Genomic DNA, 57,671 nt, shown 5'->3' on the forward strand with positions numbered 1-57,671 from the left:
GGGTGCCGACGGGGCGGCCGAGCTGGGTGCGGGCACGGGCTTCGCGTCGGGCGGCAGCGACTCGACGACCTCGATCTTGGACCGGAACGTGTCGTCGGTGATGACCTCGATGAGGTTGATCATCCAGCGATCCCCGTCGCGCTTCATGTCGAAGGTCAGCCTCGACGGGTTGATGCTGACGAGTTCTTTGTTCCCCCGGGTGACCGACTGGTTCATGAAGATCAGGACCTTGGAGGTGTCCTCGGTGTTGGTCACCACCCCGGCGTCCTGGATCGTCACCTCGGAGACGACCGACTGCTTGCGGACCTCGGCGGCGAGGTTGTTGTCGGTGATGAGCTTGGTGTACTCGGGTTTGGCCGGCCCGGTGAGCACGCTCATCGACTGGTCGATGTGTTCGCTGACGTTCTGGGCGTTGTAGCCGAACATCGTCGTCGCGTACCCGCGGGCGGCGGCCAGCGAGGATTCCCGCGCGTCCTCGACCGCACGGTCCTGCGTGTAACGGAACCCGAGGAACGCGGTCGTGACGACCGCGGCCACCACAAGCACACCGAGTGCGATCAGGCCCAACCGCCCCCTGCCGAGCGCGAAGCGCGACCGCGCCGGTGTCGACGTCGGTGTCTTGGACGTCGATGCTGCTGTCGATGCCTTGGACATCACGCGACCCACTCGAAGTCGGTCATCTTGAGCTCACCGTTGATCCGGGTCATGTCCACCCGCCAGCGGAAGACCTTCTCCTGGGACGGGACCTCACCGTCGAGCGACTTCTGATGCCAGCCGAAGACCATGATGACCGAACCCTCGTCCGGTTCGGCCTTGGTGACGGCGGAACTGAGGATGATCGACCGGGTCTCCAGCTTGCCGTCGCGGACCAGCGCGGCCACCTGCTGGATGTTGTTCTGCACTTCTTGCTTGACCTTGCCGCTCGTGTCCTCCTGGACCGACGTCAGCGTACGGTCGACGTTCTCCGGATTCATGCTGGTGAGATTGACGAGCACCTGCGACGCGAACGACGAGTACTCCGCGCGCAGGTCGTCGAGCCGGTCCTGGCGCGAGATCCCCAGCGCGAAGACGACGGAAGCAATGGCGCACACGACGATGACGACGAGCGCCACCACCACACCGACGATCGCGCGCGGCGATCGGCGGCCGGAGCCGCGGTAACGAATCCCACGACGCGACGTCGGTGAGGCATCGTCGCCGGCGGGGGAAGCCATCCTCGCCCGACGGCGCTCGCGGTAGCTGACCGTCTTCTCGACCTCGGACGGGTCGGGTGCGATCGCCGCATCAGCCGGCGAGTCGGCCTCGGGAGCGGTCGGCGCGTCCACAGACGCATCGCCGTCTGTCCCCGCCCTCGTCGCGACTGTCGTAGCCGGCTCGACCGGCTTCGGCTCGGCCGCCGTCCCGGTCTCGGACGCCGGAGCGACCTTCGACGCCTTCTTCGCTGCCGGGCGTCCGCGTCGGATCGGTGCAGATCGCACCGGTCGCTTCGCATTTCGTCGATCGCCCGACCCCGGACGATCCGTGCCGGGGAGATCCGTGGACGTGGTGCCGTGGCCGTCCGGCGTCACGGGGTGACCGTCCCGCTGATCATCGTCTGCCATGTACTGCTCTGTCCCTGCTCATCGCTGCCGGTCCCGGCGTTGTAGGTCTTGCCGTCGGGGCCGATGAAGTTGCCCGACTCCGGGTCGTACGTCGTCGCGTACACCGCGGGCTCGGCGTCGAAGTCCTTCGGTGTGCCCGGTGTCACGGTACCGGAGGACGCAGGCTGCCATTTCAGGCCGAATGGCAGTCCGCTCTGGAACGGATCGACCGATCCGGGCTTCGGAACGAACCCGGTGGCACATTCGGCCGGGGTGGGCGCGCGCCGGCCGGGGAACTCCGCGCACGGGTAGTTGCGCGCGCCGCGGACCGCGATGTTGGAGTTCTGCGGAACGCGGCACAGCATCCCCGGCGGCAGTTCACGGGCGGTCTGCACCGACGGCCAGCGCCAGTCCTCCTTCGGCAGGAAGCCGATGTTGCACGGCGGCCGGTCCTGGAAGCCTAGGGAGAAGTTGACGTTCGGGCCGTAGCGGTTGGTGCCGGTGTTCAGCGCCGTGATCAGCGAGTTGACCAGACGGGGGTACAGCACCAGGACCTGCTTCCAATTCGGCAGGTAGACCACCTGCGTCTTGGCGATCGTGCCCAGGTTGGACACCAGCAGCGGGTACGAGGCTCCCAGTGACTCGAAGAGATCCTGGCTCTTCGACGCGGTCGCCGGCCCCTTGCGGAGGATGTCGCCGATCTCCGGCCGGTTGGCCCGCAGCTGGTCGGTGAACGCGGTGACGTCCCGCGTCCAGGACCGGATGTCGTCGGCCGTCCGCGACTGGGTCGCCAGCAGCGGTGCCGCCTGCTCGACGAGCTGGATCGTCGTGTCGGCGTTCTCGTTCGCCTCGTCGACGAACAGTGCCATCGAGTCGAGCAGTCGCTGCAGTGCCTCGCCGGTGCCGTTGAAGGCCACGAACGCCTCGTCCATCAGCGAACGCAGGCGGGTGTCGCCGATCTCCTGGAGCAGTCGATCGGCCTGGTCGAGCATCGACGAGATCTCGACCGGGACCTGATCGGTCTCGATGGTCGCGCCGTTCTGCAAGTATTCGTCGGACTCCCCCGCCCCGGGGTCGGGTGTGAACTCGACGAACTGCTCGCCGATCGCCGAGACGCTGCGCACGGAGGCGGTCGACGACGCGGGGATGTCGGCGTCGTTCTCGATCGTGAGGGTCGCCTCGACGCCGGTGTCGGTCAGTCGAACCGAGTCGACCTTGCCGACGTACACACCGCGGTAGCTGACGTTGGCGTTCTGGTACAGGCCACCGCTGGTGGGCAGGAGCAACTGCACCTGATAGCTGCCGACCCCGAACATCGACGGGATCCGGATGTAGAACAGGGCCATCACCGCCATCGCGACGACGGTCACGATCGCGAAGATCATCAGCTGCATACGGACGAAACGTGTGATCTTCATCAGCGACCACCTCCCGCGGCCGGGACCACTGCCGGGGTGGACGGCGACACCTGCGGGACCATGTTCGCCGGGATCGGCTCGGCCGAATCGGGCAACCGTTCCCCGCCGGGCTGCAGCGGCGCGATGAACGGATTGAGTCCGCGTGCCGCCGCGCCGGCCGGTCGGCCGAAGACACCCTCGGGCCCGGTCACGCCGAGACTGGCGAACATCGTCTTGTTCAACCGTTCGAGGGTCAGGTCGAGCACGAGGTCGGAATTGACGTAGTCGCCCTTGACGATTCGCCGGATCGTGGGCTCGTAGAACGGGAACGTCAACAGGATGTTGAGCGACTGCGTCATCGCCGGCCCCGCCGCCTGGAGTTGGTCGAGTGCCGGTTCGATGCCCTCGACGATCGTCACGATGTCCTCGGAGTTGGCGTCGAGGATGTCGTTGGCGGTCTTGGACAGCTTCGAGACCGAGCCCAGCGTGTCGAGGAACTGCTGGCGCTGGTCGACGAGGAGTTGCAGGATCTGCGGACCGTCGGCGAGTGCCCGCTCGATGGTGCCGGCCTGCTCGTTCATCGTGCGCGAGAGCCGGTCGAGTCCCTCGGTGGCGCGGATGATGTTGCCCCGCTGCGAGTTCAGGTCGGCCACCAGGACGTTGAGACGAGGGATCAGCTTCTTGATCTGCTCCTCGCGGCCGCCGAACACGTCACTCATCTCGTGCACGATGTCGCCCAGTTGGGACAGACCGCCGCCGTTGAGGACCACCGACAGCGAGCTGAGCACCTGCTCGGTGCTGGGATAGGTGCAGGCCGCGACCTGTTGTGCGGCATTGATGTCCGGTACCGCGGGCACCGACGGATCGGTCACGATGTTGGACTGCTCCGGGCATTTGGTGAGCGGTATCTCGTCGCCGGCCCGGAGGCGCCCGCCCTCGGGTTCGGCGGGCTGCACGATCTCCAGGTGTGTGGAGCCCAGCACACTGGTCAGACCGACCATCACGTGCGATCCGCGCGGAACGATCACCCCGTTGTTGAGCCGGATCGTCACCAGCGCATTCCAGTCCTGGACCTCGATGTCGCCGACGCTGCCGACCGTGGCGTCGTCGATGAGGACGGGTGCGTTGTTGACCAGTCCGGCCGCCGACGGTATCAGCGCGGTGATCTCATACGATCCCCCGCCGGTGCCCTCGGCACCGGGGACGGGCAGGGAGTTGGGCCCGTCGAACGAGCAGCCGGCCAACAGCAGCGCCATCGCTGCCGCCCCGGCGACGAGCCCGCCGCGGGCGCGTGCCGGCCTCACCGGTCACCTCCGAACGGCACCAGCAGATCTCGCAGCGGACTGCCGCGGTTGTCCCGGCGCGTCTCGTTGTCCAGGCGTGTGACACCGGCATTCGCCCGTGCGCGAACACTGGCGTTCTGGTACTGGAGCTGGTTCGGCGTCGCATTGCGGCCCTGCACCGGGTTGGTCAAGAAGGGTGGGTAGTTCATCGAGATCGACGACAAGACGGGAGCCAGGATCTCCACGCACTTGTCGACGTCGGCCATCGTCGTACCCGGGCGGGCGGTCGAGTCCATGGCGCCGCACAGCAGGGTGATCAGGTTGGTGCCGTTGCCGAGACCGAACACACCGGAGAGCGACCCCGACAGGGGGTTGTAGATGTTGTAGAAGTTGGCGAGCTGGTTGGGTGCGGAATGCAGCACCCCGCGAACCTGCGCGTCCTTGTCTGCCACGATCTTGGTGGCCGCGGCGAGGCGCTCGACCGATGACGACAGTGCGGTCTTGTTGGTGTCGATGAAGGTCTGCACGTCTGTCATCGCCGCATCGAGACCCTTGAGAGCGGCGTCGAGTTCGGTGGTGTTGTCTGCGAGAACCGAACTCACCGAGGCGATCCGGCCGTTGAACTGCACCAGTTGCTCGTGACTGCCGGAGAGCGCATCGGTGAGCTTCTGCAGGCTCTGGATCGTCGAGAACAGGTCACCGCGACCGGCCGCGAGAGTGCCGATCACATCGGACACCTCCCGGATCGACTGGTTGATGGCCGCGCCGTTGCCGTCGAGGTTCTGGTCGAAGACGTCGACGGCCTTGGCCGCCGAGCCCGGATCCGCTCCGTCCGGGCCGATGGCCTCGGTGAGCCTCGTGAGCTGGGCCTTGATGTCGTCCCATTCCATCGGGACGGCGGTGCGGTCCATCGGGATGTCGGCCCCGTCGGCCATCGTGGCGCCGCCGGAATAGACCGGCGTGAGCTGAACGAAACGGCCCGACACCAGACTCTGCGCGACGATGACCGCTTTCGCGTCCTGCGGGACCTCCACGTTCTTGTCCACCCGCAGTTCGACTTTCACGTCGTTCGCGCGCGGGGTGATCGCCGAGACACTGCCGACGTTGACGCCGAGCACCCGGACCGGGTCGCCCTTGTAGAGACTGGCGACACCGGCGAAGTACGCCGTGTAGGTGTTGGTCGTCGTCTTGGTGAAGACCTTCCAGCCCACCAGGATCAGGGCGATCGCGAGCACCACGGCGAGCACCCCGAACAACACCTTGCGTCCGATGGTCATACTCCCGACGGTCATGTCACCTCCCCCTCGTGGTCGGTGCGGGCGTGGGATAGGTCGGCGTGGGCAGCGGGCCCCGGGGGATGTCGCTGCCGGCCGGCGGGCCCTGGCTCCACGCCTGCGGGAGCAACGGGAAGCCCGAGTACTGGAGCGACTGCCACAGCTGCGGGTACCGGCCGCGCAACGCGTTCAGGAAGATGGCGGTGTAGTCACCGAAGGTGTTGAGCCCGACCAGCGAGTCGAAGTTCGGTCCCGAGGCCACCGCCTCGCCCAGGGTGTTGGCGAAGGGTCCGAGACGGTCGATCGTCTCCTTGAGCTCTTTCTCGTTGTCGGTGAGGATCGTCGCGACCCGGTCGAACTTCTCCAGGACCGGTGTCAGCTGGGCGTTGTTCTCGGCGATGAAGCCGCGCAGCTGCGTGGTGACGTCGCCGATGCCCTTGATGAGCTGGTTCAGCGCGTACCGCCGCATCTCGATCTCGCCGACGAGGGCGTTCGCGTCGATGAGCAGACGGTTGATCTGCTCGTTCCGGTCCCCCACGATCTTGCTGACCTGATTGGCCTTGGCGAGCAGGGCACGCAGTTCGTTGTCGCGGTCGGCGACGGCCTTCGACAGGCGTGCGACTCCGTTGACGGCGCCCTGCACCTGGTCCGGGGTCTCGGAGAAGGTGATGGTGAGCGTGTTCAGCGCCTCGTTGAGCTGGTCGGTGTCGGTGCCCGAGATCGTGTCGGTGGCACCTTCCAGTGCGTCCTGCAGCGAGTACGGAGAGATGGTGTTGCCCAACGGGATCGACCCGCCGGGCTTGATGCGCTCGCCGCCGTGCGGGATGACGGTGAGGTTCCGGCGTCCCAGAACCGTCTCCGTCCGGATCGCGGCCTGCGACTCCGACCCCATCTCGACGGTGTCGTCCATCCGGAACCCGACCTTGACCTTGGTGCCGGCGTCGGTTCCGGCGAGCTCGATCGACTCGACCGTCCCCACCTGCACCCCGGAGACGGCGACGATGTCGCCCTTGGTGAGTCCGCCGGCGTCGTCGAAGTAGGCACTGTAGGTGCTGATCGGCGCGAGGTAGGGCAGCTTGTCCATCTGCATCGCGGTGATGACCACGAGGGCGATGATCACGATGCCGATGACGCCGACCTGGGCGCGGCTCCGTTGGCCCCGCTTCTCCTCGCGTGCGACGTCGGCCTCGTCGGATTCGGCTCTGCGACTGGAGAACAGTCCGCCGAAGGGAACACTCATGAGCCGTCACACCTTCCACCGGCGCGCGTGGTGTCGCCCATCACGTTGTTCGACGTGTACAAGATCGTCTGTCCACCCGGAGCGGGGAGCAGGAGGCGGATACGGCAGAAGTAGATCTGCAGCCAGGCGCCGTACGAACCCAGGTTCGACAGCGTCTTGTAGTCCTCGGGCAGCCGCGAGATCAGGTTGCGGATGAACGGTTCGGCAGCCAGCAGCTCCTCCGAGACGCGGCCGGTGTTGGTGACCATCGACTGCAGTGTCGGGCGGGTCGTCGCGAGCAGGTCGGCCAGGCCGTTGGTCACCCGCGAGGTCTGGGTGAGCGCGTTGCCGATGGTCCCCTTCTGCTCGGCGAGACCCGTCACCAGTTGCTGGAGCAGATCGACGCTCGTGTCGAGCCCCTCGCGATCGCCGTCGAGTGTTGCCAGCGTCGTGTTGAGGTTGTCGATGACATCCCCGATCAGCTGATCGCGATCGGCCAGCGAGTCGGTGAACGACGCGGTGTTCCCGAGCAGTGTGTTGAGCGCACCGCCCTGGCCTTGGAACACGGCGATCAGCGAACTGGTGAGCGCGTTGGCGTCGTCGGCGTTGAGTGTGCGGAACAGCGGCTTGAAACCGCCGACCAGTTTGTCGAGGTCGAGTGCGGGTTCGGTCTGCGTGACCGGGATCTCGGCGCCGTCGGCGAGGAAGGTCGAGGTGTTGCCGGTCCCCTGCTGCAACTCGAGATACCGGTCGCCGGTGAGGTTCTCGTACCGGATCATGGCGCGGACCGATTCCGGCAGCGGGTACTGCTGATCGACGCTGAAGGTGACGACGGCCTCGTTGGCACGGTTCAGCTCGACACCGCCGACCGAGCCGACCTCCACACCCGCGATCTTCACCTTGCTGCCCGACTTCATCGCCGAGGCACTGGTGAAGACGGCACTGTATTCGTTCGACGCGCCGGACCGGTAGCGGCTGAAGACCACCACCAGCGCCACGAAGACCAGGACCATCACGACGGTGAAGGCACCCAGTTTGATCAGGGTCGCGCGGAACGCGCGTGCGCGGTTATCCACGGGGCGGTTCTCCGAACAAGATCTGGAACAGCTTCTGCGAGTTCGCCTTCGGCTTGGTCCGGGGCTGGTAGGGCTGCGGCGCGTTGTTGCCGACGTAGAAGGGGGCGGGCACCTTGGTGGCGGGATCGCTCAGACCACCCTCACACGTGGGCGGCCCTTCGACGCCGACGACGGGCAGGTCGTAGGGGTAGGCGTACGGGTCCTTGCCGGGCAGCAGGCCCGCGTCGAGCATCAGCATGCCGTTGCGCTCACCCAGGTACGGGGCCGCCACCTCGGAGGCCACCGCGCCCGCGGTCAGGAAGCACTTGATCCCGGGTGCGTTGTAACCGAGCAGCGCGGCAATGGGATTGAGATCCGACAGCGCACCGATCAGTGTCTGCTTCGACGGCGCGATCACCCCGTCGATGGTGTTCGCCATCCCGGTGGCATTGATCAGGAGCGCGTCGAGGTTCGAGGTGTTGTCCACCAGCGTGTTTCCCACGACGGTGAAGTTGTCGACGGTACGCAGCAGGTTCGGCATCGAGTCGGCGTAGACGTTGGTGACGGTCGCGCCCTCTCGGAACAGGCGGTTCAGCGCAGGCAGGTGCGGATTGGTCTTGCCCAGCAGCGACGTCAGCTGCTCGAGGGCATCGCCGATCTCCTCACCCTGCCCGGCGAGCGCGGTGTTGATCGCGCCGAGGGTCGCGTTGAGCTTCTCGGGCTGCAGCTGGGCGAGGACCGAGACGAGTTGCTGGAACACGGTGTTGAGTTCGACGACGACTCGGTCGGCGGGGATCTCGGCGCCGGCCGACAGCGTCCCCTCCGGCTTTCCCGGCACGACGAAGTTCACCGCCTTGGCACCGAAGATGGTGTTGGACTTGATGTCGGCGATGACGTTGCCGGGGATCTTGGCCATATCGGCGTCGGCGATGTCGAGCGTGAGGATCGCGTTGCCGTTCTGTTCGGCGATCTGCGCGACGCGACCGACCTCGACCCCGCGCAGCTTCACCTTGGCGTCGGGGTTCATCACCAGGCCCGCGCGCGGCGCGACCAGGGTGACCTGCTGGGTGCCCTTGAACGCGCCCAGGAACGAGGCGCTGGCACCGATGATCAGCGCCAGCAGCGCCGCGACCATGATGACCGCCGCCGCTCGGCGGGTACCCCGTGAACGTTCTTGTCTCTTGCTCATCTCTCAGCCCGCCAGGTTGAACTTGCCATCGGCGCCGTAGATGGCGAGCGAGGTCAGCAGCGTGATCACGACGACGACGACGAGGGACGCGCGGACGGCGTTGCCGACGGCGACGCCCACCCCTACCGGACCACCCGAGGCGTTGTAGCCGTAGTAGGTGTGGATCAGCATGACCGCGACCGCCATACAGATGGCCTGCACGAACGACCACAATATGTCCGACGGTATGAGGAACGTGTCGAAGTAGTGGTCGTACACACCGGGTGACTGTCCGTACAGGAACACCGTCGCCGAACGGCTCGCGAGGAACGAAGCGAGCGACGCGAGCGCGTACAGCGGGATGATCGCGATCAACCCGGCGATGATCCGCGTGCTGACGAGATACGGGATCGACGAGATCGCCATGGTCTCGAGCGCGTCGATCTCCTCCGACACCCGCATGGCGCCGAGCTGCGCGGTGGCACCGGCACCGATGGTCGCGGCCAGGGCGATACCCGAGATGACGGGTACCGCGATGCGCACGTTGATGAATGCCGAGAAGAAGCCGGTGAGGGCCTCCACACCGATGTTCGCCAGTGAACTGTAGCCCTGGACCGCGATCGTGCCACCGGTGAACAGCGTCAGGAACCCGACGACCACGACCGTGCCGCCGATCATCGCGAGCGCGCCGGTGCCCATGGAGATCTCGGCGATCAGCCGGAGGGTCTCCTTCTTGTAGTGCTTGATGGCGCGGGGGATCGACACGACGCTGTCCCAGTAGAACAGCGCCTGGTCGCCGATCTGGTCCCAGTCCTCGCCGGCCCGCTTCGCCGCGACACGTGCGGTGCGGAATCGAGTCGTGAACGGAAGTACCATCGCTCAGCCCGCCGTTGCCTTGAGACCGACGGCGGTGACGACGACGTTGACGACGAACAGCGCCATGAACGAGTAGACGACGGTCTCGTTGACGGCGTCGCCGACGCCCTTCGCGCCACCCTTGACGTTGAGGCCCTGGTAGCAGCCGACCATGCCGGCGAACAAGCCGAACAGGGCGGCCTTGACCATGGAGATCATCAACTCCCCGAAGCCGGTCAGCAGTGTCAGGTTGGCCACGAAGGCACCGGGATTCACGTCCTGGAGGTACACGGAGAAGATGAAGCCGCCACCGATGCCGATGGTGCACACGAGACTGTTCAGCAGTAGCGCCACCCCGGTCGAGGCCACGATGCGCGGCACCACCAGACGGTGGATCGGATTGATGCCGAGCACCTTCATCGCGTCGATCTCTTCACGGATGGTCCGCGCACCGAGATCGGCACAGATGGCGGTGGCGCCGGCACCGGCGACGATCAACACGGTGACGATCGGGCCGATCTGGGTGATGGTGCCGAGTGCGGCACCCGCCCCGGAGAGGTCCTGCGCACCGATCTCACGCAGCAGGATGTTGAGCGTGAAGCTCACGAGAACCGTGAACGGAATGGCGACCAACAGCGTGGGCACCATCGACACCCGGGCGATCGCCCAGGACTGCTCGACTGTCTCCCGCCACTGGAACGGACGATGGAACAGCTCGCGCGCCGACTCCACGCCGAGCGCGACGAAATCCCCGATCCCACTCAGGGGTGTTGCCAACCTGCTCAGCACCAGCGGCCCCCCTTCACCCTCGCACCATCGCGAAACCTACCACGCAGAATCCAGCCGAATCGGTCAGTTGACCAGAGCGCTTGCCGAGAAGGTCCGACCCGGATCCCGGTCGGCGAAATGACCGGTGAGGGTCTTCGAGAGGTCCTCGGCGGCCCACGCGTCACCGTCGGCGACGAAGACCTCGTCGACCGTCGGCGCGGCCATCAGGGTGACCTTCGGCCCGTAGACGACGAACACCTGACCGGTGACGGCGTCGGATTCGGGACCGGCGAGATAGTTGACCAGACGCACGACGTGCTCGGGGTCGAGCGGGTCGACGCCGTCGGCGGGCGCGTCACCGAAGACCGCAGCGGTCATCGCCGTCCGAGCCCGCGGGCAGATCGCGTTGGCACGCACGCCGTATCGCTGCAGCGCGCGCGAGGCCGACAGCGTCAGCGCTGTGATACCGGCCTTCGCGGCGCCGTAGTTGGCCTGCCCCTCGGGACCGAGCAGGCCGGCCTCCGACGAGGTGTTGATGATCCGGCCGTACACCGGCCCCCCGGCCGCCTTCGACGCCGCGCGCCAGTGTGAGGCGGCGTTGCGGTTGAGCAGGAAGTGCCCGCGCAGATGCACCCGGATCACCACGTCCCACTCGTCGTCGGTCATGTTGAACAGCATCTTGTCGCGGACCACGCCCGCGTTGTTGACGACGATGTCCAGTGAGCCGAGTTGTTCGGTCGCCGTGGACATGATGGCGCTCGCGGTGTCGGCGTCGCCGATGTCACCGGGTACCGCGACGGCGCGGCCGCCCGCGGCGGTGATCGCGTCCACGACGTCGCTCTGCTCGAGCGCCGCGGGGAGGTCGTTCACGACGACCGCGGCGCCCTCGGACGCCAGACCGAGGGCCTCCGCACGACCGAGACCTGCACCTGCACCGGTGACGACCGCGACGCGACCGTCCAACGAGTAACCCACCCGACATCCTCCTGAGCTAAAACTAGAACCTGTTCTAGCATGATTCACGAACGGATGGAACCGCGCCGGGTTTTCGGTGAAGTCAGTCCTCCACCACCGCGAGCGCCGACTTGGGGCAGTTCGCCGCCACCTGGCGCAGCTCCTCGACCCGGTCGGCCGGAATCTCCTCCTGGAGAATGACCAGGTAGTCGTTGTCATCCAGGTCGAAAAACTCCGGCGCCATCCCCACACAGATGGCGTTGGACTCGCAGAGGTCGAAATCTGCCTTGATACGCATCGGAACCGTCTCCTTGTCGTTGGGTCACCTGTTGACTGGGCTGTGAGAACAGGTTAGAACGTGTTTCAGAAGTGAACGAGCCCTTTCCCTGTCAACTTGACCATAAGCGGGGACCGGACGCTAGCTGATCCAGCCCTTGGAGTGTCGATGCGCATCGCCTATACCGATCAACAAACCGAGCTCCGACGGGAGCTCCGCGACTACTTCTCGCACCTGATGAACGAGGAACGTCGAGCTGCTCTGTCGGGCGGTGACGGCGAACTCGGCGAGGGCGACGCCTACCGTGACGTCGTCGCCCAGATGGGCGCCGACGGTTGGCTCGCCCTGGGCTGGCCCACCGAGTTCGGCGGGCAGAACCGATCGATGATGGATCAGTTGATCTTCACCGACGAGGCGGCCATCGCGGGCGCGCCGGTTCCCTTCCTCACCATCAACTCGGTGGCGCCGACCATCATGAACTACGGCTCCGACGAGCAGAAGGCCTACTTCCTGCCCCGCATCGCCGCCGGCAAGCTGCACTTCTCCATCGGGTACTCCGAGCCGGGCGCGGGAACCGACCTGGCCGCGCTGCGGACCACGGCGGTACGCGACGGTGACGACTACGTCATCAACGGCCAGAAGATGTGGACGAGCCTGGTCGCCTATGCCGACTACATCTGGCTGGCCTGCCGCACGGATCCGTCGACCCTCCAAGAGGGCGGGAAGAAGCACAAGGGCATCTCGATGCTCATCGTGCCGACCACCGCCGAGGGGTTCAGTTACACACCGGTGCACACCATGTCGGGTGTCGACACCAGCGCGACCTACTACCAGGACGTTCGCGTCCCGACCTCGTCGATCGTCGGCGAGGAGGGCGGCGGGTGGCCGCTGGTCACCAACCAGCTCAACCACGAGCGCGTCGCGCTGTGCAGCGCCGCCCCCATCCAGACCGCTCTGCGCGAGACGATCGCGTGGGCTCAGGCAACCAAGACCGGCGACGGACACCGGGTGATCGACGCGCCGTGGGTCCAGCAGAACCTCGCCCGCGTCCATGCCAAGGTCGAGTTCCTCAAGCTGATCAACTGGAAGATCGCCTCCGTCGCCAGCTCCGGCGGATCGCCGAGTCCGGCCGACGCGTCGGCGACCAAGGTCTACGGAACCGAGTTCGCCACCGAGGCCTACCGACTGCTGATGGAGGTCGTCGGCCCGGCCGCGACCCTGCGTACCGGCAGTGCGGGGGCCCACCTCAACGGCCGGCTCGAGCGCTACCAGCGCACGTCGCTGATCCTCACCTTCGGCGGCGGCACCAACGAGATCCAGCGCGACATCATCGCGATGCTCGCCCTCGGCCTTCCGCATCAGCGCCGCTGACCTCCTCGTTCTCGAAAGGGACTGTCTCCATGGATTTCTCGCTACCCGAATCCGGTGCCGACGTCCGCGGCCTCGCGCGCGACATCGCCACCTCGGTCAGCACCCCCGAACGGGTCGCCGAGCTGGAGGCCGGCCGCGCCCCGATCGACGCCGATCTCTGGCGTGAACTGGGCGGAGCCGGATTGCTCGGGCTCGAGCTGTCCACCGAGGACGCCGGCGATGCCGGCGGCGACCTGGGTGTCATCGAGAACACCCTGATCGCAATCGAACTCGGTCGGGTTCTCGCCCGTGTGCCGTTCGGGCCGCATGCCGTCGCCGCCCTGCCCGTGATCGCCGCCCATGGCTCGGCCGGAGTGCGCGAGCGGGTGCTGCGCCCGGGCGCCGCGGGCGAGCTCGTGCTCACCGTCGCCGTCGAAGAGGATTTGTCCGGCGGACCCGGGTCGCCCACCGCGACACTGTCCGACGACGGGTCCACCCTCACCGGTGTGAAGGTCAACGTCCCCTACGCCGAGGCGGCGGACCTCTTCGTCGTCGACGCACTCGGCGCCGAGGGAGCCGTGGCGGTGCTCGTGGCCGCCGACGCTCCGGGCGTCACCGTCACCCCCACCCCGTCCACCGGACTGGTCCCGTGCGCGCAGGTCGAGTTCGACGGGGCCCTGGTCGAATCCGATGCGGTCCTCACCGGTGGCGCCGAGACCGTGGCCGTCCTGACCGCGCGCGCCACGCTCGCATGTTGCGCGGAGCAGTCGGGCGTCGTCGATCGCGCCCTGGAACTCACCGCCGAATACGCCCGTGAGCGTGAGCAGTTCGGCCGCGCCATCGGGTCGTTCCAGGCCGTCGCCCAGCGACTCGCCGACGGGTACATCGACGCGCAGGGACTCGCCCTGACGACGACGCAGGCGTCGTGGCTGCTGGCGAACTCCGGCGCCTGGACCCCCGAACTCCAGAACGCGGTCGCGACCGCGAAGTTCTGGGCGGCCGAGGCAGGACACCGCGTCGCCCACACGACCGTCCATGTGCACGGTGGCGTCGGCCTCGACACCAGCCATCCGGTGCACCGATACTTCCTGCGCGCCAAGCACAACGAGTTCGCCTTCGGATCGGCCACCGCATCGGTGCGGGTCATCGGGGCCGAGCTGGCGGCGACCCCGGCGTGAGCCCGACGGGTACGGCGACGCAGGCAACGACCGTCGCCGACCTGCTGTCTCCGCTGGCCGGCGTCGACGACCGCGGGGTGTACTTCGAAGACGACTTCGTCCCATGGTCGCGTCACCTGGCCGATGCGGCCGTCCGGGCGACCGTGCTCGGGTCCTGGTTCTCCGCCGAGCTACCGCCCCACGTCGGTGTCCTGCTCACCAACACGACGGAGTTCAGCGCGTTGTTCGCGGCGGCCGCACGCCACGGCTTCGTCCTGGTGGGTTTGAACACGACCCGTCGCGGCGCCGCGCTTGCCGCCGACATCGAACGCGCAGAGTGTCAGATCGTACTGTGCGGCAACGACACCCGACATCTCCTCGACGGCCTCGAGCTGAGCGGAGTCCGCATCGTCGATGTCGATTCGCCGGCATGGCACGACGCCATCTCCCGTGCCACACCCGCACCCGTCGTCGACGCCGCGGCCGACGATCTGCTCATGCTGATCTTCACGTCGGGGACGACGGGTGACCCCAAGGCGGTGCGGTGCACTCATCGCACCTTCGCGGTGAGCGGCCCGATGCTGGCCGAACGGTTCGACATCGGACCCCGGGACGTCGTCTACCTGTCGATGCCGATGTTCCACTCCAACGCCATGATCGCCGGCTGGAGTGTCGCCGTGTCCGGTGGGGCGTCGATTGTCCTGCGGCGCAGCTTCTCCGCCCGTGGGTTCGTCGCCGACCTCCACCGATACGGCGTCACCTACGCGAACTACGTGGGCAAACCGCTCCACTACGTCCTCGCGACCGACCCCGACCCACGCGACGCCACCAGTTCACTGCGGATCATGTACGGCAACGAGGCGTCGGCGCGCGACCGTCAGCGGTTCGCCGAGCGCTTCGGGTGCCGGGTGGTCGACGGTTTCGGATCCACCGAGGGCGGTGTGGCCATCACCCGGACGCCGGACACCCCGCACGACGCACTGGGCCCGCTGCGTGCACCCACCGCGGTCGTCGACGTGGAGACCGGCGAGCCCGTGCCGGCCGGGGTCGTCGGCGAGATCGTGAACTCCTCCGGCCCCGGGCTTTTCAGCGGATATCACAACGACCCGGAGTCGACCGCCGAGCGCATGCGCGGCGGTATCTACCACACCGGCGACCTGGCATGGGTCGACGACGAGGGCTACCTGCACTTCGCCGGCCGGCTGGGCGACTGGCTGCGCGTCGACGGTGAGAACATCGGCACCGGACCCATCGAGCGAATACTGCTGCGGCATCCGGACATCCGGCAGGTCGCCGTTCACGGGATCCCGGTCGAGATCGGTGACGAGATCGAAGCGGTCCTCGTCGTCGATTCGCTGAATCCCGACGACTTCGCGGCGTTCCTCGCCACGCAGGACGACCTCGGCCCCAAACAGTGGCCGCATCGCATCCGGATCGTCGACGCGCTCCCCGAGACGGCGACGTTCAAGACCGTCAAACGACTGCTGGCCGCCGATGCGACCCCGCCCACCTGGCGGCGCGAAGGTCGGGACTACCGGCCCGCGACATAGTTCGTCCGCGATCCGTATGACCCACGATCCGTATGACGTTGTGTTCGGAACCCGGGCTCACTGTCATACGGGTGTGAGTTGTGTCCGCGTCCCCGACCATCCGGTGTGTAAACCCACCACGGTTCGACACATCCACCCGCCGAACGGTGGCGGATGTGTCCATTGGTGGTGGGTTCGCGCTCCGGGTGGGTGACACTGGCTCCATGACCGGTCGACACCTGTTTCGCACTCTCGGAGCCACATTCGGTTGCGCAGCCACGTTGGCGTTGCTCCCGGCGACTGCAGACGCCGCTCCCGACGACGTGACGATCGCGCCGTCGGTGTCGGGCAACTCGGTCACCGTGACCATCACGAACCGGTCGGCGGCGGTGATCGGGTGCAAACTGTTCGCACTACCCGCCGGGTCGGTGGCGGACAGCGACTCACGACCGCCGTTCGGATACGTCAACCCGGTGGACCCGCGGGCACTGATCACGCCCGGCGGTACGAGGACTGTTGCGCTGGAGGTGTTCACCGACGAGGGGCCGAGTGGCGCCACCGCCCTTCCCGACGGCGCCTTCGACCTGTACTGGGGCTGCACGACGGTGCCGGGAGCCGACGGCGCCGAACAGTGGGGCACGCTCGGCCCGACCGGCAAGCCATCGACCGCGGCGACCACGCGCCTGGTGCTTCCCGCGGAGGCCGGCACCTTGATCGCACCGACCCCCATGCCACCGGGCCCGTGTCCCGACGCGAGTTGCCTCCCGCCCGACGCCGCAGACATCGTCGACGACCTGTGGGGCGAGTACACCGCGCCGTAGTCCGATAGGCGTTTCCGGAAGTGAGCCCGCTCGCGGCCAGGGGACACGATCGATCCGATGACCTGGTTTCGCCAACACCTCGATAAGTGACGCATTGCCCGGCCGGGCCGGCATGTGGTCGGACTCACGTGGCACAGACGACGGACTTCGGGTGCTCTGGAAGTAGGGAACTGCCCCACCGGGCTTCCCCGACGGGACAGACCGCCGACGTCGCCGGGACGCATCCCCGTTCGAATGCCGATCACGACCACAGCCCTACCGACAGGACTGAGAGCCGACCCGATGACCGTTGTCGAACGCACCGCATCCACTCCCGACTCTCGCAGGGAGTCAACCCGCAAGGAGTTGCTGGGTCCCTTCTACGACGAGCGAGAGATGGTTCTCGCGGCCGTCCTCGCCGCGCTGGCCGGTGCCACCGGCGCCGCGGCGTGGCTGTACTCCTCCGGCTGGTACGTCACCTTCATGACAGGCAACAGCGAACGGCTGGTGCTCGAACACGTCAAAGGCGCGCACCGGCTCGGCTTCACGGCTCTGCTCACTGTCGTGGTGTTCGTTCTCGGCGTGTTCGTGGCCACCTTGGCGCGAATGTATGTGTGGCGCAAGGCCCGACACGGCGCGACGATGCTGACCGCGGGTTCGACGATCGCGGCGTGGCTCATCGACATCGGACTGGAGAACGGCAATCGCGAGTTCGGCGCCGGCCCGGTCCTCTGCCTGGCCTTCGGTCTCGGCGCGCTCAACACCTCGATCAGCCGCAAGGGCGAGGTCGTCATGCCCCTGTCTTATGTGACCGGCACGCTGGTGAAGATCGGCCAGGGTGCCGGGTTGCACGTGGCCGGCGCCAAGCGATGGGGGTGGGTCGCTCACCTGAGCACCTATGCCGGATTCCTGGCCGGTGCAGGATTCGGCGGCCTGTTGTTCAACGCCTTCGACGAACGGAACTCGCTGCTGACCTTGGCCGTGGTCGCAGTGGTCGCAGCGATGATCACCTGGCGCCTGGATCATCCGAAGTTCTTGCGTGCCGATGTCCGCTGACGTGACGGTGCGCCCCAGCCCTCAGCCGCCCAGCGTCTTGTTCATCCGGCCGACTGCCTCGTCGTACTCGCTGACGAGATCGGCGATCAGATCGGCGACCGGTGTGATGGCGTTGCAGCGTCCGACGATCTGGCCGGCGGGCATGGCGACGACGTCGGGGTTGTCGGCCTGCGAAATCCTCGCGTGCGCCTCGGCGACGAGAAGGTTCTGCAGCGGCATCGGCAGCGGGTCGGGCGCCGATTCGGCGTCCCACGCATCCGTCCAGGCCGTCTTCAGCAGCCGCGCAGGCTTTCCCGAGTAGATTCGGCGCCGCACCGTGTCGCGCGAGGTCGCCTTCAGCAACGCCTGCTGCACGGTCGACGGCTTGCCCGAGCCCTCCGGCACACCGAGCTTGTACTCCGCGGCGGTCAACCAGTAGGTGCCCATCCACACACCCTGGGCACCCAGCGCGATCGCGGCGGCGATCTGACGACCGCTACCGACGCCACCGGCTGCGAGAACGGGGGCGGTGTCGCCGACCGCGTCGACGAGTTCGGGCCACAGGATCATCGAGGTGACCTCACCGGTGTGCCCGCCACCCTCGTAACCCTGCGCGATGACGATGTCCACGCCGGCCTCGACGTGATGCAGCGCATGGTCTTTCGCGCCTGCCAGTGCGGCCACCAGCACGCCGTTGTCGTGCGCGGTCTGGATGACGTCGGGCGGCGGCGAGCCCAGGGCGTTGGCGATCAGCTTGATCTGCCCGTACTTCCGACGATGCTCCATCGAGATGTCGACGTGGGACCGCGCGACCGAGTGCAGCCAGCCGAGCACACCGGCGTCGACGCGATCACCACCGGGAAGAGGCGGCACACCCAGATCGTCGAGCGTGCGCTCGACGAACGCCCGGTGTTCCGGCGGGATCATCGAGTCGAGGTCGACCTTGGAACCCTCGGTGGGGATCTTGGCGGGCATCACCACATCGACGCCGAAGGGCTTGCCGTCGGTGTTCTCGTGCATCCACTCGAGCACCTCGTCGAGTTCGTCGGCCTCGTTGAAACGGACGCACCCCAGCACCCCGAGTCCGCCGGCGCGACTGATCGCCGCCGCCACGTCCTGGCTGGGCGTGAACCCGAAGATCGGGTATTCGATGCCGAACTTCTCGGCCAGTTCAGTACGCATTGTTGTCAGCTCGCTTCCGGCGCTTACAGCGCCTCGTCGGCGGGACGCTCGGTGGTCACCGAAGCACCCCATCGATAGTCGGGTTTTCCTGCGGGAGAACGTTTGATCTCGTCGACGAACCACACGCTGCGCGGGCACTTGTAGCCGGCGAGCTCTTTCCGGACGACGTCGTTGAGACTCGTGAGCGACGGGCGCGCCCCGTCGCGGGTGGCGATGACCGCGGCGACGCGCTGGCCCCAGCGATCGTCGGCGACACCCACGACAACGGTGTCAAAGACGTCCGGGTGGGCCTTGAGCGCGCCCTCGACCTCCTCGGGGAACACCTTCTCACCGCCGGTGTTGATCGACACCGACCCGCGACCGAGCATGGTGATCGTCCCGTCGGCTTCGAGCACGGCATTGTCGCCGGGCAGCGAGTACCGCACGCCGTCGAAGACCTTGAATGTCTTGGCCGACTTCTCCGGATCGTTGTGGTAGCGCAGCGGCACGTGTCCGGAGCGCGCGAGCACCCCCACCTCGCCACTCCCCGCCTCGACGGGTGTGCCGTCCTCGCGCAGAACGTGGGTCTCACTGTCGGCCTTCACCCGCGGACCACCGGTGTGCGGGGTGCCCTTCTCGACGACTCCCATTCCACCGAAGCCGGTCTCCGACGACCCGATAGCATCGATGACGACGGCGTTCGGAAAGCGGTCGAGGAACTGCTCTTTCACGCTCGGCGAGAAGAGGCAGGCCGAAGACGCGACCGACAGCACACTCGACAGATCACGCTCGTCGCCGTTCTCCAACGCCTCGATCATGGGGCGGCCCATCGCATCTCCGGTGATGAACACGACGTTGACCTTGTGGCGTTCGACGATGTCCCACGCGGCGGAACCGCTGAACTCGGGGTACACCACCGCTTTTCCGCCGGCGAACAGCGACTGGAAGACCGCCCACTGCGATCCGCCGTGGATGAACGGCGGGATCGGGTACCGGACGAGTTGTCCACCCTTGGCGCCGGTCTTGGCCAGATGCCATTCGTCGGGAACGGGTTCGCTGGTGTACCAGTCGATTCCGCCGCCGAGCACACGCCAGACATCCACCTGCCGCCACACGACGCCCTTGGGTTTCCCGGTGGTGCCGCCGGTGTAGAGCATGTACAGGTCGTCGTCGCTGCGGTCCTCGAAGTCGCGTTCGGTCGACGATCTCGCGATCGCGTCTTCGTACCGGATGGCGTCGCCGTGTCCGTCGCAGCAGAGATCCTCGTCGGACCCGTCCTCGATGGCGATGCGGTGCTCGAGTTCGGGCGAGCGCGGCAACGTGTTGCAGACGCGGGTGGCGAAGCTGCGCTCGTGGATGAGCACCTTCATCCCGGAGTCGGTGAAGATGTGCTCGAGTTCGGCCTCGACGTACCGGTAGTTGACATTGACCATCACCGCGCGCGCCTTGAAGATGGCGACCATCGCCTCGACCGACTCGATGGTGTTCCGGCTGTACAACCCCACTCGGTCGCCCGGCTTCACGCCCAGTTCGCGCAGTGTGTGGGCGAGGGCGTTCGACCGCGCCTCCAGCTCGGCGTAGGAGAGCGCGCGGTCGCCGGACTCGAGCGCGATGCGCTCGGGAACCAGGTCGACGGCATGCTCGATGAGGTCGGCGATCGTGTAGGCCATGGGATCAAAATTAGAACGTGTTATCGTTCTGGGCAAGCGGCAATCCAGTGCCGCCGCGATCACCTGAGCACAGCGAGACCGGAGCGCAGCGATGACCACAGCAACCCCCGCCGAGTCCGTCACCGAGAAGGCACCCGAGTGCCTCGTCGAGAAGCGCGGGCACATCCTCATCGTGACGATGAACCGCCCGGAGGCGCGCAACGCGCTGTCGACGGAGATGATGCGGATCATGACCGAGGCGTGGGACCAGGTCGATACCGACCCCGACATCCGCGTGGCCATCCTCACCGGAGCCGGCGGATACTTCTGCGCGGGCGCAGACCTCAAGAGCATGAACAAGAACGCACCCGGCGACACGGTGGACTCGGGCGCCTGGAATCCGGCGTCGCTACCCGCGCTGCTCAAGGGACGCCGCCTCATCAAGCCGTTGATCGCCGCAGTGGAGGGGCCGGCGATCGCCGGCGGCACCGAGATCCTGCAGGGCACCGACATCCGGATCGCCGGCGAGAGCGCGAAGTTCGGTGTCTCCGAGGCCCGCTGGGGGCTCTACCCGATGGGTGGCAGCGCAGTCCGGCTCGTCCGGCAGATCCCGTACACCGTCGCCTGCGACATCCTGCTGACCGGCCGCCACGTCACCGCGCGCGAGGCCCTCGAGTACGGCCTGATCGGCCACGTCGTCGACGACGGCACCGCGCTGGACAAGGCGCTCGAGCTCGCCGAGAAGATCGCGGCCAACGGTCCGCTGGCGGTACAGGGAATCCTGAAGACCATCCGCGACACCGAGGGCCTACACGAACTCGACGCCTTCGAGATCGACGCGAAGATCGGCATCTCGGTCTTCAAGTCCAAGGACGCTAAGGTCGGCCCGCGCGCCTTCGCCGAGAAGCGCACACCCGAGTTCACCGGCGAGTAGTCACTTCCGCGCACAGTCAACGCCAAACGACGCCCAGTCGACGAAAAGCGACGCCCAGTCAACGCGAAACGACACCCAGTCGACGAAAAGCGACGCCCAGTCGACGAAAGACGAGGCACGGTCGACGCCCGGTCCGACTCCGCGCGGTAGCGAGCGAGGCGCGCGGTGGGGCCGGACAGCACCGGTCAGGTGCCCGACGACCGCCGGGGACGCAGCACGATCTCGTCGAGGCGTCGACGCTGGTGGTCCTCCACGGAGAGTCCCGCCTGGATCTCGACGACGAGCGCTGCGGCAACATCCCGGATCTTGACGTTCTCCTGCTGTGAGCGCCAGCGGAGCACATCGAACGCCCGGTCGGCGTTGACTCCGTAGACCAGCATGAGCATGCCCTTCGCCTGCTCGATCACCCCGCTGCTGTCCCGGAAGGCCCGGACCTGATCGTCGACCCGCCGCTGCACCGCGGCCAGTTCGGCGTCGGTCAGGTCGAGATAGAAACCCTCGGTGCCGATGGGCACACCGGTTGCGTCGGTGATGGAGTGGGCGACGACCACCACCGGTCGGACCCGCCCCGACGTGTCGACGATGCGGTGTCGGCTCGAGAACGGCGCGTGATTGGTGAGCATTTCGGCCATGACCGCGTCGAAGTGAGCACGGTCCTCGGGGTGCTTGTGGCGGCGCATCAGTTCGGTGGTCGGTTCCACCTCACCCGGTGCGTAACCGTGCAGCGCGGCGACCTCATCCGACCACTCCCACTTCTCACCCTCGTAGAAGAAGCGGAAGTCGCCGATGCGGCGCATCCCCGGCGGCAACTGGTCGGACGGGTTGTTCTGCCTTCCCGCCGGGAGGGCACCCCGTTCGTGGTCGACGCCCTCGCAACTCCGATCGTGATCACCGTGTCGCACACGGTGAATTCTATGGCCGATTCACACCAGTGTCGCCAGTTCCCGGATCGTCTCGGTGTCGCGCGCGGTGACCATGAGCATGGTGACCCCCGCGGCCTCCCACTCCTTGATCTGCGCGCGCACCTCGTCGGCCGTCCCGACGAGCATCGTCTCGCGGACCATCTCGTCGGGCACCGCGGCCATCGCCTCGGCCTTCTTCCCGCCCAGGAACAGGCTCACGATCTCGTCGACGGCGTCGCCGTACCCCATCCGCTTGTACAGCTCGGCGTGAAAGTTCTTCTCCTTGGCGCCCATTCCGCCGACGTAGAGCGCCGTCGACGGCCGGTACCGGTCAATGGCGGCCGCGACGTCGTCGGTGATGACGACCTGCACGGTCGCGGCCACCTCGAAGTCGGCGCGCGACCGGCGCGCACCCGGGCGGGCGAACCCCTCGTCGAGCCAGGCGTTGTACTGATCGGCGAGGCCGAGGCTGAAGAAGATGGCGAGCCAGCCGTCGGCGATCTCGGCGGTCTGCGCGACGTTCTTCGGGCCCTCGGCGCCCAGCCAGATCGGCACATCGGCGCGCAGCGGGTGGGTGATCGGCTTCAACGGTTTCCCGAGGCCGGTCGACCCGGGTGCGTCAGCCGGATACGGCAGCGGATAGTGCGGACCGGGGTTGGTCACCTTGTCCTGGCGGGCGAGCACGTCCCGCACGACGCGCACGTATTCTCTCGTGCGCGCCAGCGGTTGTGCGAACGGTTCGCCGTACCAACCCTCCACGACCTGCGGTCCCGACACCCCGAGTCCGACGATGTGCCGGCCGCCGGAGAGGTGGTCGAGGGTCAGCGCGTGCATGGCGAGCGAGGTCGGCGGCCGCGCCGACAGCTGGGCCACCGCGGTGCCCAGTCGCACACGCGAGGTCGCGGCACCCCACCACGCCAGCGGCGTGTACGCATCCGATCCCCACGACTCCGCGGTGAACACGGCGTCGAAGCCGCATTCCTCCGCGGTGGCGATCAGTGCCGGCGCGTTCGTGATGGGGTCGGCACCCCAGTACCCCAGTTGCAGACCGAGCTTCACTCCCACTCCCCTTTCGCCCGGCCGCATCCCACGGCCTGACATGCATCTTGTGTCCAATACTAGAACGTGTTCTACTCGAGATGTGAGCATGAGCGTAACGTCTCCGGCCGCCCCGAATCCCGTTGCCGAGGTGCCCGAGCCGAAGTCCCCCATCCTGACCGCTCCCCTGACCAACTCGTTCGACTACACCAGGTCTCTGGGTCCGGTTCTCAGTCAGTTCGCACTCGCCCTGCGCGACGGTCGGATCATCGGCTCGAGAGGCAGCGACGGCAAGGTCGCGGTCCCTCCGGTCGAGTTCGACCCCGTCACCGGCGCGCAGTCCACGGAGTTCGTCGAGGTGTCGGCCGTCGGCACGGTGACCACGTGGACCTGGAACCCCGAGCCGGTACCGGGCCAGCCACTGGACAAGCCGTTCGCATGGGCACTCATCCGCCTCGACGGCGCGGACACGACTCTGCTGCATGCGATCTCGGTCGGCTCTCCCGACGAGATGTCGACCGGGATGCGGGTCCACGCGGTGTTCGGCGCGGCTCGTATCGGCCGGATCGACGACATCGCCCACTTCGCCCCCGGCGAGGAGCCGGCCACCGCCCCTGCCAACACCGCCGAGGCACCCAAGGGTGCCGACACCGGCCTCCTCGTCATCCCCACCCCGGTCAGCACCGAGATCATCCACTCGGCCAACGAGGAGGAGTCCGTCTACCTCGAAGGGCTGAAGGCGGGCAAGCTGATCGGGACCCGTATCGGTTCGGGTGTCGACGCCGGACGCGTGTACTTCCCGCCCCGTGGCGTCAGCCCGGCCGACGGTTCCCCCGCGGTGGAACGAGTCGAACTCGCCCACACCGGCATCGTCACCACGTTCTGCATCGTCAACGTGCCCTTCCAGGGCCAGCGGATCAAGCCTCCGTACGTCGCCGCCTACGTGCTCCTCGACGGCGCGGACATCCCGTTCCTGCACCTGATCCTCGACATCGAGGCCGCCGAGGTCCGAATGGGCATGCGCGTCAAGGCCGTCTGGCTCCCCGAGGACGAATGGGAGCACTCGATCGGCAACATCAGCCACTTCGCGCCCACCGGGGAACCGGACGCCGAGTACGAGACCTATAAGGACCACCTCTGATGACACTGCCCCCGATCGCGATCATCGGTTTCGCGCACAGCCCCAATGTCGCCGGCACCCACGGCACCACCAACGGTGTCGAGATGCTGATCCCGTGCTTCGAGAAGCTCTACGCCGAGCTCGGCATCGCCCGCACCGACATCGAGTTCTGGTGCAGCGGATCGTCGGATTACCTTGCCGGCCGCGCGTTCTCCTTCATCTCGGCGATCGATTCGATCGGCGCCATGCCGCCCATCAACGAGTCACACGTCGAGATGGACGGCGCATGGGCGCTCTACGAGGCGTGGGTCAAGATCGCCACCGGTGAGGTCGACCTCGCGCTCGCCTACGGTTTCGGCAAGGCCACCGCCGGCAATGCGGATCAGACCCTGACCCTGCAGACCGATCCCTACACGGTCGCTCCCCTGCACCCCGACGCCCGGTCGCTCGGCGCGCTGCAGGCGCGAGCCGGGATCGATGCCGGAGTGTGGACCGAAGAAGACATGGCGACGATCGGCGCCCGCACCTTCGGCGGTTCGGTCGACGAGCTGCTCGGCCGCGACTACGTCGCGAATCCGCTACGGGAGCACGACATCGCGCCCTACACCGACGCTGCCGCCGCGGTCGTCATCGCCAGCGAGCGCAAGGCGCGTGAGCTCGTCGCCAATCCGGCGTTCGTCACCGGATGGGACCATCGGATCGACACCCCCAACTTCGGGGCGCGCGACCTCACCCTCTCGCCGTCGACGAAACTGGCCGGCGACACCGCGTTCGGCGATCGCAGCCGTGCGGTCGACGTCGCCGAGATCAACGCGTCGTACACGCATCAGGAGATCATCGTGCGCAACGCGCTCGGCCTCCCGGACTCGGTGCGGATCAACCCGTCCGGCGGTTCCCTCGCGGGCAATTCGCTGTTCTCGGCCGGCTTGCAGCGCATCGGTTACGCCGCTCACGAGATCCTCAGCGGCAATGCGGGCACCGCACTGGCCCATGCGTCGAGCGGCCCGCTTCTGCAGCAGAACATGGTGGTCACGCTGAGTGCCCAGAACAACGAGGGGGCCGAGAACTGATGGGACACAACAATCGTGCCGCGGTGCTGGGCACCGGGCAGACACGTTACGTCGCCAAACGGTCCGATGTCACGATGGCCGGCATGGTTCGCGAGGCCATCGACGCCGCGCTGATCGACTCGAAGGTCTCGCTCGACGACATCGACGCGATCGTCATCGGCAAGGCGCCCGACCTGTTCGAGGGGTCGATGATGCCCGAGCTCGCGATGGCCGAGGCCATCGGCGCGGTCGGCAAACGCCTCATCCGCGTGCACACGGCCGGTTCGGTCGGCGGGTCGACGGCCAACGTGGCCGCGTCGCTGGTGTTCGCGGGCGTGCACAAGAGAGTCCTCGCGGTCGCGTGGGAGAAGCAGTCGGAGTCCAACGCGATGTGGGCCCTGTCGATCCCGGTGCCCTTCACCAAACCGGTCGGAGCGGGCGCGGGCGGATTCTTCGCACCGCACGTGCGCGCCTACATCCGGCAGTCCGGGGCTCCCGAGCACATCGGCGCGATGGTCGCCGCCAAGGACCGTCGTAACGGCGCGTTGAATCCCCTTGCGCACCTGCATCAGCCGGATCAGACCGTCGAGAAGGTCATGAGCTCGCAGATGCTGTGGGACCCGATCCGCTACGACGAGACCTGCCCGTCGTCGGACGGCGCCTGCGCGGTGGTGATCGGCAGCGAGGACGTCGCCGATGCGGCCGTGGCCGCGGGTGATCCGGTGGCGTGGATTCACGCCACCGCGATGCGCACCGAACCGCTGTCCTACGCGCACCGCAACGTCGTGAGCCCCCAAGCCGGGCGCGACGCCGCCGCCGCGCTGTGGAAGGCCGGTGGCATCAGCAATCCGCTCGACGAGATCGACGCCGCCGAGATCTACGTCCCCTTCTCGTGGTTCGAGCCGATGTGGCTGGAGAACCTCGGCTTCGTCGCCGAGGGCGAGGGTTGGAAACTGACCGAATCGGGTGACACCGAGATCGGCGGCCGCCTCCCGCTCAACGCGTCGGGTGGTGTGTTGTCGTCGAACCCGATCGGCGCATCGGGCATGATCCGATTCGCCGAGGCCGCCATCCAGGTGATGGGCAAGGCGGGCGACCACCAGGTCGCCGACGCGCGCAAGGCGCTGGGCCACGCCTATGGTGGTGGCTCGCAGTACTTCTCTATGTGGCTCGTCGGGGCCGACAAGCCACTCCACTGATCGGCCCCTCCACTGATCGGAATGTCGTAGCAGTCATGCGCGTCGTATGCGCATGACTGCTACGACATGCGTTCGGGCACAGCACAGGCGAGGCCGTCGGACATCCCGGTGGGCCGAACGCCCAGTGACTGATTCAGACGAGCCCGCTGGTTCTCCCATGCGACGGTCATCGCGAGCTCGACGATCTGGGTCTCCGACAGATGTTCGGCCAGCCGGCCCCGCAGCTCGGCGAGGTCCTCGCCCACCGCGGGGGTCAGGGTCATAGCCTCGGCGTAGCCGATGACGAGCTTCTCCAGCTCGGTGTACGCAGCCGACTCCCGATACCGCGGCAGATCGCGGAGCTGCCGCTCGGTGATGCCCGCTCCCGTCGCGAGTGCCGAACCGATGTCGAGGCAGAACTCGCAACTGACCAGGCCGGCCGTTTTCAGTTCGGCCAGCTCCTTGAGTTTCGGGTCCATCCGATTCGACAGCAGCAGTGCCGATTCCATGCCCATCGTCGCACCGGCGACGAGGGGTCGTCGTGCCAGATGGCCGACGAGTTCGGCGCGATGTCGCCGCGCCCGCCCCATCGCGCGAAGATAGTTCCTCATCCGGTGCAGTGCCCTCATCGTCCGTCCTTCCGGAGCCGATTGCCGACCGTTACGCACCTCATCGTGCGCCGATGCGACCCCGGTGTAAACGTCCTATCGCTCACAAACACCGTCATTCACAAACACCGCGGGCGGGACAGGGTTAGCACCCTGTCCCGCCCGCGGCGGATCATGTTGCGACTATCAGGCCTTGCGCACCGAGTTGATCGTCTTCTCCACTTCCCAGAAGGCGCGCAGCGCCGACAGCTTCCCGTCGGCGTCCGCCCGATACGTGAAGACACCCCGCGCCTCGGAGACGTGGCCGGCGATGTGGGTGACGATGCTGCCGATGTAGGCGACCTCGTTCCCGCAGATGATCTCCTCGTCGAACCGGAAGTCGATGTTCTCGGTCGTCCCGATCGACTTGTCCCAGAACTCGGAGATCGCCTCGTGTCCACGGAATCCGGCGCCGTCCGGGTCGAACATCGACGGACCGACCGGGTCCTCCACCGTGGCGTCCACGGCGAAGTTGTCGATCCACGCCTGCTTGTCCCGTGACGCCACGAACTCGCGCGAACGACGACCCGCCATGACTGCGGGATGATTCTCCCGGTCGATGCCGAGGTAGGCCGGCTGCTGTCCGGCGGTCTCCTCCGCTGCGGTCACTTCGTGCCGTAGTCGACGCGGAGTTCCTTGACCCCGTTGATCCAACCGTGCCGCAGGCGGCGCGGTGCGTCGAGCTTGGTGATGTCGGGCACCATGTCGGCGAGCGCATTGAACATCAGGTTGATCTCCATCCGCGCGAGGTTCGCGCCGACGCAGAAGTGCGCACCGTTGCCGCCGAACCCGACGTGCGGGTTCGGGTCACGCATGATGTTGAACGAGAACGGATCGTCGAAGACGTCCTCGTCGTAGTTCGCCGAGCCGTAGAACATGCCGACGCGCTCGCCCTTCGCGATGTGGACGCCGCCGATCTGCGTGTCCCGCTTGGCAGTCCGCTGGAAGCAGTTCACCGGGGTCGCCCATCGGACGATCTCGTCGACCGCGGTCGCCGGACGCTCCTTCTTGAACAGCTCCCACTGGTCGGGGTTGTCCAGGAAGGCATTCATCCCGTGGCTGATGGCATTGCGGGTGGTCTCGTTACCGGCCACGGTCAGGAGGATGAAGAAGAACCCGAACTCGGTCTCGTCGAGCGACTGCCCGTCGATGTCGGCGTTCACCAGCGTGGTGACGATGTCCTCGCCGGGGTTCTTGCGCTTCTCCTCGGCCATCGTGTAGCCGTAGCCGAGGATCTCGGCATTCGCCTGCTGCGGGTCGGTGGTGTAGTCCGGGTCGTCGGCGTTCATCATCGAGTTCGACCAGTCGAACAGCTTCTCCCGGTCCACCTCGGGCACACCGAGGAGATCGGCGATGGCCAGCAGGGGGAGGTCGACGGCGACGTCCTTGACGAAGTCGCCGCTGCCCTTCTCCGCGGCCCGCCTGACGATCTCGCGCGCGGCGTCGTCGAGCTTCTCCTCGAGGGAGTGCACGGCACGCGGCGTGAACAACTTGGAGACCAGCTTGCGCAGGCGCGTGTGCTCCGGCGGATCGTGGTTGATCAGCAGCGCCTTGGTGATCTCGATCTGATCGGCGGTCATGTCGTCCTCGAAACGCATGATCACGCCGTTGGCGTTGGTTTCCCAGTCGTCGTTGTTCTTCGAGATCTCGCGGACGTGGGCGTGCTTGGAGATCACCCAGTAGCCACCGTCGTGGAACCCGCCGCCCTTTCCGGGCGCCTGGGCATTCCACCAGACGGGTGCGGTCTTGCGCAGTTGCGCGAATTCCTGCACGGGGATTCCCTTTTCGAGCAGATCAGGGTTGGTGAAATCCCACCCTTCCTGCTGCATGAACGGGCACTCCGCGACGACGTCGGGAGGGCTCGCGTGCGCAGAATCCGCCGTGGTCGGCTCGCTGCCGATCGGGGCGCTCTGGGCCTGGGTCACGTCACACCACCTCGCTGTGAGATTTAGAACCTGTTTCAATCACATTGAAGCACACTGTGACCCATTCGACACCCCTAGACGAGAACTTGTTCTAGTTTTGTTCCCGGCTCGTTGCCCCCACCTGCGACGTTCTCCGGCAGATTCGCTCACATTTGCCATCGTGCAGCGCAGACACACGACGCCGGACGGCGTCCCGAGGTGTCATCGGGGGACACGTCCAGGGCCCACCATAGACGCAAACATAGAACGTGTTCTAGCGTGATCTCAGCGGCCTCGACGCCCTGTCGTCAGGCCATACTCTGTGGGCAACGGAGTTCACCGAGACCAACGAAGGAGTGACCATGGGCGTTCCGGTCATCGTGCAGGCGGCGCGTACGCCGATCGGCAAGCGTGGCGGATGGCTGTCAGGACTACATGCCGAGGAGCTCCTCGGCATGACCCAGCGCGGGGTACTCGACAAGGCCGGCATCGATCCCGCACTCGTCGAGCAGGTCATCGGCGGTTGTGTCACCCAGGCCGGCGCGCAGGCCGGCAACATCACCCGCAAGGCGTGGCTGTCGGCGGGCCTTGCCGAGGCGACGGGCGCCACCACCATCGACGCCCAGTGCGGTTCGGCGCAGCAGGCCAACCATCTGATCGCCGGGCTGATCGCCTCCGACGCGATCGAGGTCGGCCTGGCCTGTGGTGTGGAGACGATGTCGGTCGTCCCGCTGGGGGCCAACGTCGGCACCAACGCCGGGCCGTACCACGCGGAGTCGTGGGACGTCGACATGCCCAATCAGTTCGAGGCCGCCGAGCGCATCGCGAAACGTCGCGGCATCACACGCGCCGACATCGACGGGCTCGGCGAGCGCAGCCAGCGCCTCGCGCGCCAGGCGTGGGACGAGGGCCGGTTCGATCGCGAGGTGTTGACGCTGAAGGCACCCGAGCGGACCAAAGAGGGCGAGCTCACCGGCAACATCCTGGACGTCAGCCGGGACCAGGGTCTGCGTGACACCACCCTCGAGTCGTTGTCGGCACTCAGGCCCGTCCTCGACGATGGCATCCACACCGCGGGTACCTCGTCGCAGATCTCCGACGGCGCGGCCGCGGTGCTGATCATGGACGAGTCCAAGGCGCGTGAGCTGGGCCTGACCCCGCGTGCTCGCATCCGGTCGCAGGCACTGGTCGGCGCGGAACCGCACTTCCACCTCGACGGCCCGGTTCAGGCGACCGAACGCGTGCTGGCGAAGTCGCGGATGTCGTTGTCCGACATCGACGTCGTCGAGATCAACGAGGCGTTCGCGTCGGTGGTGTTGAGCTGGGCTCAGGTCCACGGCGCGGACATGGACAAGGTGAACGTCAACGGCGGCGCCATCGCCCTCGGCCACCCGGTGGGCAGTACCGGGTCCCGCCTGATCACGACCGCACTGCACGAGCTGGAACGTCGGGACGGTCAGACCGCCCTGATCACCATGTGCGCGGGCGGAGCGATGGCCACCGGCACGATCATCGAGCGGATCTGATGCCCGCCTTCGATCCGAACAACAAGCCGGCGCAACTGGATTCACCTGTCGTCAGCAAGTTCATCAAGCTGGGTTCCAAGGCGAACACGGCGCTGTACAAGGCGACCGGCGGCCGGGTCGGCGGCACGTGGCGCGTGGGCGCGGGCCTCCGCAAACCGGCGCCGGTGTGCCTGCTGACGACGATCGGCCGCAAGTCGGGTCAGCCGCGCACGGCTCCGCTCATCTACCTACGCCGCGGCGACTCGTTCGTCGTCGTGGCGTCGCAGGGCGGCTCGGCGAAGCACCCCGCGTGGTACCTCAACCTCCGGGACAACCCGAAGGTCGAGATCCAGCTCGGCAAGGAGAAGTACGACCTCGTCGCGCGCACGGCCACCGATGCCGAACGCGCCGACCTGTGGCCGGATCTGGTCGACACCTATGCCGACTACGACACCTACGCTGCCTGGACGGAGCGGACGATCCCGGTGGTCATCTGCGAACCGGCCGCCTGAGCGAGTCCGCTCCCGTCCACCGGAGACACAGACGGAGCGGACGATCCCGGTGGTCATCTGCGAACCGGCCGCCTGAGCGAGTCCGCTCCGGGCTACCGCCGCAGCCACCCCGCGGACTCGCGCCCGGTCCAGTTCGCGAGTCGCTCGGTGGGTCCGGCCTCGGGCCGCGGCTCGACGACGGGGCCGAACGGGACACCGGGATCGGTGCGGATCGCGGCCGGGATGAACTGGTGGGCCACCCCGAGCGTCGTCTCGGCCAGTTGGGCGTCGGCCTCGGCGGGCCGACCGGTGGCGACCGCCAGATCCCAGCCGTGGACGAGGGTTTCGCTGACATAACCCCACAGGGCGCCGGCGCCCGGGACCTCTCCCCAGGGCACCTGGACCATCGCGGAGAGCTTGGCGTCATCCGACCACGAGTCGAGCGCCCGGTCGATGAAGGCCGCGTAGGTCCGGGCGTCGAACTGCTCGGCGATCGACGCCATCGTGCGGATGTCGACACCCTCGGCCAGCGCGGCCGCGCGCTCCGCGACGGCGACGAGGTGCGCCGACAGGGTTCGCACGTCGAAGTCGTCGCAGGGCGTCGGCGAATCGAGCTGGTCGTCGGACACTCCCTCGAGCAGTTCCACGACCCATGCGGTGGCGGCGCGGAACGCCGGCCGGGGGTCGTCGAAGGCAGGTGTCGCCTCCGGAGTGGGTGCAGAGTTGGCGGTCGGTGCGCTCATGGCGGGGTCCTCTCATGGTCTTCTCGGGTACGCAGACCAGTGAAGTCCTGATACACGACACCTTCTGTCATGTATTTCCGGAAGAATCTTTCCCGTGCGCGCCGAACGCCTCATCGCCCTGCTCATGGTGCTGAAAAAGCACGACCGGGTCACCGCCGCGGTACTGGCGGACGAGCTCGGGGTCTCCGAGCGCACCGTGCTGCGTGACATCGACGCGTTGTCCCTGTCCGGAGTCCCGGTGTACGCCGAGCGGGGACGCCACGGTGGTTTCGCGCTCGTGCCCGGGTACCGCACCGACCTCACCGGCCTGACCATCGACGAGGCGACCTCCCTCCTCGCCGGGACGGGCCGCTTGGACTCCCCCGCGTTCACCAGCGCGATGCGGAAGGTGACCGCGGCACTGCCGGAGTCGTACCGCGGCCACGCGGTCCGCGCCGCCCAGCGAGTACTGGTCCGGCCGGAAGGCTTCGTCCGCGCACCCGAGCAACTGGAGTCGCTCGATGCCGTGCAGACCGCTGTCCTCGAGGGACGTCGGATGCGCATGCGGTACCGCCGGCGGGGCGCGGACGAGGCCCGCGAGCACGTCCTCGACCCGATCGGTCTCATCGTGGCCGGCGACACCTGGTATCTCGTCGCCTCCGGACGACGCCCGGGGACCACCGAATCGGCCGCCACTCGGAAGGACGGATCGGGAAAGGGTTCCGACGAACGGATGTACCGCATCTCCAGGATGAGCGATGTCGAGATCCTCGACGAACCGGCACAACGCGACGACGACGTCGACCTCGTCGCGATCTGGGAACGACGCCGCGACGCCTTCCGCAGCTCGTTCGAGCCCGTCGACGTCGTCGTCGACTGCTCCGCCGACGATGCCGATCGCCTCGGGATGATCGCCACCGCCGTCGGCACGACTCCCCGGCCGGGTGACCGTTGCCACCTCGAACTCCACTTCGCCGACCATCGACATGCCACGCGTGCCCTGTGGACGTCGATGTTCGATCACGATCTCGTGGTGGTGGAGCCGAGGTGGCTGCGGGACGCCCTGTCCGATCGCGCCCGGTCGATCGCACGCGCAACCGGGCCGACCGCGGTTGCACCGAACGAATGAATCCCCTGGCGACGCCCTCGACCCTGTGATCTGCTGTGCAGATGTTCGGAGTACTCACTCCTTGTCGCCACGCCCTCGACGACGAATTGATGGACCAGTGGCGCTCGCACCTGTGCGGAGTCTGCCTGTCGCTGCGGAACAATCACGGTCAGACGAGCCGACTCACCGTGAACACCGATGCGGTGATGGTCTCGATACTCACCGCGGCGCAGTCCTCCGCGGAATGTGCCTCGACCGAGGCCGGACGCTGTCCGCTCCGTGGAATGCGCACCGCGACAGTCGTGTCCGCGGACGAACCCGGAGTGCGTCTCGCCGCGACCACGTCACTGACCCTCGCCGCGGCCAAGGCCACCGACGTCAGCAACGAGCAGGACCATGCCCTCGCTCCCCGAACACGGCTGCGCGCCGGCGTCGCCGGGCGTGCCGGCCGATACCTGCGGCGGCGGGCCGGGACCGATACCGCCGTCGCTGCCGGTCTCGACGTCGACGGCGTGCTCACGACGCTCGCCCGACAGGCGGAGGTCGAGTCGTCGAGCAGGATTCTCGACGACCTCACGAGCGCCTCGGCAGACGCTGCGGCGCAGGTGTTCTCCGCGTCGGCGATGCTGGCGGGTGTGCCCGGCAACCGAGACGCGCTGGAATCGATCGGTGCCGACTTCGGCCGCATCGCGCACCTTCTGGACGCTGTCGACGACTACGACTCCGACGATCGCGAGGGCCGATTCAACCCGCTGCGTGCAACCGGCACGCCGCCGGCCGCCGCGCTGGACGACTGCCGGCGTCTCGCCGCCACCATCCGGAAGCGCTACGCCGACCTCACCCTCGTCGACGACAGGCTCCTGCGCGTCGTATTGCTCGACGGGTTGCGCCACGCCATCCACAAACGGATGCATCGAGAGACCGATCCCTCGATGCCCGTGGCCGATTCACGGACCCAGTGGCCACCACACCGGCCGTTCGGTTACCCCGCCGAGTGGCCGTACCCGCCGCCGTTCAAGCCGGATCGGGCGTTCCACGAACGGCTCCTACCGTTCCTCGGAGTGTCCTGTCTCGGCAAGGCGTGCTGCGTCGATCACTGGAATCACTGCACCGACAAGTACAAGGTCGCTGCGTGCGACGACTGCAATTGCTGCGACTGTTGCGACTGTTGCGATCTGTGACCCGTCGGCCAGGCCGGGCCGTCGATACGACAACCCGTCCTGGCCGCCCCCGTCGTGGTCCCGACCGCGGTACGACCGCCGGCTAGCCGACGCCGCGTTCCGAGTCGGCCCAGTACTGTGCGCGCAGCGCCTTCTTGTCCGGCTTCCCGAGCGCGGTGAGCGGCAGCGCATCGGCGAAGATGACGCGCTTGGGCGACTGCACTGCGCCCTTGCGGTCCTTCACGGACTGTTGGATCTCGGCGGTGATGCGATCTTTCGCCGTATCGTCGGCATCGGCGTCGCCGCGCAGGACGACGATCGCCGTGACCGCCTCCCCCCACTTCTCGTCCGGGACACCGATCACACCGACCTGACCCACCGCCGGATGCTCGGCGACGACATCCTCGACCTCGCGCGGGAACACGTTGAACCCACCGGTGACGATCATGTCCTTCGTGCGGTCGACGATGAACCAGAAGCCGTCCTCGTCCTCGCGGGCGACGTCACCGGTGCGCAACCAGCCGTCGCGGAAGGTGTCCGCGGTCTGCTCCGGCAAACCGAGGTAACCACCCGCGAGAAGTGGTCCGGCGACACAGATCTCACCGGGCTCACCCTGGGGCACCGGCTTGTCGTCGGGACCGAGCAGCGCGGTGCGCAGGAAGGCCGACGGTCGGCCACAACTGCTCAACCGACGCTGGTCCTCGCCGGGACCCGGATGGTCGTCCTTGGCCAGATAGCTGATGACCATCGGGGCCTCGGACTGGCCGTAGTACTGCGCGAAGATCGGCCCGAAACGCTCGATGGCCTCGGCGAGACGTACCGGATTGATCGGCGACGCACCGTAATACACCGTCTCCAGCGACGACAGATCCCGAGTCTTCGAGTCGGGATGATCCATCAATGCGTACAGCATCGACGGGACGAGCATCGTGGCGGTGATCTTCTGCTCCTCGATGGTGCGCAACACCTCGGCGGGGTCGAACTTCGACAGGACCACCATCGATCCGCCCTTCATCAGGGTCGGCACGAAGAAGGCCGCACCGGCATGCGACAGCGGGGTGCAGAGCAGAAACCGCGGATGTTCCGGCCATTCCCATTCCGCGAGCTGGATCTGCGTCATCGTCGACATGGCCCGGGCAGTGCCGATGACACCCTTGGGTTTGCCCGTCGTCCCACCCGTGTAGGTGATCGAGACGACGTGATCGGGCGAGAGATGCGCCGCCGCAAGGGGCTTGGGTTCGAAGTTGTCGGCTTCGGCGATCACGTCGCGCGCGTGGGCGGACAGTTGCTCCGGCACCGGCCCGAGGGTCAGCACCTGTTTGAGGCCCGGGACCCGGTCGAGCAAGGCCACCGCTCGTTCGACGAACATCGGCACCGGATCGATGATGAGTGTCGAGACACCGGCGTCGGACAGAACGTAGGCATGGTCGTCGAGGGAGCCCAGCGGATGCAGTGCGGTGCGGCGCCACCCCTGGGTCTGGCCGGCGCCGATCACGAAGAGAACCTCCGGGCGGTTCAGTGCCAGCAGGCCGACCGCGGTCCCGGTCCCCGCACCCAGGCCCTCGAAGGCCTGGATATACCGACTGATCGACGCGGCCATTTCGCCGCCGGTCATCTCGGTGTCGCCGAGCGACAGCACGGTGCGATCGGCGTGCCGACGGAGAGCAGCGACCATGAGGTCACCCATGTGCGTGCCCCCACGCAGGTGATCGAAGTCTGCCGGTGCTGTCGTCGTACCCTCGTTCGTCATGGTCTACAGACTAGGACGTGTTACAGCTCTAGGGAAGAATCTCCAGCAAAATGGCTGTATATGTAACTAGAACACGTTCCACTACTGGCGCTTTCGCAACGCTTCCGCGCGCTGCGGTCCGCCGCGCGCGGGCCGGATGTTGACCTAGGATCGGGGCATGACTGATCTGGACCTGGCCACCACCCGCCGCGACATCGCCGACGCACTGCTGACCGCGCTCGAACGCCGTCACGAGGTGCTCGACGCCATCGTCGACGCGGAGAACCACGACGAGGCCGTCACCGCGATCGTCGACCTGCTCGGCAAGTCCCGACTCGGCGCCGAGGCCATCCTCGACATGAAGCTCGACCAGCTGACCAAGGACGACCGTCGCCGGAACCAGGCCGAACTCGACGACCTGAACAGCGCCCTCACCTTCACCCTCGCCGAGCGGCCCGCCAGCAGCGGCGACACGCTCGATTTGCGCCCGTTCGATCCGGCGGCCGACGCCGAACTCTTCTCGGCACGCACCGACGAGGTCGGCACGGCAGGCGACGGTTCCGGCGCTCCCGCCGGCGATGTCGCGGCCGAGATCAGCGCGGCGTCGGACCGTATGGCGGCCGAGGAAGCGGTCTGGCTGGTCGCGGTCGAGGGCGATTCCAAGGTCGGTTTCGTCTTCGGCGAGCTCAAGGACGGCGAGGTCGACCTGCGGATCTGGATCCATCCCCGGTTCCGCAAGGCGGGTTACGGCACTGCCGCACTGCGCAAGTCGCGTTCGGAGATGGCGGCCTACTTCCCCGGTGTGCCGATGGTCGTGCGCGCACCGGGCGCCTGAGGCCATCGATCGAGCCGTCCGCGGCTCCGGACAGACGTCGACCGCATCGCGCTGACCCGAACCACTTACCCGGGTCAGCGCGGCATCGGCCTGGGCACCCCGAAATGCGCGACGATCGCGCGGATTCGGTTCTCCTCGTCGACGACGAACGTCTCCGACACCGTCGCGCCGAGCCGGAGCGGCTTGGGGTGGACGTGCACGACGTAGCGGGTCACGACGGTGTGGCCGTCGACGGTTGCGGTGAAGTCCGAGATCCGGTGGATGAGGCGGAACTGCGGCCCTCGGGCGAGACTCCTGGCGATGTGGCCTCCGTTGCGCCCGGTCCGGATCCCGAATTCCACACGGGTGCAGTCCGGATGGAGCCGCACGTCCGACGGGTCATGGCTCACCAGGGCCTCGACGTAGGCACGTGCCGCCGCAATCCGCTCGGCGGAGTGGTCCGCTGCCGGGGTCACCGCGCTCCATAGACAGGCATCGGAACGGGCGCCTTGTCCAGGATCTCCGCGACGACGGGACCGAGCTCGGCGACCTCCCACCGAGATCCCTTGTCGCGCTCGATGCTTCGCTGCCAACCATCGGCCACCGAGATCTTGCCGCCCTCGACTTCGAAGACCCGGCCGGTCACCGAACCGGCCTCGGGCGATCCCAGCCACACGACCAGCGGCGAGATGTTCGCGGGATCCATCGCGTCGAACGAGCCGTCCGCGGGCGCTGCCATCTGCGCGGCCATCGCCTCACCCGCCCCCATCGTCATCTGGGTGCGCGCGGCGGGCGCGATCGCGTTGACGGTGACACCGTAGGAGCCGAGCTCGGCCGCCGCCTGGATGGTCAGGGCCGCGATACCGGCCTTGGCCGCCACGTAGTTGCCCTGCCCCACCGAGCCGTACAGTCCGGCACCGGAACTCGTGTTGATGATGCGCGCCTGCGGGGTCTCCCCCGATTTGGCGAGTGCCCGCCAGTGCGCGGCGGCGTGCCTCAACCCGACGAAGTGCCCCTTGAGGTGCACGCGGACGACCGCATCCCATTCGTCTTCGGAGAGCGAGACCAGCATGCGGTCGCGAACGAACCCCGCGTTGTTGACCAGTACATCGAGACGGCCGAACTCACCGAGCGCGGTCTCGACCATGGCGGCCCCGGACTCCCAGTCGGCGACGTCGCCTACCGAGGCGACGGCTTCTCCTCCCGCGGCGACGATCTCGTCGACCACCTCGGTGGCCGGGTCCTCGGCGTAGTCGTTGACGACGACCTTGGCACCGTCGGCGGCGAAGGCGAGGGCATGCGCGCGTCCGATGCCCTGGCCCGCTCCCGTCACGATGACGACGCGGCCCTCATTCGTTTTGCTGGTCACACTGGTTCCTTTCTGGACTGCACGGGCCTGAACTGCACGGGTCTTGCGACGACTGCACTGCGACAGTTGTTCTCGGGCGTCTTCGTCCTCAGACTGCGTTACCGGCGGTCGCGGCGTCGAGAAACGCCGGTTTCTCACCTCCGCCGTGAACGGTGAGTGTCGATCCGCTGATGTATCCGGCCAAGGGCGACAGGAGAAATGCCACGGCGTTGCCGACGTCGGCGGGTGTCGCCATCCGGCCCATCGGGATCGTCGCGCCGACAGCCTCCACCCCGGCGTCGTCACCGTAGTGCAGGTGCGACAGCTCGGTGACCACCGGACCGGCCACCACCGAGTTCACCCGCACCCGCGGGGCCCACTCGACGGCGAGCGAGGTCATGAGGTTGTCGAGACCAGCCTTGGCCGCCCCGTAGGCCGAGGTCCCCGGCGACGGACGATGTCCGCTCACACTCGAGACGTTGACGATCGCACCGCCCTCGTCCTGCGTCTGCATCACGGCGTTGGCCGCACGGGCCACGGCCAGCGGGGCCAGCAGATTGAGATCGACGATCTTGCCGGTGAACCGGGCCGAGGCGTCGGCGGCCAGGGCGAACGGTGAACCGCCGGCGTTGTTGACCACACCGTCGATCCGCCCGGCCCGTCCGACGATCTCCTCGACCATCGCGTCGACTGCTGCGGCGTCACGGACGTCGCAGGCGACGAAGGCGACCTCGCGCAGGTCGTCGGCGACTTTGTCGGCACTGCGGCCGCAGATCACCGGGCGGGCCCCGAGTGAGGCCAGGACACGGGTGATCCCGGCGCCCACTCCTCGTCCGCCACCGGTGACCAGGACGACCTTCCCGACCAGGCCCAGCTCGACCTGTGACTGCGTCTGCATGGGTGCTACCCTACCAAACAACCAAGCACTTGCTTGGTGCGCTTTCCACAGTCCGCGGACTGTCCGAGCCGCCTCTGAGAGGAGCCCGCGTGCCGATCACCACGACACGTTCCGAGACCGGGATCGTGACGGTCACCGTCGACTACCCGCCGGTCAACGCGCTGCCATCGGCCGCGTGGTTCGAGCTCGGCGATGCCATCACCGCCGCCGGTGCGGACCCGACCACCCACGTGGTGATCCTTCGCGCCGAAGGTCGCGGCTTCAACGCCGGCGTCGACATCAAGGAGATGCAGGCGACCGATGGCTTCGACGCACTCATCGGGGCCAACCGCGGATGCGCCGCGGCGTTCGCCGCCGTGTACGACTGCGCCGTGCCGGTGGTCGTGGCCGTCAACGGATTCTGCGTCGGTGGCGGGATCGGTCTGGTCGGCAACGCCGACGTCATCGTCGCCTCCGACGACGCGGTGTTCGGCCTCCCCGAGGTCGACCGTGGAGCACTCGGCGCCGCAACACATCTCGCGCGACTCGTGCCGCAACACATGATGCGCACGCTCTACTTCACCGCGAAGAACGTGACCGCCCAGCAACTCGAGCATTTCGGTTCGGTCTACCGCGTGGTGCCACGCGAACAACTGCTCGACGCCGCGCTCGAGGTCGCCGAGGCCATCGCCGCCAAGGACACCCGGGTGATCCGGGCGGCGAAGGAGGCGATCAACAACATCGATCCCGTCGACGTCAAGGCGAGCTACCGGCTCGAGCAGGGGTACACCTTCGAGCTGAACCTCGCGGGTGTCGCCGACGAACACCGGGATGCGTTCGTCTCGACCGGAAAACCGCTCGCCGCCAACACGTCCGGCTCGACACCCGATGGAGGGCACGCCTGAGATGGCCACCGACAAGACAAGCACCTTCGACGACGTCATCGCCGAACTCCGCGACGGCATGACCATCGGCATCGGCGGTTGGGGATCGCGGCGCAAGCCGATGGCCCTGGTCCGCGCGATCGCCCGCTCCGACGTCAAGGACCTCACCGTGGTGACCTACGGCGGCCCCGACCTCGGAGTGCTGTGCGCTGCAGGCAAGGTGCGCCGCGCGTACTACGGTTTCGTCTCACTCGACTCGGCGCCGTTCTACGACCCGTGGTTCGCGAAAGCCCGCACCAACGGTGAGATCGAGGTGCGCGAGATGGACGAGGGCATGGTCAAGTGCGGCCTCGAGGCGGCCGCCGCGCGCCTGCCGTTCCTGCCGATCCGCGCCGGACTCGGGTCGGATGTGCTGCGCTTCTGGGAGGGCGAACTCAAGACCGTCGAGTCCCCCTACCCCGATGCCGACGGCCGCACCCAGACGCTGGTCGCGATGCCGGCACTGAAGCTCGACGCCGCCTTCGTCCACCTGGACCTGGCCGACGCCCACGGCAACGCTGCCTACACCGGCGTCGACCCCTACTTCGACGACCTCTACTGCGCGGCCGCCGAGCGTCGCTACCTCGAAACAGATCAGATCGTCTCCACGGAGGTACTGGTCAAGACAGTTCCGCATCAGCGTCTTCTGTTGAATCGCATGAACGTGGACCGGGTTGTCCACGCGCCGAACGGGGCGCATTTCACTTTGACGGGCGCCGGGAGCGGAGCGAGCGGGCCCAATGGCACAGCCGAGTACGGGCGGGACGAGAAGTTCCAGCAGTTCTATGTGGCCTCGGCCAAGGAACCCGAGACCTGGGATGCGTTCTCCCGCCGGTTCCTCCAGGTCGACGAGGAGACCTACCAGCGCGAGGTCACCGCGTGGCAGGCCGAGCAGAAGGAGAACGAGCAGTGAGCACCGCCGAGACCCAGGCGTCCACGGACGTCACGCGCGCCGAGTACTGCGTCATCTCCTGCGCCGAGATCTTCTCCGGGGCAGGCGAGATCATGGCATCGCCGATGGCGCCCACTCCCCTGCTCGGTGCCCGCCTGGCACGCCTCACCACCGAGCCCGACCTGCTGATCACCGACGGTGAGGCGCTGATCCTGGCCGACACGCCGCCGATCGGCAAGACCGGACCGATCGAGGGGTGGATGCCGTTCCGCAAGGTCTTCGACGTCGTCGCGTCGGGGCGCCGTCATGTGGTCATGGGCGCCAACCAGATCGACCGTCACGGCAATCAGAATCTGTCGGCGTTCGGACCACTGCAGCACCCGACGCGCCAGATGTTCGGTGTTCGTGGCGCGCCCGGTAACACCATCAACCACCCGACGAGCTACTGGGTGCCGCGGCACACGGCGCGCGTCTTCGGCGAGTCCGTCGACATCGTGTCCGGAGTCGGTTTCGACAAGGTCGATGCCGACAACCCGGCCTTCGACGACCTGAACATCCACCGCGTCGTCACCAATCTCGGCGTGTTCGACTTCGGCGGTGAGGGCCACACGATGCGAGCCCTCTCGCTGCATCCGGGAGTCACCGCCGACGAGGTCGCCGAGAACACCGGTTTCGAGATCGCCGGCCTCACGGACGCACCCGAGACACGTCGCCCCACCGATGAGGAACTCGCGCTCATCCGCGACGTCCTCGACCCGAAGGGCGTCCGCAACAAGGAAGTCCGATGACCGGACCCACCACTGCGCAACCGAGCCCGGCCCGCGCAGCCGGATTGTCGACCCGTTTCACCGAACTCGTGGGCATCGAGTACCCGATCGTGCAGACCGGGATGGGCTGGGTGTCCGGGCCGTCGTTGACCTCGGCGACGTCGAACGCCGGCGGACTGGGAATCCTGGCGTCGGCGACGATGACCTTCGTCGAACTCGAGACGGCGATCGCGAAGACGAAGACGCTGACCGACAAGCCCTTCGGCGTGAACATGCGCGCCGACGCGACAGACGCCCCTGAGCGGATCGACCTGCTGATCCGCGAGGGCGTCAAGGTCGCATCGTTCGCGCTGGCCCCCAAACCGGAACTCATCGCGAAGCTGAAGGACAACGGGATCGTGGTGATCCCGTCGATCGGTGCCGCCAAACACGCGGTCAAGGTCGCGTCGTGGGGCGCCGACGCGGTGATCGTGCAGGGCGGCGAAGGTGGCGGCCACACCGGACCCGTCGCGACCACCCTGCTGTTGCCGTCGGTTCTGGATGCGTTGTCGGCCAAGGGGATCGACATGCCGGTGGTCGCCGCCGGCGGTTTCTTCGACGGCCGCGGCCTCGCCGCGGCGCTGGCCTATGGCGCCCAGGGCGTCGCGATGGGTACGCGCTTCCTGCTCACCTCCGACAGTGCCGTGCCCGACTCGGTCAAACAGGAGTACCTCGGTCGCGGACTCGGCGACACCGTCGTGTCGGTGAAGGTCGACGGCATGCCGCACCGGGTGCTGCGGACCCCACTCGTGGAGGCCCTCGAAAGCGGAAGCCCGGTGCGCGCTCTCGTGGCCGCCGCGCGCAACGCCAACGAGTTCAAGCAGATGACCGGCATGCGCTGGACCACGATGCTCAAAGACGGTCGCACGATGAAGAAGTCGGGCGAACGCTCCTGGCAGCAGGTCATCATGGCGGGCAACACCCCCATGCTGCTCAAGGCCGGTCTCGTCGAGGGCGACACCCGCGCCGGCGTACTCGCCTCCGGTCAGGTGGTCGGGATGATCGAGGACCTGCCGAGCTGTGACGAGTTGATCCAGTCGATCATGGCGCAGGCGCACGAACGGTTGAAGACGCTCGGCTCGTTGGGTTAGGCGCTCCGGCCCGGGCCTTCGTGGCTCGTCGCTTGCGCTCCTCGCACCTCAGGCGGCACAAAGGGGCCGTCACCCCCGCCCCCTGAGGGGCCCGGAGCGTGCGGAGGGCCGTCACCCCCGCCCCCTGAGGAGGCCCGGAGCGTGCGGAGGGCCATCACCCACGCCCCCTGAGGGGCCCGGAGCGTGCGGAGGGCCGTCACGAAGGGTCCGGTAGGTTCGCAAGCGTGTCTACCCCGGATGTCCTGCGCCTGGATTCGGTCGGCTTCGTGCGGCAGTCCCGCGCGATCCTCACCGACATCGACCTCACCATCCGTGCCGGCGAGCGATGGGCGCTCATCGGCCCGAACGGCGCGGGCAAATCGACGATCCTGAGCCTGTGCGGCGCCGAACAACACCCGACGTCCGGAACGGTCCATGTCCTCGGACATCAGCTGGGGCGGGTCGAGATCCGGAAACTGCGTGAGTCCATCGGCCACGTGAATCCGCGGCATCCGTTGCGATCGCCGCTGTCCATCCGCGAGGTCGTGCTGACCGGCGCGACCGGTACCACCGAGCTGATGGATCGCCGGAAGCCCGCGCCGGAGACACTCGTCCGCGCCGACGAGCTGATCGAGATGCTCGGCTTGAGCGCGCTCGCGTCGGCGCCGTGGACCAATCTGTCTCAGGGCGAACGCGGCCGGACGCTGATCGCCCGCGCGCTGCTGTCCGATCCGCGGCTCCTGCTGCTCGACGAGCCGTCGACCGGCCTCGATGTGGCCGCGCGCGAGCAACTCCTGCAGACAGTCGACCGATTGCACCGCACGCACCCGGACCTCGCGACCGTACTGGTCACCCACCACCTCGAGGAACTGCCCGAGACGACGACGCACGCCGTGCTGGTGACCGGTGGCCGGATCCTCGCCGCGGGTCCCGTCGACGAGATCCTCACCACCGCGCTGGTGACCGAATGCTTCGACTACCCGATCGAGATCGCCCACCAGGAGGGGCGGTGGTCGGCACGCGGGGTCGCCGCCCCCTGACCTACGAGGTTCGGCTCCGCTTGCTCCCTGAGGTGCGAGCGAAGCGAGCCACGAAGGGTCTCGCAACGTCTCTCGCCAGCCCCTTCGAGGCTCGTCGCTATCGCTCCTCGCACCTCAGGGAGCAGGTGCGGCACGGCTACCACTCCTCGCACCTGAGGGAGCAGAGAGTTAAGCCGACGGCGTCAGCGTCCAGCCGGCAGCGGCGGTGCGCTGGTTCCAGAACTCCGTGTATCGGCCACCGCGGGTGAGCAGTTCGTCGTGCGTGCCGATGTCGTCGACACCGCCCTGATCGTCGAGGACGACGATCTGGTCGGCGGCGATCACCGTCGAGAGCTTGTGCGCGATGACGAGCACGGTGCTGTCGTCGGCGAGTCGGCGGATCGACTCGGCCACATGCGATTCGTTCTCCGGGTCGAGCGCGCTCGTCGCCTCGTCGAACAGCACGATCGGGGCGTTCTTGAGCAACGCGCGAGCGATCGAGACCCGTTGACGCTCACCACCGGACAGTGCTGAACCGCCCTCGCCGACGACGGTGTGCCAACCATCGGGCAGGCGGTCGACGATCGAGGTGACGCCCGCGGTCTCGGCCGCGGCGCGGATCTCGTCGTCGGACGCATCGGGGCGGCCGAGTTTGATGTTCTCCCACAGGGTGTCGTCGAAGAGGTAGACGTCCTGGAACACCTGTGACAGCTGCCCCATCAGGGCACCGGTCTCCTGCTCCCGCACGTCGACGCCACCGACCTTCACGACGCCGCCGTCGACGTCGTAGAACCGGGCGATGAGACGGAAGATCGTCGACTTCCCCGAACCGGACGGCCCGACGAGCGCCGTCATCGTGCCCGGGCGGGCGCGCAGGGAGACGTTGCGCAGAACCGGGGTGTCGGCGTCGTATCCGAAGGCCACAGCATCGAGTTCGACCGCGCCGGGCTCGGTGATCGGGGCCGGTTGTTCGGGGGCCGGCATGCGTTCGGTGTCGAGAACGCCGGTGATGCGGTTGATCTCGTCGGTCGACATCCGCAGCGTCGACCCGAGTTCCGCGAGTTCACCGATCGGGCCGAAGAATCGGGCCGCGAGGCCGAACACGGCGACGAGCAGCGCCGGCTCGATGTGGCCGGCCACCGCCAGCCATGCACCGAGTGCGAGCACCGCACTGAAGACGACCTGCACCGAGAGACCGTTGAGCAGGATGCCGAGGATGGAGCGCCACAGCATCGACTTGCCCACGCGCGCCTGCTGTCCCAGCGCCTCGGCGAGCGGTGCATGTGCGGAGTCGGCGTCGCCGAAGGCCCGCAGGACCGCCTGGCATCGAGCAAACTCCAGGACCCGGTTGTTCACCTTGACGGCTTCGGCACGCTTGCGCCCCTCGGACTTCGCGAGGAAGGAGCTCGACAGCTTGCCGACGTACATCAGGACCAGCGTGCCGACCACCATGAGAAGGCCGATGCGCCAGTCGAACACGCAGATGCCGATGACGACGACGACCGAGCTCACCGTGTTGACGACGACGGGGGTGATGTAGTGCGCCCCCGTGCTGCCGACGAACATCGTTCCCTTCACCGCGATCTGGGAGACGTCGCCGATCCGGTCGCGGGTGAACCAGCCCAGCGGCAGCGTGACCATGTGGTCACCGAGGCGGTGATGCAGCATCCGCATCGCGTAGAGCGCCATCGTCATGCCCTTCAAGGACTGGACGTAGGCGCTCACCCCGCAGACGATCACCAGGAACAGCAACGGCCACAACCACTTCGCGGCAGCCGCCAGGTCACCGGTCAGCAGGTGCTCCACAATCGGGACGAGCGTGAGCATCGCCAGGCCCTGCGCGATGCCGTAGACGACCACCCAGGTGAGGAAGACGACCATCCGGGCACGTTCGGAACCCAGGATCGTGTAGAAACCGCGGATCATCGTGCCACCTCGTCACTCGCGACCGCGCCCCGCGCGATCTCTTCGTCCCGCCTCGTGGATCCGGCCTCGTAGGCGGCCCACATCGTCGCGTACAGACCGCCCCTGGCGACCAGCTCGTCCTGACGGCCCTGTTCGACGACCCGCCCGCGATCGAGCACGACGATGTTGTCGGCGGAGGTGATCGAACCGAGTCGGTGCGCGATGACCAGGACGGTGCGGCCGACCATCAGGGCGCCGATCGCCTGCTGGATCTGGGCTTCCGACTCGGGATCGGCGAATGCGGTCGCCTCGTCGAGAACCAGGATCGGGGTGTCGGCGAGCAGCGCACGAGCGATCGACACCCGTTGCGCCTCACCGCCGGAGAAGTGAGCGCCGTCGCCGACCACGGTGTCGTATCCGTCGGGGAGTTCGAGGATGCGGTCGTGGATCTGCGCCGCCCGAGCGGCGTCGTAGACCGTGTCGTCGGCAGCGTCGGGACGCCCGAGACGGATGTTGTCGCGCACCGACATCGTCAGCAGCTGCACGTCCTGCAGCACGAAGCCGACGTGGCGGTACAACTCGGTGGTCGCGATGTCGCGGACGTCGACCCCGCCGATCCGCACGGCGCCGGAGTCGGGGTCGCCGAAGCGCGGTAGCAGGGTGGCCAGCGTCGACTTACCGCTGCCCGAGGGTCCGACGAGCGCCGTGACGGTTCCCTCGGCCAGCGTGACGCTGACATCGTCGAGGGCCTTCACACCTGCGGGCACGCCCAGCCGCGGCGGATAGGTGAAGTGCACGTTCTCGATCCGGACGTCGTGCCCGGCCGGCACCTGGGGGTTCTCCGGGACGGCCAGTTCGGGTTCGGCGAGCAGATCGGCGATGCGCAGTGCCGCGGCCGACGCCTGCTGACGGGTGTGCACCGCGGTGGAGACCGTCAGCAGCGCGGTCGGCAACACCATCGCGATCAGGGTCGAGCCGACCAGCTCGATGGGCGCCACCCAGCCGCGGTCGACGAACCAGTAGCCCACACCGAGGTTGACGAGCAAGATCAGCGGCGCACTGATGAGTACCGTCGTCACCGCCTGCACGCGCAGCATCGGGCCCATGTAGCCGGCGAAGTCGTCGTTGAACTCGTCGGCGGCATCGATGAACCGGCGATGCGCCTTACCCGTCTGCCCGAACGTCTTCACCACCGCGACACCGGAGATGAACTCGACGATCGTCGCGCTGATGCGTGCGACACCCTTGTCCATCTTTTCCATCTCGGTCGTGAGGTCACGAGCCATGTAGGAGTACGTCAACGCGTAGAGCGGCACCGTCGCGACGGCGAGGAGCCCCAGACGCCAGTCGAGGACGAAGCAGTAGATGAGCGCGAAGATCGGCGAGAGGACCGCCGCCGTCGCCTCGACGGTCGCGTGGGCGACGAGATAGTGCAGGTCCGCGACATCGTTCTGCACGGATTTGCGGACCGCGCCCGAGCTCGTGCGACTGAACCAGCCCAGCGGCAGCCGACCGAGCTTGTCGGCGATGCGGATTCGCAGTTGCGCCTGGAGGTCGAGATCGGCGAAGTGCGTGATGGCGAGGGCGAGGAAACTGAATGCGGCTCGCGCGGCGAGGCCGGCGACCACCAGCCACACGACAAGCCACACCCGGCTCGAGTCGACGGGCCCGGGAGCGAGCAGTGTCCGACCGAGTTCGACGATGCCGATGAACGGCACCACGGTCGCCGCGGAGGCGATGATCTGGACCAGCTGGGCCAGCATGGTCCGTGTCTTCACCGGGGCCAGGACATCGGCGAGGGCGGCGGCCTTCGCCTTGGCCTCGGCTCGCGCGGCGGTCCGGGCGGCCTTCGGATCGTCGGGCACGGCCTCGGGGTCCTGGATTGGTGCAGGCGCGGCCAGATCGGTTCCGCCAATTGTCATATGCGCACAATAACGGCCGGACGGCAGCGAAGGAAAGCTACCCTAACTTGGCCGCGGGTCTCACCGCGGGAGAATGCCGTCCAGCACAACCGAGAGGTACTGCTCGGCGATCGCGTCGACCGACATCGACCCGCCCGGCCGATACCACCGCACCGCGACCCACACCGTGTCGCGCATGAAGCGGTAGACGAGCTCGACGTCGAGATCGGCGCGGAACTCACCATCGTCGACGCCGCGCTGCAGCACCGACTGCCAGAGCTGCCGGAACTCGACGTTCAGTTCGGAGATGTAGGCGAAACGGTCCTGCCCCGACAGCCTTTTCGCCTCGTCCTGGTAGATCGCGACCGCGTTGCGCTCGGCGTCGATCGACTCGAAGGAGGCGACCACCAGACCCCGCAGGGTCTCGGTGGCCGATCGACTCGACGCGGCGATCTGCCGGTAGCGGTCGAAGAGATCGTCGAGAAACCGTCGCAGGATCTCGTCGACCATCGACTCCTTGGAGTCGAAGTGGTGGTACAGGCTGCCGGAGAGGATGCCCGCGGCGTCGGCGATGTCGCGGACCGTCGTCGAGCGCAGGCCCTGTTCGGCGAACATCCGCCCGGCCGTGGCGAGCAGTTCGTCGCGACGCGACGAACGTGCCGGTGCATCGGTGCGGCCGTTCGAGGATCTGGCGCCCGTCTCGGCCGGGACGCGCGCGTCTGTCCCACCGCTCGCATCGATCTTGGTCTGACCTCGTGGTGACAAGCGCATCCTCCTGAAGAGCCTGCGCACACCCTAGCAAGCGCTTGGCCGGGACCGTCGGTGGACGATCCCGGCCAAGACGACCGATCTTAGGCGCCGAGGCGCTTGCGCACCTTCTTCATCGCGCGGTTGTTGAAGAACTTCCACAGCTTCAGCTGGTTGTTGGTCAGCTTGGTGTCCTTGGGCAGGAACGGCGGCGACATCATCTCGGCGACACTCACGGGCAGCGTCGAGAAGGCGACGGCGCGGGCGTGGCTGAACGTCTCGAAGCCGGTCCGGCCGTGGTAGCCGCCCATGCCGCTGTTACCGACACCTGCGAAGGGCAGCTCACCGCTGAACAGGTGGATGGCGAAGTCGTTGCCGTTGATCGAGCCGCTTCGGGTGTTGTCGGCGAGCTTCTGGAACCGCTCGTTCTGATCGCCGCACCAGTACATCGTCAGCGGATGGGGGTGCGAGCTGATCTGGCTGATGACCTCGGACAGGTCGCGGTACGGGTACACGGTGAGCACCGGACCGAAGACCTCGTCCTCCTCGATCTTCATGCCGGCCTTGACGCCGGTCAGCAGCGTCGGCGGGATCTTGCGGCGCTCGGGGTCCGGCAGCGGCTCGCCGCCGGGGATCACCTGGCGCTTGGTGGCACCGAGCTGCTCGGCGTCGTCGATGAGACCGAGGATGCGTTCGTAGTTCTTCTGGTTGATCGTCGAGGTGAACTGGTCGTTGTCGAGGATCGTCGGGAAGTTCTTGGTCCACCGTGCGACGACCTTGTCGGTGAACTCGCCGAGCTTGGCCTCGGGGACGAAGACGTAGTCCGGGCAGAGGCACACCTGGCCGCCGTTGACCATGCGAGCATCGGCGAGCATCGTCGCGGCCTTGTCGATGTCGGCATCGATGTCGACGACGGCCGGGTTCTTGCCACCGAGTTCGAGTGTGACCGGGATGAGGTTCTTCGCGGCTTCCTGAGCCACCGAGGCACCCACCCCGGGCGACCCGGTGAAGAACATGTGATCGACCTTCAGCTTGGCGAAGTCCGACCCCGAACCATGCTTGGAGGTGGCGACCGCCAGCTCTTCGATCGAGAAGTAGCTCGGTGCGTGCTTGGCGATCACGTCGGTGGTTCGCGAGGTCACCGACGAGGGGCGCAGGATGACCCGGTTACCGGCCGCGAAGGCCGAGCCCGCGGGCACGATCGTCAGCTGCAGCGGGAAGTTCCACGGGCCCATGATGCCGACGACACCCAGCGGGTCGTGGCGGATGCTCTGCTTGTAGCCGAGCATGCCCTGGATCTTGGCGACCTTGGACTCGGCCATCCACTCCTTGACGCCGCGGCGCTGGTGGGCGAGGTCGATCATGCAGCCGGCGACGTCGGCGGCGAGCGACAGCTCACGCGGCCGCGAGCCGAAGTCCTCGGCGAGTGCGGCGGCGATCTCGTCCGCGTGGTCGAGCAGCAGGGCAGCCAGCCGGGTGATGCGGTCGATGCGGGTGTCGGCGTCCGGGATGCCGTCACGCAGGAACGCGGCGCGCTGGATCTCGACCAGCTCGGTCAACGTGTGCGCTTCGGACGAGACGCCGCGCGCCGCGCTCGTCGCCCCGGCGCTGGTGTGCTCAGCAGGCTTGGTCATCGAGATCCCCTCAAATAGTTCGTGCTGCAGCTAGGGTGCGGACTTTGGAACGAAAGCGTCCGCCTGTCCCACACCATAGTATGCGCCAGGTCACACCCGTATGTGGGCACACCTGTTGTCAGAAGGGTACGGCCGATTCGGCCGGACGTCGAGGGGGGTCGGACCGCCGCGCCTCAGCCGAGCCGCTCGATGATGGTGACGTTGGCGGTCCCGCCGCCTTCGCACCCGCGGCGGACCGCCGCGCCTCAGCCGAGCCGCTCGATGATGGTGACGTTGGCGGTCCCGCCGCCTTCGCACATCGTCTGCAGGCCATAGCGGCCGCCGGTGCGCTCGAGTTCGTTGAGGAGGGTGGCGAACAGCTTGGCGCCGGTGGCGCCGAGCGGGTGGCCGAGGGCGATGGCGCCGCCGTTGGGGTTGACCTTGGCCGGGTCGGCGCCGGTCTCCTTCAGCCAGGCGAGCACGACGGGCGCGAAGGCCTCGTTGATCTCGACGACGTCGATGTCGTCCATCGTCAGTCCGGTCTTGTCGAGCGCGTATTTGGTGGCGGGGATGGGCGCGGACAGCATCATCACGGGGTCGTCGCCGCGCACCGACATGTGGTGGATGCGGGCGCGGGGGGTGAGGTTGTGTTCTTTCAGCGCACGCTCGGAGACGACGAGGGTCGCCGAGGAACCGTCGGCGATCTGGGAGGCCACGGCGGCGGTGAGGCGTGAGCCCTCGGCGAGCACCTGGAGGCCGGCCATCTTCTCCATCGAGGTCTCGCGCGGGCATTCGTCGACGACGCAGTCGCCGAGCGCGATGTTCTCGTTGTCGAACTTCCCGTCGGCGATCGCCGCCTGGGCCCGCTGGTGGGACTGGAGCGCCCAGCGTTCCATGTCCTCGCGGCTGATGTCCCACTTCTTGGCCATCATGTCCGCGCCGAGGAACTGCGAGATCTGCGAGTCGCCGAAGCGTTCCCGCCATCCGGCGGATTCTGCTGTGGGTGTGGTGAATCCGAAGTCCTTGCCCGCGATCATGGCCTGGGAGATGGGGATCGCGCTCATGTTCTGCAGGCCGCCGGCGACCACGATGTCCTGGGTGCCGCTCATGACTCCCTGCGCGGCGAAGTGGATCGCCTGCTGGCTGGAGCCGCACTGCCGGTCGACGGTGGTTCCGGGGACTTCGAGCGGAAGACCCGCGGCGAGCCAGGCGGTGCGTGCGACGTTGCCGGCCTGCCCGCCGATGGTGTCGAGGCAGCCGAAGACCACGTCGTCGACCGCGGCCGGGTCGATGCCGGTGCGTTCGACGAGGGCGGAGATGATGTGGGCGCCGAGGTCGGCGGGGTGGGTCTTGGCCAGTGAGCCGTTGCGCTTGCCGACCGGGGTCCGGACGGCGTCGACGATGTAGGCCTGCGGTATGGACATGATCGGTACTCCTCGTTCAGGTGTCGAGCTGTTCGGGGCTGAAGTGGTTGCGCGTCAGGCGCGTTGGCTGGAGATGGAGACGACCTCGCCGGTGAGGTAGGTGGTGTAGTCGCTGGCGAGCATGGCGACGGTGGCGGCGACCTCCCAGACCTCGGCGGCCCGGCCATAGGCCTCGCGGGATGCCAGTTCGTCGAGGAGGTCGTCGCTGGTGACCTTCGCGAGGAACGGGTGCTTGGCGATCGACGGCGCGATGGCGTTGATGCGAACACCCACGTCGGCGGCCTCGAGTGCCGAGCACCGGGTCAGCGCCATCACCCCGGCCTTCGCCGCCGCGTAGTGCGCCTGGCCGCGCTGCGCCCGCCACCCGAGCACCGAGGCGTTGTTGACGATGACGCCGTTGTGCTCGACCGATCCGAAGTACCGGAGCGCGGCACGCGTCGCCCGGAACGTGCCGGTGAGCGTGATGTCGAGGACGCGGTCCCACTCCTCGTCGGTCATCTCGGCGACGGGTGTCTCACCGCCGAGCCCGGCATTGTTGACCAGGACGTCGATGCGGCCGAGTTGGGTTGCGGCGTCGTCGATCAGTGCGTCGACCTCAGCGGTGACCTGCACGTTGCAGGTGCGCTGGGAGACCGTACGGTCCGGGAACTCCGTCGACAGCTTCTCCGCCGCCTCGCCGAGGCGTCGTTCGTGCCAGTCGCTGATGAGCACGTCCGCGCCCTCGAGCAGTGCGCGCCGGGCCGAGGCGAACCCGATTCCCGTTCCGGCGGCGGCGGTCACCACGACCTTCTTGCCGAGAAGCAGTCCATGGCCGGGGATCTCGGCAGGCGGGGTCGCCAGCGGGGAGATCACTCGGTCCGTCACATCGGCTCCGGTCATGTCAGCGTGCCTCTCGGGGTAGGCCGAGCACCCGCTCGGCGATGATGTTGCGCTGCACCTCGTTCGATCCGCCATAGATGGTGTCGGCGCGGGTGAACAGGTAGAGCCGTTGCCATTCGTCGAGTTCGACGTTCTCGGGATCGGTGATGTTGTTGGCCTTGCCCTCGGCCGTCGCCGCCGGACCGATCAACGACGGTGCGCCGACGACATCCATGGCGAGCTCGCCGAGATCGCGATGCCAGTTCGCCCACAACAACTTCGAGACCGAGGCAGCGCCGGCCTGCGACGTCACATCCCCGTCCAGCGTCCGATGTGCATGCGCCCGCATCACCGTCAGTCCGATGTCGGCGCGCGCCAATCTGCTTGCCAGTTCGGGGTCGTCGACCGCACCGGTGGTCCGGGCGACCTCGGTCAGGTTGTCGAGCTCGCGGGCGAAGCCCACCTGCTGTCCGAGCGTCGAGACCCCCCGCTCGAATTGGAGCAGGCCCATCGCGACCTTCCACCCCTCGCCGGGTTCGCCGACGATCAGGTCCGCGTCGGTCTCCGCGTCGTCGAAGAACACCTCGTTGAATTCCGATGTCCCGGTGAGCTGTTGGATGGGACGCACGGTGATCCCCGGCTGGTCGAGCGGCACCAGCAGGAAGCTGAGCCCGGCATGCCGTGACGACCCCTTCTCGGTGCGCGCGATCACGAACACCCACTGCGCGACGTGCGCGAGGGACGTCCAGATCTTCTGTCCGTTGATGATCCACTTGCCGGCATCGTCGTCGAGGCGGGCAGACGTGGAGACGCCGGCGAGGTCAGAACCCGCTCCGGGTTCGGAGTAACCCTGGGACCACAGTTCGGTGACGTCGACGATGCCGGGCAGGAAGCGCTTCTTCTGTCCCTCGGTTCCGAAGGCGATGAGCGTCGGGCCCAACAGTTCCTCGCCGAGATGGTTGACACGCGCCGGAGCGTTCGCGCGCGCGTATTCGCGGTGGAAGATGATCCGCTGTTCGAGAGTCGCGCCGCGGCCACCGTATTCGGTGGGCCACCCGATGCACGTCCATCCGTGGCGAGCCAGGTGTCGGTCCCATTCGAGCCGCTCGGCGAAGAACTCGTGCTCGCTTCCCGGCCCGCCGCGACCCTTCAGGTCGGCGAAGTCACCAGCGAGGTTCTCGTCCAGCCAGGTGCGTACCGCGGTCGCGAACTCGGCGGCGGCATCCGGCGTCGACTTCGCCCATTCACCCAGGTCGACGGCACGATCGGCGAGATTGATCGAGGTCATGCGCGCTAGCATAACCTACCAAGCACTTGCTAGGTTTAGCTCTATGGCGCAGACCCCCCAGCCCGGGCCACTCCCCACGACGACCACCCCGGCCGCATTGCGGCAGGCCGCGCACGCGTGGCCCGACCGTATCGCCCTCGTCGACGGGCAGTGGCAGAGTTCGTCGCATCCGCCCGTGCAGCTGACGTGGGCCCGCTTGCACGACGCCGTCCGGGCGTTCGCCGGCGCGCTCGGGGCTTCGGGGGTCCGGCCCGGAGACCGGGTCGCGATCTGGGCACCCAACAGCCATCACTGGCCGGTCGCCGCGCTCGGCGTTCACCACGCCGGGGCGGTCCTGGTGCCGCTGAACACCCGCTACACCGCGGGCGAGGCCGTCGAGATCATCGAACGTTCGGGTGCGCGAGGAGTCGTCGTGTCCGGGGAGTTCCTCGGCGTCGACCATGCTGCCGAACTCCTGCGCGACCACCGCGACTCGATGCCGGACCTCGTCATCCGGGTGCCCCTCGCCCAGGACGGGGAGGTCCCCGACGGCGCAGTGGACTGGGACGACTTCCTGCAACGCGCGACCACCGAGTCGCTGGCCGAGGCGGATCGTCGAGCAGAGGCGGTCTCACCCGACGACCTCTCCGACATCCTGTTCACCTCGGGCACCACCGGAAAGTCGAAGGGCGTGTTGGCCACCCACCGGCAGACGCTGGCCGGTTCGCACGGCTGGGGAGCCAACGCAGGCCTGAATCCTGACGACCGCTACCTGATGGCCAATCCCTACTTCCACACCTTCGGATACAAGGCGGGCATCCTGCCCTGCGTCCTGTTCGGGGTGACCATGCTCCCCCTCGCGGTCTACTCACCGCAGCAGGCCATGAAGGTGGTGTCCGACCAGAAGGCGACCGTGTTCCCCGGCGCACCGACCATTTTCCAGACCATCCTGGACGATCCCCAACGGGCCGACCACGACCTGTCGAGTCTGCGCATCGTCGTGACCGGCGCCGCGATCGTGCCCGTCGTGCTGGTCGAACGGTTGCAGCACGAACTCGGCGTCGACACCGTCATCACCGCCTACGGGCTGACCGAGGCCAGTGGTTTCGTCTCCACCTGCACCCCCGAGGACGACGACGAGACCGTCGCCAACACATGTGGTCGCGCGTTCCCCGGAATGGAGATCAAGCTTTCCGACGAGGGCGAGGTGCTGGCCCGCGGCGACATGGTGATGGTCGGCTACCTCGACGACCCGGAGGCCACCGCCGCCACCATCGACGCCGACGGTTGGTTGCACACCGGCGACATCGGCACTCTCGACGACCGCGGCAACCTCAAGATCACCGACCGACTCAAGGACATGTACATCTGCGGCGGGTTCAACGTCTATCCCGCCGAGATCGAACAGACCCTCGCCCGACTCGACGGCGTCACCGAATCGGCGGTCATCGGAGTCCCCGACGACCGCCTCGGCGAGGTCGGCCGCGCCTACCTGACCGTCCGCAACGACGCCGACCTCGACGAGGACCGCGTCATCGCGTACGCCAAGCAGCACCTCGCGAACTTCAAGGTCCCCCGCTCGGTGGTGTTCGTCGACGAGTTCCCGCGCAACCCGTCGGGGAAGATCCTCAAGCGCAACCTCACCTAGCCCCGTTTTATAGCTTCAAGCCGCGCTCAGCGCGGTCTGGAGCTATGAAATTCGAAGGGGGAACCGGCCTCCCGGCTACGACGTCGAAGATGCGTGGCCGACTACGTCAAGTTTCGCTCCCTCCTCGCCGCACAGGACGGTGTCTTCACCACTACCGACGCGCTCGAATGTGGGATCAGTACCGACACCGGCTATCGCCGGGTGAAGACGGGTGAATGGGTTCGGATCTCCAGAGGCGTCTTCCACCTCGCCGATCGTCAGGTCGACGACCGCATGCGGGCGCGGATCGCCGTGGCGGCCACCTCGCCGACGCGGCGTTGTGCTCCGACTCCGCATTTTGGTGGCACGGATTCGACACCGAGGTCCCGACGGAGATCGGCGTCGTCACACCCCAGGGCCGCCATGGTCGCGCGGTGGACGGCGTCCGGATCTGGCATCGCACCGTGTCACCGCTCGACCTCACCGTCGTCGACGGCCTCCGGGTGACCGCTCCGGCTCTCACGATCCTCGATGCGGCGGTCGATTCGGGCTCACGACTGCTGGACTCCGCGCTCCTGCGGAAGTTGACCTCAGTCGACGATGTGGTCGCAGCCCAGACCCGGAACAGCGGCCGTCGCGGTTCGACACGATCTCGCGAGATGGTCGCGGCGATATCGGACGGTTCCCGCTCCGAGGCGGAACGCAAGGCGTTGGGCGTGCTGCGGGCGTCCGATCTGGGTGGATGGACCGCGAACGCCGAGGTGTGCGGCTACGTCGTCGACGTCGCGTTCACGGAGTGCAAGGTCGCCGTGGAGATCGACGGCTTCGCGTTCCACAGCGACGCCAAGTCGTTCCAGCACGACCGGACCCGTCAGAACGTCCTGATCGCGAACGGGTGGACGGTACTACGCTTTACCTGGCAGGACATCACTTGCCGACCTGCCTCCATGCTCGCCCAGATCCGGCGTTCTATAGCTCGAAGCCGCGCTGAGCGCGGTTCCGAGCTATAAAGCGGCTAGGAGCGCGGCTTCACCAGCGGGAACAGGATCGTCTCGCGGATGCCGAGGCCCGTGAGGGCCATGAGGAGACGGTCGATGCCCATGCCGGTACCGGTGGTCGGCGGCATGCCGTACTCCATCGCCGCGAGGAAGTCCTCGTCGAGGACCATCGCCTCGTCGTCGCCGGCCGCGGCCAGGCGGGCCTGGTCGACGAAACGCTCACGCTGGATGACCGGGTCGACGAGCTCCGAGTAACCGGTGGCCAGCTCGAAGCCGCGGACGTAGAGGTCCCACTTCTCCACGACGCCGGTCACCGACCGATGTGCGCGGACCAGTGGGGAGGTCTCGACCGGGAAGTCGCGGACGAAGACCGGCCGGTCCAGCTTCTCCCCGACCATGTGCTCCCACAGTTCTTCGACGAGCTTGCCGTGGCCGTACCCCTTGTCTTTCGGGATCTCCAGGCCGACGCGCGCCGCGATGGCGAGCAGCTCGTCGACGCCGGTCTCGCCGTCGGCTCCGGCCGGCACGATCTCCTCGCCGAGGGCCTCCGACAACGACGGGTACATCTCGAGGGCCGTCCACTCGCCCGAGAGATCGTAGGTCGACCCGTCGGGCATCGTCGGGGTCTGGGTGCCCAGCGCGGCCTGCGCGACCTCTTGGACCAGCTCCCGGGTCATCACCGCGGAGTCGTCGTAGGTGCCGTAGGCCTGGTAGGTCTCGAGCATCGCGAACTCGGGTGAGTGCGTGGAGTCGGCGCCCTCGTTACGGAAGTTGCGGTTGATCTCGAAGACGCGCTCGATGCCGCCGACGACGCATCGCTTGAGGAAGAGTTCGGGAGCGATCCGGAGGAACAGATCCATGTCGAAGGCATTGGAGTGCGTCACGAACGGACGTGCCGCCGCCCCGCCGTGCAAGGTCTGCAGCATCGGGGTCTCGACCTCGAGGAAGCCCCGACGACCCAGTGCCGCACGGAGTTCGGCCATCACCGAGATCCGGGTGCGGGCGATGCTGCGCGCCTCGGGACGCATGATGAGGTCGACGTAGCGCTGCCGGACCCGCGTCTCCTCGCTCAAGTCCTTGTGCGCAACCGGCAAGGGACGCAACGACTTCGACGCCATCTGCCAACCGTCGGCCATGACCGACAGTTCACCGGTGCGGGAGCTGATGACCTCGCCCGAGATGAAGACGATGTCGCCGAGGTCGACCTCGGCCTTCCAGCGGCCCAGCGCCTCTTCCCCGACGCCGTTGAAACTGACCATCGCCTGCAGCTGGGTCCCGTCGCCCTCCTGGAGGGTCGCGAAGCACAGTTTGCCCTTGTTGCGCAGGAAGATCACGCGCCCGCTGACGCCGACGTGCTGCCCGGTCTCGGTGCCTGCCTCAAGGTCGGGATAGGCGGCACGGATCTCACCGAGACTGTGGGTGCGGGGAATCGAGACCGGATACGCCTCACGCCCCTCCGCCAGGATGCGCTCGCGCTTCTCGCGGCGGATGCGCAGCTGCTCGGGAGTCTGCTCGTCGACGACGTCGGTGTTGCTGCCGGAGGCGTCGATGCTGCTGCCGGGAACGTCGGCCGGGGCGGTGCTG

The 57,671-nt window shown here is 67.5% G+C and carries 54 protein-coding genes and 1 pseudogene (1 of these 55 running past the window's edge); 22 read left to right on the forward strand and 33 right to left on the reverse strand.

Annotation, left to right across the window (positions count from 1 at the left end):
* The 12 genes from MAY35_RS00005 to MAY35_RS00060 all read right to left on the reverse strand — a co-directional run.
* Positions 1-654: hypothetical protein (locus tag MAY35_RS00005; protein WP_238418582.1), on the reverse strand; the 654-nt coding region annotated here is incomplete at its 3' end.
* Positions 654-1,601: a hypothetical protein gene (locus MAY35_RS00010; RefSeq protein ID WP_238418583.1), complete on the reverse strand. Its 948-nt coding sequence runs from the start codon at positions 1,599-1,601 to the stop codon at positions 654-656. The genes MAY35_RS00010 and MAY35_RS00005, both read right to left, overlap by 1 nt.
* Positions 1,565-2,998: an MCE family protein gene (locus MAY35_RS00015; protein WP_238418584.1), complete on the reverse strand. Its 1,434-nt coding sequence runs from the start codon at positions 2,996-2,998 to the stop codon at positions 1,565-1,567. Before MAY35_RS00015 ends, MAY35_RS00010 begins: the two co-directional genes overlap by 37 nt.
* On the reverse strand, positions 2,998-4,281 hold the full coding sequence (locus MAY35_RS00020) for an MCE family protein (RefSeq protein WP_238418585.1): 1,284 nt from the start codon (positions 4,279-4,281) through the stop codon (positions 2,998-3,000). Before MAY35_RS00020 ends, MAY35_RS00015 begins: the two co-directional genes overlap by 1 nt.
* Positions 4,278-5,552: an MCE family protein gene (locus MAY35_RS00025; protein WP_238418586.1), complete on the reverse strand. Its 1,275-nt coding sequence runs from the start codon at positions 5,550-5,552 to the stop codon at positions 4,278-4,280. Before MAY35_RS00025 ends, MAY35_RS00020 begins: the two co-directional genes overlap by 4 nt.
* Before the next feature lies 1 nt (position 5,553).
* Positions 5,554-6,774, reverse strand: a complete 1,221-nt coding sequence (locus MAY35_RS00030) for an MCE family protein (protein WP_238418587.1) — start codon at positions 6,772-6,774, stop codon at positions 5,554-5,556.
* Positions 6,771-7,829, reverse strand: a complete 1,059-nt coding sequence (locus tag MAY35_RS00035; protein ID WP_238418588.1) for an MCE family protein — start codon at positions 7,827-7,829, stop codon at positions 6,771-6,773. The genes MAY35_RS00030 and MAY35_RS00035 overlap by 4 nt, the downstream gene beginning before the upstream one ends.
* Positions 7,822-8,943 (reverse strand): MCE family protein, encoded by a 1,122-nt coding sequence (locus MAY35_RS00040; protein ID WP_238418955.1) that lies wholly within the window; start codon positions 8,941-8,943, stop codon positions 7,822-7,824. Before MAY35_RS00040 ends, MAY35_RS00035 begins: the two co-directional genes overlap by 8 nt.
* Before the next feature lie 57 nt (positions 8,944-9,000).
* Positions 9,001-9,852, reverse strand: coding sequence for an ABC transporter permease (locus MAY35_RS00045; protein ID WP_137810434.1), 852 nt, complete (start codon positions 9,850-9,852; stop codon positions 9,001-9,003).
* 3 nt (positions 9,853-9,855) lie between these two features.
* A complete protein-coding gene (locus MAY35_RS00050) occupies positions 9,856-10,620 on the reverse strand; it encodes an ABC transporter permease (protein ID WP_238418589.1) in 765 nt (254 codons plus the stop codon).
* Positions 10,621-10,683: 63 nt separating this feature from the next.
* On the reverse strand, positions 10,684-11,574 hold the full coding sequence (locus MAY35_RS00055) for a 3-oxoacyl-ACP reductase (protein ID WP_238418590.1): 891 nt from the start codon (positions 11,572-11,574) through the stop codon (positions 10,684-10,686).
* A gap of 82 nt (positions 11,575-11,656) precedes the next feature.
* Positions 11,657-11,851 carry a ferredoxin gene (locus tag MAY35_RS00060; protein WP_238418591.1) on the reverse strand — a complete coding sequence of 65 codons (195 nt, stop codon included), beginning with the start codon at positions 11,849-11,851 and terminating at the stop codon, positions 11,657-11,659.
* Between the two features lie 147 nt (positions 11,852-11,998).
* Here MAY35_RS00060 and MAY35_RS00065 point away from each other — a divergent pair, with 147 nt between their 5' ends.
* From MAY35_RS00065 to MAY35_RS00085, 5 genes are all read left to right on the forward strand, one after another.
* Positions 11,999-13,201 carry an acyl-CoA dehydrogenase family protein gene (locus MAY35_RS00065; protein WP_238418592.1) on the forward strand — a complete coding sequence of 401 codons (1,203 nt, stop codon included), beginning with the start codon at positions 11,999-12,001 and terminating at the stop codon, positions 13,199-13,201.
* 29 nt (positions 13,202-13,230) lie between these two features.
* Entirely contained in the window at positions 13,231-14,358 is a 1,128-nt protein-coding gene (locus tag MAY35_RS00070; protein ID WP_238418593.1) for an acyl-CoA dehydrogenase family protein, read from the forward strand.
* Positions 14,355-15,887: a long-chain-fatty-acid--CoA ligase gene (locus tag MAY35_RS00075; protein WP_238418594.1), complete on the forward strand. Its 1,533-nt coding sequence runs from the start codon at positions 14,355-14,357 to the stop codon at positions 15,885-15,887. Before MAY35_RS00070 ends, MAY35_RS00075 begins: the two co-directional genes overlap by 4 nt.
* A 203-nt stretch (positions 15,888-16,090) precedes the next feature.
* Positions 16,091-16,687 carry a hypothetical protein gene (locus tag MAY35_RS00080; protein WP_238418595.1) on the forward strand — a complete coding sequence of 199 codons (597 nt, stop codon included), beginning with the start codon at positions 16,091-16,093 and terminating at the stop codon, positions 16,685-16,687.
* Positions 16,688-16,969: 282 nt separating this feature from the next.
* Positions 16,970-17,722 (forward strand): DUF1275 family protein, encoded by a 753-nt coding sequence (locus tag MAY35_RS00085; RefSeq protein WP_238418596.1) that lies wholly within the window; start codon positions 16,970-16,972, stop codon positions 17,720-17,722.
* A gap of 21 nt (positions 17,723-17,743) precedes the next feature.
* On the opposite strand, the gene MAY35_RS00090 is transcribed toward MAY35_RS00085, so the two are convergent.
* Entirely contained in the window at positions 17,744-18,883 is a 1,140-nt protein-coding gene (locus MAY35_RS00090) for a nitronate monooxygenase family protein (protein WP_238418597.1), read from the reverse strand.
* 23 nt (positions 18,884-18,906) lie between these two features.
* The gene (locus MAY35_RS00095; protein WP_238418598.1) at positions 18,907-20,532 is read right to left on the reverse strand and encodes an acyl-CoA synthetase; all 1,626 of its coding nucleotides are present in this window, start codon (positions 20,530-20,532) and stop codon (positions 18,907-18,909) included.
* 91 nt (positions 20,533-20,623) lie between these two features.
* On the opposite strand from MAY35_RS00095, the gene MAY35_RS00100 reads away from it, so the two are divergent.
* Positions 20,624-21,445: a crotonase/enoyl-CoA hydratase family protein gene (locus tag MAY35_RS00100; RefSeq protein WP_238418599.1), complete on the forward strand. Its 822-nt coding sequence runs from the start codon at positions 20,624-20,626 to the stop codon at positions 21,443-21,445.
* A gap of 185 nt (positions 21,446-21,630) precedes the next feature.
* Here the strand turns inward: MAY35_RS00100 and MAY35_RS00105 are convergent, their stop codons facing one another.
* Both MAY35_RS00105 and MAY35_RS00110 read right to left on the reverse strand, forming a co-directional pair.
* Positions 21,631-22,347: a PAS and ANTAR domain-containing protein gene (locus tag MAY35_RS00105; RefSeq protein WP_238418600.1), complete on the reverse strand. Its 717-nt coding sequence runs from the start codon at positions 22,345-22,347 to the stop codon at positions 21,631-21,633.
* A 21-nt stretch (positions 22,348-22,368) separates the two neighbouring features.
* Complete coding sequence (locus MAY35_RS00110) at positions 22,369-23,406, reverse strand: LLM class F420-dependent oxidoreductase (protein ID WP_238418601.1); 1,038 nt, start codon at positions 23,404-23,406, stop codon at positions 22,369-22,371.
* Positions 23,407-23,494: 88 nt separating this feature from the next.
* Between MAY35_RS00110 and MAY35_RS00115 the strand changes: the two genes are divergently transcribed.
* The 3 genes from MAY35_RS00115 to MAY35_RS00125 are packed head-to-tail and all read left to right on the forward strand — an operon-like array spanning position 23,495 to position 26,753.
* Positions 23,495-24,526, forward strand: coding sequence for a Zn-ribbon domain-containing OB-fold protein (locus MAY35_RS00115; protein WP_238418602.1), 1,032 nt, complete (start codon positions 23,495-23,497; stop codon positions 24,524-24,526).
* Entirely contained in the window at positions 24,526-25,575 is a 1,050-nt protein-coding gene (locus tag MAY35_RS00120; protein ID WP_238418603.1) for a thiolase domain-containing protein, read from the forward strand. Before MAY35_RS00115 ends, MAY35_RS00120 begins: the two co-directional genes overlap by 1 nt.
* Positions 25,575-26,753, forward strand: coding sequence for a thiolase domain-containing protein (locus tag MAY35_RS00125; RefSeq protein WP_004022061.1), 1,179 nt, complete (start codon positions 25,575-25,577; stop codon positions 26,751-26,753). The genes MAY35_RS00120 and MAY35_RS00125 overlap by 1 nt, the downstream gene beginning before the upstream one ends.
* A 59-nt stretch (positions 26,754-26,812) precedes the next feature.
* Here MAY35_RS00125 and MAY35_RS00130 read toward each other — a convergent pair whose 3' ends face one another.
* The 3 genes from MAY35_RS00130 to MAY35_RS00140 form a co-directional block, all read right to left on the reverse strand.
* Positions 26,813-27,361, reverse strand: coding sequence for a carboxymuconolactone decarboxylase family protein (locus MAY35_RS00130; protein WP_238418604.1), 549 nt, complete (start codon positions 27,359-27,361; stop codon positions 26,813-26,815).
* A gap of 165 nt (positions 27,362-27,526) precedes the next feature.
* On the reverse strand, positions 27,527-27,988 hold the full coding sequence (locus MAY35_RS00135; protein WP_238418605.1) for a nuclear transport factor 2 family protein: 462 nt from the start codon (positions 27,986-27,988) through the stop codon (positions 27,527-27,529).
* The gene (locus MAY35_RS00140; protein ID WP_308192422.1) at positions 27,985-29,304 is read right to left on the reverse strand and encodes a cytochrome P450; all 1,320 of its coding nucleotides are present in this window, start codon (positions 29,302-29,304) and stop codon (positions 27,985-27,987) included. The genes MAY35_RS00135 and MAY35_RS00140 overlap by 4 nt, the downstream gene beginning before the upstream one ends.
* Positions 29,305-29,645: 341 nt before the next feature.
* Between MAY35_RS00140 and MAY35_RS00145 the strand changes: the two genes are divergently transcribed.
* Positions 29,646-30,809 carry a steroid 3-ketoacyl-CoA thiolase gene (locus MAY35_RS00145; protein ID WP_238418606.1) on the forward strand — a complete coding sequence of 388 codons (1,164 nt, stop codon included), beginning with the start codon at positions 29,646-29,648 and terminating at the stop codon, positions 30,807-30,809.
* Complete coding sequence (locus tag MAY35_RS00150) at positions 30,809-31,300, forward strand: nitroreductase family deazaflavin-dependent oxidoreductase (RefSeq protein WP_238418607.1); 492 nt, start codon at positions 30,809-30,811, stop codon at positions 31,298-31,300. The genes MAY35_RS00145 and MAY35_RS00150 overlap by 1 nt, the downstream gene beginning before the upstream one ends.
* Before the next feature lie 92 nt (positions 31,301-31,392).
* Here MAY35_RS00150 and MAY35_RS00155 read toward each other — a convergent pair whose 3' ends face one another.
* Entirely contained in the window at positions 31,393-32,022 is a 630-nt protein-coding gene (locus tag MAY35_RS00155; protein WP_238418608.1) for a TIGR03086 family metal-binding protein, read from the reverse strand.
* Positions 32,023-32,116: 94 nt separating this feature from the next.
* On the opposite strand from MAY35_RS00155, the gene MAY35_RS00160 reads away from it, so the two are divergent.
* Together MAY35_RS00160 and MAY35_RS00165 are read left to right on the forward strand one after the other, a co-directional pair.
* On the forward strand, positions 32,117-33,130 hold the full coding sequence (locus MAY35_RS00160; protein ID WP_238418609.1) for a YafY family protein: 1,014 nt from the start codon (positions 32,117-32,119) through the stop codon (positions 33,128-33,130).
* Positions 33,131-33,171: 41 nt separating this feature from the next.
* Positions 33,172-34,290, forward strand: coding sequence for a DUF5685 family protein (locus MAY35_RS00165; protein ID WP_238418610.1), 1,119 nt, complete (start codon positions 33,172-33,174; stop codon positions 34,288-34,290).
* An 82-nt stretch (positions 34,291-34,372) separates the two neighbouring features.
* Here MAY35_RS00165 and fadD8 read toward each other — a convergent pair whose 3' ends face one another.
* The gene (fadD8, locus tag MAY35_RS00170) at positions 34,373-36,019 is read right to left on the reverse strand and encodes a fatty-acid--CoA ligase FadD8 (protein ID WP_238418611.1); all 1,647 of its coding nucleotides are present in this window, start codon (positions 36,017-36,019) and stop codon (positions 34,373-34,375) included.
* A gap of 157 nt (positions 36,020-36,176) precedes the next feature.
* Between fadD8 and MAY35_RS00175 the strand changes: the two genes are divergently transcribed.
* Positions 36,177-36,833 carry a GNAT family N-acetyltransferase gene (locus MAY35_RS00175; RefSeq protein ID WP_238418612.1) on the forward strand — a complete coding sequence of 219 codons (657 nt, stop codon included), beginning with the start codon at positions 36,177-36,179 and terminating at the stop codon, positions 36,831-36,833.
* A gap of 74 nt (positions 36,834-36,907) precedes the next feature.
* On the opposite strand, the gene MAY35_RS00180 is transcribed toward MAY35_RS00175, so the two are convergent.
* The 3 genes from MAY35_RS00180 to MAY35_RS00190 form a co-directional block, all read right to left on the reverse strand.
* Positions 36,908-37,288, reverse strand: a complete 381-nt coding sequence (locus tag MAY35_RS00180; RefSeq protein ID WP_238418613.1) for a hypothetical protein — start codon at positions 37,286-37,288, stop codon at positions 36,908-36,910.
* Positions 37,285-38,181, reverse strand: a complete 897-nt coding sequence (locus MAY35_RS00185) for an SDR family oxidoreductase (protein WP_238418614.1) — start codon at positions 38,179-38,181, stop codon at positions 37,285-37,287. The genes MAY35_RS00180 and MAY35_RS00185 overlap by 4 nt, the downstream gene beginning before the upstream one ends.
* 88 nt (positions 38,182-38,269) lie before the next feature.
* Positions 38,270-39,058: an SDR family oxidoreductase gene (locus tag MAY35_RS00190; protein WP_238418615.1), complete on the reverse strand. Its 789-nt coding sequence runs from the start codon at positions 39,056-39,058 to the stop codon at positions 38,270-38,272.
* Between the two features lie 89 nt (positions 39,059-39,147).
* Here MAY35_RS00190 and echA20 point away from each other — a divergent pair, with 89 nt between their 5' ends.
* From echA20 to MAY35_RS00215, 5 genes are all read left to right on the forward strand, one after another.
* Positions 39,148-39,942: a (7aS)-7a-methyl-1,5-dioxo-2,3,5,6,7,7a-hexahydro-1H-indene-carboxyl-CoA hydrolase gene (gene echA20 / locus MAY35_RS00195; RefSeq protein ID WP_238418616.1), complete on the forward strand. Its 795-nt coding sequence runs from the start codon at positions 39,148-39,150 to the stop codon at positions 39,940-39,942.
* 1 nt (position 39,943) lies between these two features.
* The gene (locus tag MAY35_RS00200; RefSeq protein WP_238418617.1) at positions 39,944-40,873 is read left to right on the forward strand and encodes a CoA transferase subunit A; all 930 of its coding nucleotides are present in this window, start codon (positions 39,944-39,946) and stop codon (positions 40,871-40,873) included.
* Positions 40,870-41,640, forward strand: coding sequence for a CoA-transferase subunit beta (locus MAY35_RS00205; protein ID WP_238418618.1), 771 nt, complete (start codon positions 40,870-40,872; stop codon positions 41,638-41,640). Before MAY35_RS00200 ends, MAY35_RS00205 begins: the two co-directional genes overlap by 4 nt.
* Positions 41,637-42,749 (forward strand): nitronate monooxygenase family protein, encoded by a 1,113-nt coding sequence (locus MAY35_RS00210; RefSeq protein ID WP_238418619.1) that lies wholly within the window; start codon positions 41,637-41,639, stop codon positions 42,747-42,749. The genes MAY35_RS00205 and MAY35_RS00210 overlap by 4 nt, the downstream gene beginning before the upstream one ends.
* 224 nt (positions 42,750-42,973) lie before the next feature.
* Positions 42,974-43,768, forward strand: coding sequence for an ABC transporter ATP-binding protein (locus MAY35_RS00215; protein ID WP_238418620.1), 795 nt, complete (start codon positions 42,974-42,976; stop codon positions 43,766-43,768).
* A gap of 168 nt (positions 43,769-43,936) precedes the next feature.
* Here the strand turns inward: MAY35_RS00215 and MAY35_RS00220 are convergent, their stop codons facing one another.
* The 7 genes from MAY35_RS00220 to MAY35_RS00250 form a co-directional block, all read right to left on the reverse strand.
* The gene (locus tag MAY35_RS00220; protein ID WP_238418621.1) at positions 43,937-45,673 is read right to left on the reverse strand and encodes an ABC transporter ATP-binding protein; all 1,737 of its coding nucleotides are present in this window, start codon (positions 45,671-45,673) and stop codon (positions 43,937-43,939) included.
* Entirely contained in the window at positions 45,670-47,574 is a 1,905-nt protein-coding gene (locus MAY35_RS00225; RefSeq protein WP_238418622.1) for an ABC transporter ATP-binding protein, read from the reverse strand. Before MAY35_RS00225 ends, MAY35_RS00220 begins: the two co-directional genes overlap by 4 nt.
* 60 nt (positions 47,575-47,634) lie before the next feature.
* A complete protein-coding gene (locus MAY35_RS00230; protein ID WP_281063071.1) occupies positions 47,635-48,318 on the reverse strand; it encodes a TetR/AcrR family transcriptional regulator in 684 nt (227 codons plus the stop codon).
* Between the two features lie 86 nt (positions 48,319-48,404).
* Positions 48,405-49,934 (reverse strand): aldehyde dehydrogenase family protein, encoded by a 1,530-nt coding sequence (locus tag MAY35_RS00235; RefSeq protein ID WP_238418623.1) that lies wholly within the window; start codon positions 49,932-49,934, stop codon positions 48,405-48,407.
* Between the two features lie 245 nt (positions 49,935-50,179).
* Positions 50,180-51,337 carry an acetyl-CoA C-acetyltransferase gene (locus tag MAY35_RS00240; RefSeq protein WP_238418624.1) on the reverse strand — a complete coding sequence of 386 codons (1,158 nt, stop codon included), beginning with the start codon at positions 51,335-51,337 and terminating at the stop codon, positions 50,180-50,182.
* Positions 51,338-51,391: 54 nt separating this feature from the next.
* Positions 51,392-52,216: an SDR family oxidoreductase gene (locus MAY35_RS00245; protein WP_238418625.1), complete on the reverse strand. Its 825-nt coding sequence runs from the start codon at positions 52,214-52,216 to the stop codon at positions 51,392-51,394.
* Between the two features lies 1 nt (position 52,217).
* Positions 52,218-53,483, reverse strand: a complete 1,266-nt coding sequence (locus tag MAY35_RS00250; protein WP_238418626.1) for an acyl-CoA dehydrogenase family protein — start codon at positions 53,481-53,483, stop codon at positions 52,218-52,220.
* Between the two features lie 43 nt (positions 53,484-53,526).
* Between MAY35_RS00250 and MAY35_RS00255 the strand changes: the two genes are divergently transcribed.
* Together MAY35_RS00255 and MAY35_RS23305 are read left to right on the forward strand one after the other, a co-directional pair.
* Entirely contained in the window at positions 53,527-55,110 is a 1,584-nt protein-coding gene (locus MAY35_RS00255) for a FadD3 family acyl-CoA ligase (RefSeq protein WP_238418627.1), read from the forward strand.
* Positions 55,111-55,203: 93 nt separating this feature from the next.
* Positions 55,204-55,296: pseudogene (locus MAY35_RS23305) on the forward strand (hypothetical protein); the annotation flags it as partial.
* 71 nt (positions 55,297-55,367) lie between these two features.
* Here MAY35_RS23305 and MAY35_RS23310 read toward each other — a convergent pair.
* Entirely contained in the window at positions 55,368-55,547 is a 180-nt protein-coding gene (locus MAY35_RS23310) for a hypothetical protein (protein ID WP_308192427.1), read from the reverse strand.
* A gap of 6 nt (positions 55,548-55,553) precedes the next feature.
* Between MAY35_RS23310 and MAY35_RS23315 the strand changes: the two genes are divergently transcribed.
* On the forward strand, positions 55,554-56,099 hold the full coding sequence (locus MAY35_RS23315) for a DUF559 domain-containing protein (RefSeq protein WP_308192423.1): 546 nt from the start codon (positions 55,554-55,556) through the stop codon (positions 56,097-56,099).
* Between the two features lie 5 nt (positions 56,100-56,104).
* Here MAY35_RS23315 and lysS read toward each other — a convergent pair whose 3' ends face one another.
* Positions 56,105-57,671, reverse strand: partial view of a lysine--tRNA ligase gene (gene lysS / locus MAY35_RS00265; protein WP_238418628.1) — the 3' portion only. It continues 44 nt past the right edge of the window; only the last 1,567 of its 1,611 coding nucleotides appear in the window; the start codon falls outside the window, past its right edge; its stop codon occupies positions 56,105-56,107.

Origin of the sequence: Gordonia sp. 'Campus' (assembly GCF_022206305.1) — a bacterium.
GTDB lineage: Bacteria > Actinomycetota > Actinomycetes > Mycobacteriales > Mycobacteriaceae > Gordonia.

Excerpts from the sequence above, each read along its gene's own strand:
- MAY35_RS00245 (WP_238418625.1), bottom strand. The coding sequence starts at position 52,216 with ATGACCGGAGCCGATGTGACGGACCGAGTGATCTCCCCGCTGGCGACC.
- MAY35_RS00225 (WP_238418622.1), bottom strand. The coding sequence starts at position 47,574 with ATGACAATTGGCGGAACCGATCTGGCCGCGCCTGCACCAATCCAGGAC.
- MAY35_RS00085 (WP_238418596.1), top strand. The coding sequence starts at position 16,970 with ATGACCGTTGTCGAACGCACCGCATCCACTCCCGACTCTCGCAGGGAG.
- MAY35_RS00220 (WP_238418621.1), bottom strand. The coding sequence starts at position 45,673 with ATGATCCGCGGTTTCTACACGATCCTGGGTTCCGAACGTGCCCGGATG.
- MAY35_RS00250 (WP_238418626.1), bottom strand. The coding sequence starts at position 53,483 with ATGACCTCGATCAATCTCGCCGATCGTGCCGTCGACCTGGGTGAATGG.
- MAY35_RS00120 (WP_238418603.1), top strand. The coding sequence starts at position 24,526 with ATGACACTGCCCCCGATCGCGATCATCGGTTTCGCGCACAGCCCCAAT.
- MAY35_RS00125 (WP_004022061.1), top strand. The coding sequence starts at position 25,575 with ATGGGACACAACAATCGTGCCGCGGTGCTGGGCACCGGGCAGACACGT.
- MAY35_RS00060 (WP_238418591.1), bottom strand. The coding sequence starts at position 11,851 with ATGCGTATCAAGGCAGATTTCGACCTCTGCGAGTCCAACGCCATCTGT.
- MAY35_RS00190 (WP_238418615.1), bottom strand. The coding sequence starts at position 39,058 with ATGCAGACGCAGTCACAGGTCGAGCTGGGCCTGGTCGGGAAGGTCGTC.
- MAY35_RS00115 (WP_238418602.1), top strand. The coding sequence starts at position 23,495 with ATGAGCGTAACGTCTCCGGCCGCCCCGAATCCCGTTGCCGAGGTGCCC.
- MAY35_RS00175 (WP_238418612.1), top strand. The coding sequence starts at position 36,177 with ATGACTGATCTGGACCTGGCCACCACCCGCCGCGACATCGCCGACGCA.
- MAY35_RS00070 (WP_238418593.1), top strand. The coding sequence starts at position 13,231 with ATGGATTTCTCGCTACCCGAATCCGGTGCCGACGTCCGCGGCCTCGCG.
- MAY35_RS00155 (WP_238418608.1), bottom strand. The coding sequence starts at position 32,022 with ATGAGCGCACCGACCGCCAACTCTGCACCCACTCCGGAGGCGACACCT.
- MAY35_RS00095 (WP_238418598.1), bottom strand. The coding sequence starts at position 20,532 with ATGGCCTACACGATCGCCGACCTCATCGAGCATGCCGTCGACCTGGTT.
- MAY35_RS00045 (WP_137810434.1), bottom strand. The coding sequence starts at position 9,852 with ATGGTACTTCCGTTCACGACTCGATTCCGCACCGCACGTGTCGCGGCG.
- MAY35_RS00030 (WP_238418587.1), bottom strand. The coding sequence starts at position 6,774 with ATGAGTGTTCCCTTCGGCGGACTGTTCTCCAGTCGCAGAGCCGAATCC.
- fadD8 (WP_238418611.1), bottom strand. The coding sequence starts at position 36,019 with ATGACGAACGAGGGTACGACGACAGCACCGGCAGACTTCGATCACCTG.
- MAY35_RS00040 (WP_238418955.1), bottom strand. The coding sequence starts at position 8,943 with ATGGTCGCGGCGCTGCTGGCGCTGATCATCGGTGCCAGCGCCTCGTTC.
- MAY35_RS00235 (WP_238418623.1), bottom strand. The coding sequence starts at position 49,934 with ATGACCAAGCCTGCTGAGCACACCAGCGCCGGGGCGACGAGCGCGGCG.
- MAY35_RS00080 (WP_238418595.1), top strand. The coding sequence starts at position 16,091 with ATGACCGGTCGACACCTGTTTCGCACTCTCGGAGCCACATTCGGTTGC.
- MAY35_RS00090 (WP_238418597.1), bottom strand. The coding sequence starts at position 18,883 with ATGCGTACTGAACTGGCCGAGAAGTTCGGCATCGAATACCCGATCTTC.
- MAY35_RS00145 (WP_238418606.1), top strand. The coding sequence starts at position 29,646 with ATGGGCGTTCCGGTCATCGTGCAGGCGGCGCGTACGCCGATCGGCAAG.
- MAY35_RS00065 (WP_238418592.1), top strand. The coding sequence starts at position 11,999 with ATGCGCATCGCCTATACCGATCAACAAACCGAGCTCCGACGGGAGCTC.
- MAY35_RS00255 (WP_238418627.1), top strand. The coding sequence starts at position 53,527 with ATGGCGCAGACCCCCCAGCCCGGGCCACTCCCCACGACGACCACCCCG.
- MAY35_RS00150 (WP_238418607.1), top strand. The coding sequence starts at position 30,809 with ATGCCCGCCTTCGATCCGAACAACAAGCCGGCGCAACTGGATTCACCT.
- MAY35_RS00210 (WP_238418619.1), top strand. The coding sequence starts at position 41,637 with ATGACCGGACCCACCACTGCGCAACCGAGCCCGGCCCGCGCAGCCGGA.
- MAY35_RS00100 (WP_238418599.1), top strand. The coding sequence starts at position 20,624 with ATGACCACAGCAACCCCCGCCGAGTCCGTCACCGAGAAGGCACCCGAG.
- MAY35_RS00025 (WP_238418586.1), bottom strand. The coding sequence starts at position 5,552 with ATGACCGTCGGGAGTATGACCATCGGACGCAAGGTGTTGTTCGGGGTG.
- MAY35_RS23310 (WP_308192427.1), bottom strand. The coding sequence starts at position 55,547 with ATGCCAGATCCGGACGCCGTCCACCGCGCGACCATGGCGGCCCTGGGG.
- MAY35_RS00010 (WP_238418583.1), bottom strand. The coding sequence starts at position 1,601 with ATGGCAGACGATGATCAGCGGGACGGTCACCCCGTGACGCCGGACGGC.
- MAY35_RS00130 (WP_238418604.1), bottom strand. The coding sequence starts at position 27,361 with ATGAGGGCACTGCACCGGATGAGGAACTATCTTCGCGCGATGGGGCGG.
- MAY35_RS00015 (WP_238418584.1), bottom strand. The coding sequence starts at position 2,998 with ATGAAGATCACACGTTTCGTCCGTATGCAGCTGATGATCTTCGCGATC.
- MAY35_RS00240 (WP_238418624.1), bottom strand. The coding sequence starts at position 51,337 with ATGTCCATACCGCAGGCCTACATCGTCGACGCCGTCCGGACCCCGGTC.
- MAY35_RS00200 (WP_238418617.1), top strand. The coding sequence starts at position 39,944 with ATGGCCACCGACAAGACAAGCACCTTCGACGACGTCATCGCCGAACTC.
- MAY35_RS00165 (WP_238418610.1), top strand. The coding sequence starts at position 33,172 with ATGTTCGGAGTACTCACTCCTTGTCGCCACGCCCTCGACGACGAATTG.